Origin of the sequence: Duganella sp. P38 (genome assembly GCF_050859475.1) — a bacterium.
Classification (GTDB): domain Bacteria; phylum Pseudomonadota; class Gammaproteobacteria; order Burkholderiales; family Burkholderiaceae_D; genus Rugamonas.
Window position 1 is genome coordinate 4,077,504 of record NZ_CP193936.1, and the last position, 57,671, is coordinate 4,135,174.

The following is a 57,671-nucleotide window of genomic DNA, read 5'->3' on the forward strand; positions in this document are numbered from 1 at the left end:
CGCAGCGCTGGAAATTCAAGCGCCCCACCCCGGCCGACTTCTTCCGCACCATGGAAGACGCTTCCGGCACGGACCTTGACTGGTTCTGGCGCGGCTGGTTCTACACCACCGATCCGGTGGACATCAGCGTCGATGGCATCACCGAATACGGCGTGAGCACCAAGAATCCGGAAACCGAAAAGGCCTGGAAAAAGGCGCAGAAGGACGCGCAGCCGGTGTCCCTGTCGGAGCAGCGCAACAAGGCCCTGCCGAAGCGCGTGGACGCGCATCCGGAGCTGAAGGACTTCTATAACGAGCACGACGAGTTCACCGTCACCAACAAGGACCGCAACGCCTACGCCGAAGCGGTCGAGAAGCTGGAGCCGTGGGAAAAGCAGCTGCTGGCGCAGGGCAAGCACCTGTACCTGGTGGACTTCTCCAACCTGGGCGGCATGGTGATGCCGCTGGTGCTGGAGATTGAACTCAAGAGCGGCAAGAAGTACATCGAGCGCATTCCGGCCGAAGTGTGGCGCTATTCGTCGAAGAAGATCACCAAGTTGATCGTCACCGACGAGCCGATGGTGGGCCTGACCCAGGACCCGTACTGGGAAACCGCCGACATCGACACGTCCAACAACTCGTGGCCGCGCAAGGTCAGCCAGTCGCGCCTGGAACTGTTCAAGACCGAACGCGATCGCAATAACCTGATGCGCGACTTCAACACGCCGCTGAAGAAGGACGAGAAGAAGTGATGCTGCGCGCCGTTGCCGCCCTCATGCTGGCCTGCGCCGGCATGACGGCCGCCGCCCACAACTTCCACATGGGGATGGCGGACATCAGCTACAACGAGCGCACCGGCAGCACCGAGATCGTGCACACCTACACCGGGCACGATCTCACCGCGCTACTGACCGAACTGTATGGCCGCCAGTTCGACCTGGGCCGCGCGGACAGCGAAGCACCGCTGCGCCGCTACGTGGAAAAACAATTCACCATCTCCAGGGCCGATGGCAAACGCCTGCCGCTGCAATGGGTGGGCGCGCGCGTGGACGCCGACAGCGTCGTCATCTTCCAGGAAATTCCGCGGACCCGGCTGGCCAAGGGCGACCGCATACACAACGCCCTGCTGATCGACTTCCTGCCATCGCAAAAAAACACCGTCAATCTGCAAACCGATGGCGCCACCAAAACCCTCATTTTCGATCAGCGCGGCGTCGATCAAACCGCCCCTTAAGTACGCACTGCTGCTGGCCCTCGGCTGCGCCCACGCGGATGACCTGATCATGCAGCGCGTGCTGGTGGACGGCTCGCGCACCAATCAGCTCGGCGTGGCCGACGCCGCCAGCGCCGGCAGCGTTACGCAGGACGAACTGGCGGCGCGCACCGTCTACCGTCCCGGCGAGATGCTGGAGGCGGTACCCGGCCTGGTGGTCAGCCAGCATAGCGGCGAAGGCAAGGCGAACCAGTTCTATCTGCGCGGCTTCAACCTCGATCACGGCACCGACCTGCGCACCAGCGTCGATGGCATGCCGGTCAACCAGCGCAGCCACGCGCACGGCCAGGGCTGGACCGACCTGAATTTCCTGATCCCGGAACTGGCGGTGCGCCTCGATTACAAGAAAGGCCCCTACTCCGCCGAGGACGGCGACTTCGCTTCGGCCGGCGCCGCGTCGGTGGTGTATGCCAACCGCCTGCTGCGAGGTGTGGCCAGCGTCTCCGCCGGGCAGAATGGCTACGGCCGCGCGCTGCTCGCCGACTCCATTGAAACGGCGCGCGGCAGCCTGCTGTACGCCGTGGAGGCGCTGCACAACGACGGCCCGTTCACCAATCCGGACAACTACAAGAAGCACAACGCCGTGCTGCGCTACAGCGAGGGCTACGCCAACAATGGCTTCAATCTCAGCCTGATGGCCTACCAGGCCGACTGGCATGCCACCGACCAGATTCCGCTGCGCGCGGTGCAGGATCGCCAGATCGGCCGCAATGACGCGATCGACAATACCGACGGCGGCAAGGCGCATCGTTACAGCCTGTCCGGCGGCTGGCGCCGCACCGGCGAGGACAGCGCGTCGGCGGTCAACGCCTATGTGATCGCCAATCGGCTGGACCTGTGGTCCAACTTCACCTACTTCATGGACGATCCGCTGCGCGGCGACCAGTTCGCGCAGCCGGACAGGCGCGTCACCAGCGGCCTGAATGCCTCGCACAGCTGGCACCGCCACACCGGCGCCGGCAACAGCGACACCACCATCGGCGTGCAGCTACAGAACGATAATATCTTTAACGGCCTGCTCAACACGCAGGCCCGCCGCACCCTGTCGGCCACGCGCCGCGACCACATCGTCGAATCCAGCGCCGGCCTGTTTGTAGAGAACAGCACGCGCTGGAATCCGGCGTTGCGCACCGTGGTTGGTGCCCGCGTGGACGGCTATCGCTTCGATGTGCAAAGCGATCTTGCGGCCAACTCGGGCAAGGCCTACGACCACCTGCTCAGTCCCAGCCTGAGCGTGATCTATGGGCCGTGGCAGAGCGCCGAGGTGTACGCCAACTTCGGCAGCGGCTTCCACAGCAACGACGCGCGCGGCGCCACCATCGCCATCGACCCGAAGACCGGGCTGGCGGCCAGCAAGGTGACGCCGCTGGCGCGTTCGCGCGGCATGGAACTGGGCGCGCGCAGCGCCTGGCTGCCCGGCCTGCAAACAGCGCTGTCGCTATACCGGCTGGACTTCGATTCGGAGCTGGTCTACATCGGCGATGCCGGCGCCACCGAGCCCGGCCCGCCCAGCCGCCGTTATGGCGTGGAGTTCTCCAGCTACTACAAGCCGTTGAAGTACTTGTCGCTCGACCTGGACCTGGCCTATGCGCATGCGCGGGCGCGCGGCGAACAACCCGGCGGCAGCTACATTCCCGGCGCGGTCGAAGGCACCGGACAGCTGGCGGTGACGGTAAATGACGGCGGCCCGTATTCGGCATCGCTGAAGCTGCGCTACTTCGGACCGCGTCCGCTGGTCGAGGATAACAGCGTGCGCTCCAATTCCAGCCTGACGCTGAACGGCCGCTTCGGCTGGAAAATCCGCAACGACCTGGCGCTGGAACTGGAAGCGTTCAATCTCACCAACCGCCGCGACTCGGCGATCGACTACTACTATGAATCGCAGCTGAAGGGGAAGCGGCCGCCGTCGCCGGCATCCACTTCCACCCGATCGAATCGCGCTCGCTGCGGGCGACGCTGACCAAGACCTTCTGATCGATCAGCGCTTCTCGTTCAGCATGGCGAAGTCGCGCTGGTGCCAGACCGGGTAAGCCGGCGGCACCTCGCTGGCCTGTTCCAGCAGCGCGTTCTGCGCGGGCGTCAGCGACCAGCCGGTGGCGCCGATATTTTCGATCAGCTGCTTCTCGTCGCGCGCGCCGATGATGACGTTGGAGACGGTCTGCTTCCCCAGCAGCCAGTTCAGCGCGATCTGCGGGATCGACTTGCCGGTCTGCTCGGCCACCGCGTCCAGCGCATCGACGATGCGGAACAGGCGCTCCTCTTCAAAGTGCGGTCCGGTGCCGGCGATATCGTGCGCGCGCGTGCCCGGCCTGGCGGGCTGGTCGCGGCGGATTTTTCCGGTAAGCTTGCCCCAGCCCAGCGGGCTCCATACCACCGCGCCCACGCCCTGGTCTTCGGCCAGCGGCGCCAGTTCCCATTCATAGTCGCGGTTCAGCAGCGAGTAGTAGATCTGATGCGCCACATGGCGCGGATAGCCGTAGCGGTCCGAGGTCGCCAGGGATTTCATCAGGTGCCAGCCGGAGAAATTGGACGCGCCGATGTAGCGCACCTTGCCTTCGCGGACCAGCTGGTCCAGCGTGGACAGCGTTTCTTCGACCGGCGTGTTGTAGTCCTGGCCGTGCAATTGCAGCAGGTCGATGTGCTCCACCTGCAGGCGCTTCAGCGACTTGTTGACCGCCTCGATGATGTGCTGGCGCGAGGAGCCGTAATCGTTGGCGCCGTCGCCGGTGGGGAATGTCACCTTGGTCGAAATCAGCAGGCGATTGCGCTTGCCCTTGATCGCTTCGCCCAGGATTTGTTCGGCCAATCCGTCCGAGTAGACGTCGGCGGTGTCGAACATCGACACGCCGTGTTCGAGGCAGACGTCGATCAGGCGCGCGGCGCCGCCGGCGTCGGTGCTGCCCCAGGCTTTGAAGAAGTCGTTGCCGCCGCCGAATGTCGCGGTGCCGAAGCTCAGTTCAGGCACGCGCAGGCCGGATTTTCCAAGACGCTTGTGATTCATCGCATTTCTCCAGTGTGGCTCGAAAGAATTTGATTGTAGCGCGCATGGCGCAACCGCGCAGGCGGCATGCGCTGCCGGCTCGAAGCGCGCCGCGCTGTCACGCCAAGCGTGCAAGCAGGTGACAATTTCAGCCGATTCAGCGATGTTTCCTTGATAGAAAGATGTTTTTTGATTAAATTTAGCCTGGACATCCATCACAGGAACACGCAATGACCAAACACCTGAACTTCCCCGCCCTGCTTGCCGGCCTGCTGCTGGCGGTGAGCGCGGTGGCCGCGCCCGAACTGACCGAGCTGGTTCCCAACAACCCCAACGTCAAGCTGGGCAAGCTCGACAACGGTCTGACCTACTATATTGAAAAGAACGCCAAGCCGGCCCAGCGGGTCGAGTTGCGGCTGGTGGTCAGGGCCGGGTCGGTGCAGGAAGACGACGACCAGCGCGGCATGGCGCACCTGCTCGAACACATGGCCTTCAACGGCAGCAAACATTTCAAGAAGCATGAGCTGATCGCCTACCTGCAATCGATCGGCGTGCGCTTCGGCGCCGACCTCAACGCGTCCACCGGCTTCGATGCGACCATTTACATGCTGCCGATCCCCACCGACAAGCCGGACAACCTGGAACAGGGCATGACCGTGCTGGAAGACTGGGCCCACGGCCTGACGCTCACCGACAAGGACATCGACGACGAGCGCCAGATCGTGCTGCAGGAAAAGCGCATGCGCAGCGGCTACGGCCAGCGCAGCCTGGAGGCGATGCTGCCCAAGCTGGCCAACGGCTCGCGCTACCAGGACCGCCTGCCGATCGGCACCGAGGATTCGATCCTGCACGCCAGGCCGGAGGCGGTGCGGCGCTTTTACGCCGACTGGTACCGCCCCGACCTGATGGCCGTCATCATGGTCGGCGATCTCGATCCGGTCGCGGCGGAAGGCATGATCAAGCGCCACTTCAGCGGCCTGAAGATGCCGGCCAAGCCGCGCCCGCACGTCAGCTATGCGCCGGCCCCGCTGACCAGGCCGGACGCGCTGGTCTTCCTCGACAAGGAAGCGCCGTCCAATAATGTGCAGCTGTATTACGCCACCTTCGGCCGCAAGCCGCCGGAAACGGTGGGTGACTTCCGCGACGTGCTGGTGCGTCAGCTGTTCAGCCAGCTGATGAAGATGCGCTTCAGCCGCCTGACGCAGCTAGCCGAGGCGCCGTTCCTCGGCGGCGGCGCGGGCGAAAGTCCGGTGCCGTTCGGCGTCAACCAGTACGGCTTTACGGCCGCCGCCAGCGTCGGCAAGGCCGGCGTCAACGCCGCCATCGACGCGCTGGTGCAGGAAAACACGCGCGCGCGCCAGTACGGCTTCCCCGCCGCCGATTTCGACGCCGCCAGGCAGAACCTGCTGGCGTCCTACGAATACAACGCCAATGCGCGCGCCACGCGCGACTCCGCCGCCGTGCTGGGCACCTACATCCGTCACTTCCTGGCCGGCGGCGCCATCCCCGGCGCCGACAAGGAGCACGAGTACGCCAAGGCGCTGGTGCCGGCCATCACGCTGGACGAAGTCAACGCCTACGCCCGGAGCATCATCCCGGCCGCGCCGCCGAAGCTGGTGCTGTACTCGGCGCATGCCAACAGCGTCGCCGCCGGCCAGGCCGCGCCGACCGGCGCCGAACTGCTGGCGCGCGCCGAGGCCGCCGCCAGGCTGGCGGTCGCCAAGGCCGACGACAAGCCGCTGCCGGCCAATCTGATGAGCTACAAGCCCGAGCCGGGCAGCATCGTCGCCCACAGCGAAGACCAGGCGCTGGGCGTGACCACGCTGACGCTGTCGAACGGCGTCAAGGTCCTGCTCAAGCCGACCGACTTCAGCAAGGACAAGGTGCTGATGCTGGCCGTGCGTCCGGGCGGCTTGTACGCGCTGCCGGAAGCCGACAAGCCAAGCGCCCGCTTCGCCAGCGCCGTGCAGAATGCGATGGGGGTCGGCTCCTATACGCCAGCCGACCTGCAACGCGTGCTGGCCGGCAAAGCCGTTGCCATCAGCGCACAGCTGATGCCGTATGCCGACCAGGTGGCCGGCAGCAGCCGCACCGGCGACATCGAATCGATGCTGCAACTGAACTACCTGTCCGTCACCAGCCCGCGGCGCGACGAAAACCTGTTCCGTTCCTTCGTGAGCCGTGGCGCCGAGGCCGTGCGCAACCGCTCCGCCATGCCGGAAATGCGCTTTGCCGAGGCGCGCATGAAGACCGTCTACGGCAACCACCCGCAGCTCGACCTGCCGCCCAAGCCGGCCGACTTCGAGGCGCTGAACCTGGACCGCACGCTGAACCTGCAACGTGCGCGCATGTCGAGCGCCAAGGGCATGACCTACATCTTCGTCGGCGACTTCGAGATCGAGAAGATCAAGCCCCTGCTGGCCACCTATGTGGCGACGCTGCCGGTGGCCGACCTGCCGCTGACGTTCCGCGATCCCGGCATCCGCCAGGTGCGCGGCGTGGTGCGGCAGGAGGTCAAGGCCGGCGTGGAGCAAAAGAGCCAGGTGGTATTCGACTTCGGCGGCGACGTCGAATACAACTACGCCCAGTCCTGGCCGCTGGGCCTGCTGGCCGACGTGCTGAACCTGCGCATCACCGACGAGTTGCGCGAAAAGCAAAAGCTGGTCTACTCCGGCAACGCCAGCGTGCGCTACGAGAAGACGCCGCGCGGCGCCTATGGCTTCGCCATTATGCTGCCGACCTCGCCGCAGAACGCAGAGAAAGTCGAGGCGGCGGTCTGGGGCGAAATCGAGCGCCTGCAAGCCAGCGGACCGGCGGCGGATGACCTGAACAAGGTCAAGCAGGCCCGCCTGCAATCCTATCGGCGCGCGCTGCGCGAGGACGGCTACTGGCTGAACCACCTGCGCCAGGGCGTGCTGGAAGAAAGGGATCCGCACGAAATCCTGAAAATCGAGCAACGCATCAACGACGTGACGGCCGACGACATCAAGGCCGCCGCGCAGCGCTTCCTCGACCGCAAGAATTACGTGGAAATGGTGCTCAAGCCGGAGGACGCCAATTAAGCCTGCTGCCCCGCTACGCCGCTGCGCCGCAGCGGTCAGCGCCGGCCGTCCATGGCCGACTTCACGGCGGTCAGAAAGCTCTCGCTGACCGCCAACAGCTGACCGCATCGCAACGCCAGCACATGGCCGCCTTCCGGCGTCTGCCTCAGCGCCAGCAATTCGCTGCGCCTGACGAGTGTGCGGCGATGGATGCGCAGGAATTGGCCGGGATCGAGGTAGCGCATCAGCTCCGTCAACGTAGTCCGGTGCAGCAGCTTGCGCTGCGCCAGATGCAGTGCGACGTAATTGCTGGCCGTCTCCATCCACAGGACGTCGTCCAGCGCGACCTTCTCCATCCGCCCAACCGAACGAACAATCAGCTCATTCCAATAGCCGGGCGCCGGATCGGTAAACTGGCGCAACGCCCGCGCATAGGTGGCGCGCTGCTGCAACAGCTGCTGCGCCCGCTCGACCGCCTGGCGCAGGCGCTGCTCGCTGACCGGCTTGACCAGGTAGTCGAGCGCATGCACGTCGAACGCGTCCAGCGCGTGCCCCCGGTGCGCGGTCACGAAGACGATCAGCGGCGGCGCCTCCTGCAAGCTCAGCACGCGGGCCATTTCCAGTCCCGATTCCACCGGCATCTGCACATCAAGCAACAGCAGATCGACCTCGGTTGCCTGCATCAACGCGCGCGCGCTGGCCGCGCTGGCGCATTCGCCGGCCACCACCCAGTCGTGAAACGGCGCCACGGCGTGGCGCAGGTTGGTGCGGGCATGCGCCTCATCGTCCACGATCAATATGCTGAACGGCATCGTCAGTCCTCCAGCTGGCGCGGCAGCCGCAAGGTGGCCACAAAGCGTCCGTCCGCGCGCGCCGTGTGCAGCGCGGCCTTGTCGCCGTAGGCGAGCTTCAACCGGGCCCGAATCCCGCGCAAGCCGATGCCCAGTCCCGCTGACGGCGCCGAGTGCGCATAGATCGGATTGCTGACCTGGGCCAGCAGAACATCGGCGTCCAGCGCAAACGTGACACGAATGTCGCTACGCTGCTCGTGGCACTCAAGGTCGTGGCGCAACGCGTTCTCGACCAGGGGCTGCAACAGCATGGGCGGGCACTCGATGTCATCGTCCAGCAGATGCTCGCCTTCGATGTCGATCTGCAGCCGGGCGCCGAAGCGCAAATGCTGCAGTTCCAGATAATCCCGCACGAATTGCAGCTCCTGCCTGAGGCTGATCCAGTCGCGTTCGCTGCTTAACAAGGCGTACTGCAACAGGTCGCCCAGGCGGCCCAGCCCGTCGAGCGCCAGCGTCTTGTCGTCGGTCCGCACCATGGCGCCGATCGCGCTCAGCGTGTTGAATATGAAATGCGGCTCCAGCTGGCCGCGCAAGGCGGCCAGACGCTGCCGCTCCAGCGACAGGCGGACCTCCGCCAATTCGTTGCTTTGCTGCCGGTGCCGCTGCCACAGCAAGCTCGCCACCACCACGCCAAACGCCAACGACAACAGCACAAACACCACGAACCATTCAAACTTGTCCATGGACACCCAGTAATGCCAGGCGTTTGCCAGTGTCGGCGCGAGGTCGAACTTGAAGCAGCGGCGGTAGGCCAGGCCGAGCATCGCCAGCGGCCAGCCGAGGGCCATGTACACCACGTAGCCATACGAGATGCGGCGGCGGGTAGCCAGCCAGTCCGGATGGCGCAGATAGACCAGGTAGAGCAGATAGCTCTGCACCATCATCGCCGCGTAGCCGCACCACCAGCCCAGCGTCATCATCCAGTAGCTGCGCAGGTCGCGGTAGTGTTCGGCATCGCCGTAGGTGCTGAAGCCGGCCACCGCACACAATAGCGTCCATAGGCCAAAGTTAATCAGGAAAGCGCGGAATGGACCGGACATGGCGGAGGATGAATGCATGGGCGGAAGTATACCAGCGCCTTGCCGGCCATTCGTCCCTGATCTGGCGGCGTTCATCACACTGTCCGGCATCCGTCCCGCCGGCGCCGGGGCTGGTCACACGAGCATATGACCGCAAGTGCGGGCGCGGTAGCGTGACGGCTTTCCAACTTCCTGACCGACATCATGCGTTTCCCCGGCCTGTGCGTATTGCCCTCACTTGCTCTCAGTCTCGCCGCCATGGCAAGCGAGGACACCTCTTCCCTGCAAACCATCGAAGTCAATGGCCCCGGCAGCAACCAGCTGCGCCGGGACGACGCCATGGGACGTGTCATCCTCGGCCGCGCGGAACTGGGGCGCTACGGCGACAGCACGCTGGCCGACGTCCTCAAGCGCCAGCCCGGCCTCAGCGTCGCCGGGGGCGAGATCCGCATGCGCGGCCTCGGTGGCGGCTATACCCAGATCCTCATCGACGGACAGCCGGCCCCCGCCAGCTTTGACATTTCAACGCTGTCCCCCGACCTGATCGAGCGAGTGGAAATACAGCGCAGCGCCCAGGCCGATGCAAGTTCGCAAGCGGTGGCCGGTTCGCTAAACCTCATATTGCGCAAGACGGCGGGTCCGCGCAGGACCACGGCAAAAGTCAGCGCCGAGCGGCAAGGCGCGGAAATCTCGCCCGCCGCCACCGTGCAGTGGAGTGCGGGCGGCGGTGCGGCAGGCTACGGCGTCACCACCACGCTCAGCGAAACACGCCGGCGCGCGCAATCCGGCACCGACGAGCGCACGCGGGACGGCGGCGTCACGTCCCTGCACCGGCTGCACGACGACGATGAAGTGCGCACCCGCCGCATCAATGCCGCGCCCCGCGTCGATCTGAAGCTTGACGCTGGCAATACGCTGACATGGCAAGGCTTGCTCGACCTGTCACGCGCCGACGCGCGCGGCGCACAGTCCGACCATACGCTGCAAGGCACGCCCGGCGGCTACCCCGAATCCACCTGGCACAGCCTGTCCAACAGCTGGCTGCTGAAGTCCGACCTCAGCTGGATGCAGCGGCTCGCCGCCGGCCGGCTGACGCTCAAGGCGAGCGCGGAGGCCGGCAATCGCCATGGCGACTATCTGTTCCTCGGCGCCAACGCCGCCGGCGTTCCGTGGCTGAGCCGGGCCGTCGCCTCGCGCGCACTGGAGCGGCGTGCCAGCACCAGCGGCAAATATCTGACCGGCCTGACCGCCGGGCACGATATCGCGGTCGGCTGGGAGGCCGCCGGCGTGCGCCGCGAAGAACGGCGCCATCAGCAGGACCGGGGGCCGGACAGTGTGCCTGTCTACCTGCTGCAACAGGACTACAACGCCAGCGTGCGTCAGCTTGCGCTGTTCGTGCAAGACGAGTGGACGGTGAACCGGCAACTCCAGGCCTATGTCGGCATGCGCTGGGAGGGACTGGATACCCGCACCGACGGTCCGGACCACGCCGCCACCAGTTCACGCGTGTGGAGCCCGGTGGTGCAGACGGTGTGGAAGCTGCCGCACCGTGCGCGCGACCAGTTGCGCCTGTCCCTGGCCCGTACCTACAGCAGGCGCCGCAGCCACGCGACCTGGTGCCGCGACGCTTCACCGTCAACAATGGCAACGGTCCGGCCCAGCCCGACTATCAGGGCAATCCCCGGTTGCGTCCCGAGTTGTCCTGGGGCCTGGATGCGGCGCTGGAGTCGTACTTTGAAGACGAGGCCATGCTCAGCGTTTCAGCCTATGCGCGCCGCATCAGCGACGTGGTGCAGCTCACGCTGTGGCAGGAAAACGGGGTATGGGTCAGTAGCCCGGCCAACGGCGGCGTCGCCCATGTGCACGGCGTGGAGGTGGACGGACGCATGCCATTGTTCATTCCGTGGCGCGCAGGATTCGTCACGGAGGTGCGCGCCAACATCAGCCGCAACTGGTCCCGCGTCGAGGGCACGGCGGGGCAGGATAACCGCCTTCGCAATCAGGCGCCGCTGACGGTCAACCTCGGCGCCGATCTGCGGCTGCCGCGGCAGCTGAACGCAGGTGCGAACTGGCGCCTGACGAGTGGCTGGCGCGCACGTACCGCGCAGTCGCTGACCGAGGAGACCGGCCGGGTACGCGAGCTGGAAGCCTACGCGGGCTGGCCGGCCATCGGCGGCCGAATGCGGCTGGGCGTGGCCAACATGCTGCAATCGCATCGCCAGACCGGCCGCATCTACGACGACGGCCTGTACGCCAGCAGCCGGCTGACGTCGAGCCGGCAGCATCGGCTAATTCGGCTGCAATTTGAAGCGGAGATCAAGTAGGCGGCGCATTACAACGCAGATGCAGCCGCTGCCGCGCGCTCAGGGCGCCAGTCCGCCAGTCCACCAGTCCATTAAGCGCTGAAGTCCGCATCGCCGGCCGCCTCGGCTTCAATTTGCGCGATGCGCTGGTAGTCCTCGCCCGGACGGTGCTGAAACGCCTTGATGTGCAGCGCGTCCATGTGCGCGCGCAATGCCGCCGATGGCGCCAGCAAGGCCGTGCGCAGGCGCTGCCGCTGCTGCGGCGGCACGCCGCGCGCGGCCACCAGCGGCAGGCCGGGCGAGGAAACCGAGTATTGCAGCACGCGGATGCCCTGCAAGCTGTCCGGCGCTTCCTCCAGCAAATAGCCGTAGGTGACGCAATCGATGGCGGCGACGTCCGCCTCGCCTTCCTTCAGCGCGCGCAGGCTGGCCACGTGGGCGCCGGTCCACTTGACCGCGCCGAAAAAGCGGCCTTCGCGCGCCAGCGGCGCGACCGCATGGCGCAGCACGTTCATGCCGCTGTTGGAATGCCGGTCATTGACGGCGGCGGTCAGGCCGCGCGCTTGCGCCAGCGTGGCGACGCCATCGACCGCGCGCGTGACGATGACACTGGAATAATCGCCGCCGGCGCAGCCGGGAAAGTCAAAGCACGGCGTGGCGATCAGGTCGACCACGCCCTTCAGGAACGTCACATAGGGATAGCCGCAAGTCTGCCCCAGCAGCAGGTCGGGCCGGCGCCACAGCGCCGGCAGTTCCGGCTCGCGCAGCAGCGCGGCCTGGCCGCCGAGGCCGGCGTCGGCCAGCACGCGCGCCAGCAAAGCCTCGTACTCGCGTTGCAGGCGCGGCGAGACGTTGTACATCGGTAGTGAAACTATCATGGCATGTGCGGGTGGACCGGCGCGTCGATCGGGCGGAAACCGTAGCGGCGCATCAGCGCACCGTAGCCGTCGATCTGGAAGCCGCCGCTGCGCGCATTATAAGCCTGGCGGCGGGCGCGATACACGCGCGGCAGCAAGTACCACGGCAGCGATGGCAGGTCGTGGTGCACCAGGTGCAGGTTGTTATTCAGATACAGGATGCGGAAGATCAGGCCGGCGTCGTTCAGCACGATGCGCTGCTTGTGGTCCTCGGCCGGACGGTGCTCGTAGTAGGAGCGTATCATCGCCAGCGACTGCGCCGGGTAGGAAATCGCCAGCAGATACCACAGCGCAGGGACGCCGAAGCTGGTTTTCAGCCACCACAGCAGCGCGGCCAGCATGGCCAGGTGGCGCAGCCACACGCCGGCGTCGCGCATGTCGCCGCGCGCCAGCTTGCGGGCGGCGGCGCCCCAGGTGGCGCAGATCGCCAGCGCCGGGCCGACCAGCAGGCGGCCCCAGAACGTTTTGTTCAGCCAGCGCAGCGCACGCAGCGGCGCCGACATCGCCGCCCATTCGGCCGGCGACACATAGGTGCTCTCGGCGTCCAGCGCCGGCACGGTCAGGTCGAAGTCGTTATGGTGGCGCAGATGGCTCTCGCGGTAAATCTCGTAGGGATACCAGACCGCCAGCGGCGCGTAGCCGAACATCCGGTTCAGCCACGGCCACGGCGTCGGGTGGCCATGTATCAGCTCGTGCTGGAGCGACATATACCACGCGCACCACCACACCATCAGCGCGGTGCCGGCGCCGGGCCCCAGCCGCGGCCAGCACGCCAGCGTGCCCAGCCATCCGCCATGAATCGTCAGTATCAGCAGCCAGGTCGGCCACTCGGCGCGCCACAGGGGCCGGTTGCGTTCGGTCGCCACCTCGTTACGCTGCTTGTCGTCTATCCAGGCCTGCATGCTGTCTCCCTTTGCAGGCAGTATAAGCAGGGCTAACTGGACGGAAAACGAATTAAAACAAGCATGTTTATGCGAATTTCGCGTTCCCGCGTAGGTGAGGCAGCGTACAGCCGCAGCCGCAGGTCACGCGCAAAATAAAGTCCATGGATACGCATACCAACATCACCGAGCCACGCAAATACCACCCTGCCGCCCATGCGCTGCACAGGCAGATGGTGGCGGTACGCAGGACGATGTCGGCGGCGACGGTGGAAGAATCGCAGGCGGCCGCGCGCTGGGCGCAGGCGTGGTATCAGCTGGTGCAGCGCAAGCTGGAAGACCTCCAGCATGCGCCGCGTTACCTGCATTAGATCAGGCTGGGGAGTAGCAGCCGCCGGCGCGGCGTTCCATGGCGTGGCGGTCGACGATGGTGACGGTGCCGCGGCGGTATTCGATCAGGCCCTCTTCCTGCAGCTTGCCGGCGCAGCAGGTGATCGATTCACGGCGCACGCCCAGCATGTTGGCGATCATTTCCTGGGTCACTTTCAGTTCGTTCGACAGCGAACGGTCCAGGCGTTCCAGCAGCCAGCGGCACAGGCGCTGTTCGATGCTGCCGTGGCGCACGCCGGCCACGGTCTGGGCCAGTTGGGCAAACAGGGCCGACGTGTGGCGCATCAGTTGCTGGGCCAGCGCGCCGCCGCTGAAGAAGGCCTGGCGCAGCACCGAGGCCTTGATGCGGTAGCCGTAGCCGGCGCTCTGCACCACGGCGCAGCAGTTGGCGCGCTCGTTTTCATACATGGAGACGCCGACCACGCCCTCGCGGCCGACCACCGCCACCTCGGCGGCGCCGCCCTCTTCGGTCACATATTGCAGGGAGATAATAGCGTTGGTCGGGAAATAGGCATATTCCATCGCCTCGCCGGTATCGAACAGGTGCTTGCCCGCTTCCAGCGGCACCAGGTCGAGGTGCACGAACAGATCCAGCAGTTCCTCGCGCGACAGCGCGCGCAGCAGTTCGTTCTGCTGCGCGCCAATCAGGCTGACGGCCGGCGCGGCGCTTTGCTGCATGGCGCGTGGGATGCTGGCGGAAACGGAAGTCTGTTGTTTAGCTGCGTACATGGTGTGCCTCATCTGTTGTATGTGTTGGATGATTAACACTATAGCCCCGCTATGTACGCTCGATTATAGGAGCACTTACACGCCTTATGTAGGCTGGGAACATAGGCGTTTGTCAGCCTGATCCTACGAGGCGGCGCACGTCGCTATCATGATAGCGGTAGCCATAGCTTCCCAGCCGCAGGTGCAGATCGTTGAAAATGACGCCGTGCAGCGGCGCGCCGGCCTGGTTCAGCCGCCGCACCGCTTCGACGATATCGGTCTGGCCGTTGGCGCCGGCGCGCACCACCAGGAACACGGCGCCGGCCCGGGCGCCGAGCACCAGGGCGTCGGCCAGCGCCAGCACCGGCGGCGGATCGAGCAGGATCAGGTCGTAGTCGGCGCCGGCGCGCGCCAGCAACTCGCCGAAGCCGGCATGCAGCAGCAATTCGGCGCGGCTGGACGGCATGCTGCCGGTGGCGATGAAGTCCAGGTTGGCCAGCACCTGGCGCTGGAGCACCTGTTCCAGCGGCGCCGGCATCAGAATCGCCTCGCTCAGGCCGGGCGCATGCGGTACGCCGAAATGGCGGTGCAGGCCGCCGTTGCGCCAGTCGGCGTCGATCAGCAGCACGCGCTGGCCGGCGGCCGCCACCACCGCCGCCAGGTTGGCCGTCAGGAAGGACTTGCCCTGCGCCGGCAAAGGGCTGCTGAGCATGACCGTGTTGTTGCCAAAGCCCGGCAGCGCCCGCAGCAACGCGGTGCGGAACACGCGCAGCGCCTCGATCGCCACGTCGTCCGGCGCGTCGCGGGCCAGCAGCGGCAGCCGGGGCGGCGGGGACTTGCGGCGCGCGGCGCGGTCCAGCGCGGCCTGCGCGCTGCTGTGCGGCACCACCGCGTGCACCACGCCGGCGCCCAGCAATTGCTCGACGCGCTGCGGATCGCGGATGCCGCCGGTCCAGTAATCGCGCGCCATCGCCGCCAGGCAGCCCAGCAGCAGGCCGGCGCCGGCGCCGATGGCGAGGATCAGCGGCCGGTTCGGCCGCAACGGCCGCTCAGGGCCACCGGCGCATCGACCAGGCGCACATTGCTGACCTGCCCGGCCGACACCAGCCGCAGTTGCTGCGCCGTGTTCGACAGCGCCGTGTACAGCTCGGTATTGACCTTGATGTCGCGCGCCAGCCGCGTGGCGTCCTGCTCCAGCGCGGGCAAGCCCTCGATGCGGCGCTGCGCCTCGACGATCTCGCGCTCGACGCCGCGCATCTGCGCCGCCACGCCCTGCACGATCGGATGTTCGCGCGTGTAGCGCGCCAGCAGCTCGGTGCGTTTCTGCTCCAGGTCGGAGCGGCGCTGGCGGGCGGCGGCCACGCGCTGCAGGCTGATCCTGGCTTCCTCGGCCAGATCGACCGTGCCGTGCCGCTGGCGGAAGCGGCTGTACTGGTCTTCCGACTGTTCCAGTTGCGCCTTCAGCTCGGGCAGCTGGGCGTTGAGGAAGGCCAGCGAGCGCTCCGCCTCCTCCACCTTGCGGGCGCGGTTCTGGCGCAGGTATTCGCGGCCGATTTCGGCCAGCGTGGCGCGCGCCTGCTGCGCCTGGGCAGCGCGCAGGCGCACGGCGATGACGCCCGATTGCCGGCCCTGCTCGCTGACGGTCATGGCCTGCTGCACGCGTTCGACCGCCGCCTGCGGCGTTACCCGCACCAGCCGGAAGCGCGTTCCGGGCAGCGCGTGCAGCCGCAGCACCGCCAGCTTCAGCGGACCATGCGCCGTCGCCAGCGACAGCGTGCGGCCGATGCGGCCGGTGGCGGCGATGCCGTACTCGTCATTGGCCAGCTCGTAGTCGCCGCCGGCGCGCGCGGTCAGCACAAAGCCGTGGCCGAGCAACGGCGCCGGCGGCGCGAACTCGCCGATCTCGATCTGCTCGCCGCCCCAGCCATAGCCGCCGTAGCCGAACACGCCGGGCGGCAGCAGCGGCGGCCCGCGCCATTCGCCCAGCCAGCGGCCCAGCAGCGGCAGGTAGCGCGGCGCCGCGTCCAGGTCCAGCCGCAGGCGCAGCACGGCCGGCTCGATCACCGCGCGCGAACGCAGCAGCTCCATCTCCGCCACCGCTTCTTGCTTGGTGTCGAACAGCGACGAGACGTCGTTGAGAATGTTGCGCGAGGCGTTGGGCTTGCCCTCCTCCACATGGAACAGCATGTTGGCCTCGTACACCGGCCGCGCCAGCAAGGCGTACAGGCCGGCGCCGGCGAAACAGGCCAGCGCCACCAGCGCCGCCAGCCAGCGGTGGGCGCGCAGCACATCGAGGTGGTGGCGCAGGTCCAGCGCTTCATCGACGCCAGCGCCGCCGGCGCCACGCTGCGGCAACGGCGCGCCGGCGATGTGCAGCGCCTCGCGCCCGGAACGGAAAATCGAAGGCAAAGGCATGGCTGCCGCCGTCAGCGCGTCGCGCCCACCGCCGACGACAGCGCGCCGGGGAAGATCTGGCTGATGTTGCGGTGCCAGTTGGCCAGCCGCGTGGCCGCCACATACACCACGTCGCGCGGCTCCAGCTCGAACGCCTCGGCCATCGCCAGCGCGCCGGGCGCGCGCGCGTCCAGCTGGAACACCTGCGGTTCGCCGTCGGCGCGCCGCACCACGTAGACCTGGCGGCCATCGCCCTGCGGCGTCAGCCCGCCGGCTTCGCCCATGGCTTCGTTCAGCGTCAGCCGGCCGTCGTGCATGGTCAGCGCTTTCGGCGCCATCACTTCGCCGGAAATGAACACCTTGCTTTCATCGCGCGACGGCACATGCAGCACGTCGCCGTGCTGCAGCATTATCCGCGCCGGATTGACGCCCTGCCGCATCAACTGGGGCAGGTTGAGCGGATGGCGCTGCGCGCCGCGCTCCAGCAGCAGCCGGCTCTGGTCGGCGGACGGCAGCGGGCCGCCAGCGCGGTTCAGCGCTTCCACCAGCGTCATCGGCAAGTCGTTGATCGCCTGCAGGCCGGGCGTCCTGACCTCGCCGGCAATGTAGATGCGCTGGCTGCGGTAGGCCTGCACGCGCAAGGTCACTACCGGGTTGCTGATGTAGCGCGCCAGGCGCGCGGCCAGCAGCGTGCGCGCCTGTTCCTCGGTCATGCCGGCCAGGCGCAGCCGGCCGGCGTAGGGAAACTGCACCAGTCCGTCGTGATCGACGACAAAGCCGGCCGGCGGCACGCCGGACGCGTCCGCTTGCGGCGCGGCTGCGCCGGCCGCCGCCGCCGGCGCCCCCGCGCCCAGTTCCGGATGGTCCCAGACGACGATGGTCAGGATGTCGCCGTGGCCGATGCGGTACGGCGCCGGCGCGTCCGCCAGCAGGCCGCCGACATCCTGGCGGTCGCGCTGCGCGCGCCGCAGCTGCTCGGCCTGTAGCCATGCGGGACTGATCTGCCGCACCGCGACCGGCGCGCCGGCCTCGGCGCCCGTCACCTGCGCCATATAACCCTGGCTGCCGGCGCAACCGCCCAGCAGCAATAACAGACTCAAGACGATGCGCATGCCGCCCTCCCGTTGACCCGACCAAGGCTAGCGGCGCGGCGGCGCGCGCGCCTGCGCTGCGTCAAGCGTACACCGGGAACTCCTCGTTCCTGGCAGACACAAGCAGTAACATTTTCCCTACGTAAAAATAATTCCTTTCCGGCCGGAACAAACGCATTTGATCCAAGTCAAAACCTGTCCATTCATCGAGATAAGGAAGGAACTTCTATGTTCAAACGAATTCAATTCCAGGCGATGCTGCTCAGTTCCACGCTGCTGGCCGCCTGCGGCGGCGGCAACGGCGCCCCGGCGCGGCGCAGGCGGACCAATTGGCAGCGGCCACCGTTACCGACCCGGGAGTCACCGCCGTGGAAACAGTCAGCACCACGCCCGTCGCCGCCGCCGCCGCAGCCGCCACTGGCGCCGTCAACCTGGCCTTGTACAAGCCGGTCAGCGTGTCGTCGGCGGAAAGCGGCGCCACCGGCGGCGCCCAGGCTGTCGACGGCCAGGGCAACACGCGCTGGAGCTCGCAGTTCAGCGATGCGCAATGGATCAAGGTCGACCTCGGCGCGGTCAGCAACATCAACCACGTCACGCTGCAATGGGAAGGCGCTTACGCCAAAAGCCATACGCTGCAAACCTCGACCGATAACGTCAACTGGAAGACGGTGTACAGCAACGGCAATGGCAGCGGCGGCACCGAAGAGGCGCGCTTCACCGCCACCGGCGCGCGCTGGGTGCGTATGAACGGCATCCGCCGCGCCACGCCATGGGGCTATTCGCTGTATGAGCTGAAAGTGTTCAACGACGCCGGCGCCACGCCGGCCAATCCGCTGCCGACCGACGCCATCTTCGCGCCGGGCAGCTTCTGGTACCGGGAGATCCCGAAGACGGTGGCGCTGCACGCCAACTCGGCCGGCTTCGTCGCCGACTTCCTGCGCCAGGTGCGCACCTACTACGGCAACGTCACCATCAACACCACGTCCTACGCCAGCCCGCTGTTCCAGCCGGCGGCCGGCACCGGCGCCAGCAAGGTGACGCAGTGGGACTGCCAGCACAAAGGCTATCTGGACGCCAGCCTGGCGCAGCAATGGGCCAGCGTGCCGATGCCATCCTACGCCACGCCGTCCGACGGCACCGACGGCGAGATGAGCATCTACCAGCCGTCCAGCAATACGCTGTGGGAATTCTGGCAGACGCGCAAGGTCAACGGCCAGTGGCAGGCGTGCTGGGGCGGCCGCATGGACAATGTCGCGGCCAGCAGCGGCATCTGGCCGCCGGGCTATGGCACCACCGCCACCGGCCTGCCCTTCATCGGCGGCCAGGTCACGGCCGAGGAGCTGCGTCGCGGCGAGATCCGCCACGTGATCGGCATCGCGCTGGTGGACCTGGAACGGGCCGGCGTCTACTCGTGGCCGGCCAACCGGTCGGACGGCTACAATCCCGGCAATGCCGCCAACCGCATTCCGGAAGGCACGCGCTTCCGTCTCGACCCCAACCTGAACGTGGACAGCCTCAACCTGCATCCGGTGGCGCGCACCATCGCCAAGGCGGCGCAGAAGTACGGCTTTGTGGTGTGGGACAAGGCCGGCGCGATATCGCTGCGGGTGCAGAATCCCAAGTCCTACACCGCGCTCGGGCAGGCCGATCCGTACGTGGCGCTGTTCAACGGCACGCCGAACTACGCGCTGCTCAACGGTTTTCCATGGGATAAGCTGCAATTCCTGCCCAAGGACTACGGCAAGCCCTGACGCCGGCGCGGGCGCGGCGCCCAGCGCGCCCAGGCGGACGACAGCAGCAGCACCGCCGCGAACGGCAGGCCGTGCACCAGGTAGCGCACGGCCAGCCGGCGCGGCTCCTGCCACAGCCGGCAGACCCATTCCAGGCCGGCCCGCTGCGCCCAGCGCGGCGCGCGCCGCAGCCGGCCCGCCAGCAGGCTGAAGCTGATGCCGACGCCGATCCACCAGGTGCGCGGGAACTCCGGCCGCAAGGCGGCGATCAATTCATCCTGCTTCGGACAGCCGAGCGCGACATAGACGATATCCGGCTGCGCCCGCTGCAAGGCCTGGCGCAACGCCGGCAGATGGGCCGGGTCGCGCTCGAAGCCGTGCGGCGGATACCAGGTGCCGGCCAGGCGCAGGCCGGGGCACAGGCGGCGTAGCTGGCAGCCGGCCTGCTCGGCCATGCCGTGGTCGCCGCCGATCAGGAACACCGAATGGGCGTGGCGGCCGGCGCGCGCGCTCAGCGTCAGGATCAGGTCGGAGCCGGCCACGCGCTGCGGCAGCGGCAGGCCTTTCAGCGCGCTGGCCCAGACCAGCGGCATGCCGTCGGCGACGAACACGGTGGCTGGCCGCACCAGTTCGCGGAAGCCGGCGTCGACCACGTGACGGCGCAAAATATCCAGGTTGGCGGTGACGATCCAGCCGCCGCGCCGCGCGGCCAGAGCGCGCAGCACCAGGTCGATGCAGCCGGCTTCGTCGATGCGCGCCAGCGGCATGTGGAATAGAGCTACTGTTTCGTGTGGTGTATCCATGGTCCCTCCCTCTTGTGGCCTAGCGCCACGTTAGGCCGGCGGTATCCGCCACGCTTGATCCCTGCCAATGCGGCATGAGGAACCAAACGGCGGCCGCAGTAGCGCCGCGCGCGCTTGCCTGAACGCATGCGCGGAGCGTCTGCGCTGCGTCAAACAAAGCGTTTGATGCGCGGCATAAGATGCTCATATCGCCAGCCACCGGAGACCGTCATGCCGCGTTTTTCTCGTTCTTTCCGGGTGGCGCCATGACGCTGGCCGCCAGCGTGCGCTGGATTGCTGTGGCGCAGGCGGCGCGCTTCGCGTCGCAAATGCTGAGCCTGGTCGTGCTGGCGCGCCTGCTGCCGGCCGATGCTTACGGCCTGATGGCGATGGCGATGACGGTCACCAACTTTGCCTTCCTGTTCCGCGACCTCGGCACCATGGCGGCCATCATCCAGCGGCCGCGCGTACCGGCGCTGCTCAAGCATTCGCTGTACTGGCTGAACCTGGGGCTGGCGCTGCTGCTGGCGTTGCTGCTGGCGGCGCTGGCGTCGCCGCTGGCGCACGCCTACCGCGATCCGCGCCTGGCCGCCGTGCTGATGGCCCTGGCGCTGGTGTTTCCGTTGTCGGCGCTGGCGTCCGTGCAGCAGGCGCTGCTGGAACGCGAATCGCGCTTCCGCCTGCTGGCGCGCATCGAGACGCTCAGCGCGCTGGGCGGCGTGGCGGTGGCGCTGGCCGCCGCCAGCCATGGCGCCGGCGTGTGGAGCCTGGTGTGGCAGATGCTGGCGGCCACCGGGCTGGCGTCGTTGCAGTTGCTATGGGCGTCGCCGTGGCGGCCGCGATGGCGTTACAGCTGGCGCGCGTTGCGGCTGATGCTGGACTTCAGCGGCCACTTTGCCGCCTTCCAGTTCCTCCACTACTTGCAGCGAAATGCCGACAGCATGCTGATCGGCCGTCTGCTGGGCCCCGCGCTGCTTGGCGTGTATGCGATGGCGTTCAAGATTGTGCTGTCGCCATTGCAGCACATCAGCTGGGTCGCCTCGCGCGCGCTGGTGCCGGCGATGAGCCGCTGTCAGCATCAGCCCGAACGCCTGGCCGAACTGTACCAGCGCGCCAGCGGCATGACGGCGTTGCTGACCGCGCCGTTGATGGCCGGCCTGTACGCGCTGCGCGAACCATTCGTGCTGCTGGTGCTCGGGCCGGCGTGGAGCGCGCTGGTTGCGCTGGTGCCTTGGCTGGCGGCGCTGGGGCTGATTCAGGCGCAGGCGGCGATCCCCGGCGCGGTGCTGCTGGCCCAGGGACAGGCGCGGTGCATGCTGCGGCTTGGATTGCTGTCGGCGCTGCTGCAACTGGCAGGCTTTGTGCTGGCGTTGCGCTGGGGACTGCCTGGTATGGTGGCGGCGTATTGCGTCACCAGCCTGCTGTCGCTGCTGCCGCTCAGCGGGTACGCGCTGGCCGGCCTGCCCCTGCGCGCGCTGGCCTTGCTGGCGGAAATCACCCGGCCGGTCGCCGCCGCGCTGGTGATGCTGGTGGCGGTGGCGGCGCTATACGCGCGGTTGCTGGGCGGCGGCGCCGGCATGGCAGCGGCGTTCTGGACCTGCGTAGCCGCCGGCGCGCTGGTCTACGCCGCCATCTTGCTCGCCATGCGCGTGCCACAGCTGGACAACCTCTGGCCCCTGCGCGGAGCGCGGCCATGAGCGCGACGCCAGAATCGGCAGTCCCGACGCCTGCCGCAGCGGCGGCAAACGAAGCGACGCTTGCCGAGGCGGACGAGGCAACGCTGCCGTTAGCGGACGGCGCAGTGCTTGCGACGGCCGACGCGACTACGGCGCGCGCGGCACGGCGAACGGTGGCGGGAAACGACGCTGGGCCGGCCATCTCGGTCATCATCCCGGTCTACAACGGCGCCACGCTGGTAGGCCAGGCCATCGACAGCGCGCTGGCGCAAACGCTGGCGCCGCTGGAAGTGATCGTGATCGACGACGGCTCCGCCGATGGCACCTCCGCCGTGCTGGCCAGCTACGGCCCGCGCATCCGCCACCTGACCATTGCGCATGGCGGCGTCTCGCGCGCGCGCAACGCCGGCATCGCCATCAGCCACGGCGCGCTGCTGGCGTTCCTGGACGCCGACGACATCTGGCATCCCGACAAGCTGGCGCGGCAGGCCGCCGCCATGGCGCAACACCCGCAGGCCGGCCTGTGCTGCTGCGACTATCAGGTGCTGCACCGCGAACGCGACACCCTCGTCAGCCATTTCGCCGCCGCCCTGCCCCTGGCCGGCCTGCCGTCCCAGCCGGGCCTGCTGGTCACAGCGCTGCCAGCCCTACTGAGCTGCAACTTCGTCGGCACCGCCTCGAACGTCATGCTGCGCCGCCCGCTGACCGCGCTGACCGGCGGCTTCGACCCGCAGCTGCGCCAGGCCGAAGACTACGACTACTGGCTGCGCTGCGCCCTGCACGCCCCCATCCTGGTGCTACCGGAACTCCTGCTGGAAAAACGCAGCCACGACGCCAACCTCACCGGCCACGCGCTGGAAACCGAGCAATACCACGAACAGGTGCTGCTGAAATGGCGCGCCAGCGGCCTGCTGCCGGAACACGCCCGGCCGCTGCTGCCGGCGGCGCTGAGCAGGGTCCGCTATCGCATCGCCCGTCAGCATTCGCTCGGCGGCCGGGCCGGCGGCGCGCTGCGCTACTGCCTGCGCGGCTGGAACGCCGACCACAGCTTCGACAACCTGCGCATGGCCGCGCGCACCCTGGCGCGCTGCCTGCTGCACCTGCTGGCGGCGCGCCGCCAGGCGCCGGGCGCATAGGAGACGGCATGGCGCGCATCGACGTCCTGCTGCCCGTGCGCAACGGCCTGCCCTACCTCGGCGCGGCCATCGCCAGCATCCGCCGCCAGAGCGTGCGCGACTGGCGGCTGCTGATCCTCGACCACGGCTCCACCGACGGCAGCCGCGAAGTAGCCGAGCGCCATGCCGACGCCGACCGCCGCATCGAAGTGCACGACGGCGCCTACACCAGCGGCCTGGCCGAACTGCTCAATTTCGGCCTGGCGCGCTGCGACGGCCGCTACGTGATGCGCCACGACGCCGACGACCTCTGCCTGCCCGACCGCATGGCGCAGACGATGGCCGGCTTCGCCCAGCATCCGGGCATGGCCGTCATCAGCGGCCAAGCCGAGCTGATCGACGCCAGCGACGCCAGGATCGGCCAGCTCAGGCTGCCGATCGGCAGCGCCCGCCTGACCGCTGCCAGCCTGTTCCGCAATCCAATCTCGCATCCGGCGCTGACCATGGACCGGGCGCAGATCGGCCGCCTCGGCGCCCAGTACGGCCGCGATTTCCTCGGCATGCTGCCGGACGAACAGCAGCCGCAGGTGGACGGCCTGGCCGAGGACTACCTGATGTTCGGCCAGCTCGCGCTGCTGGGCCTGTGCGTCAACCTGGGCCGGCCGCTGATCCGCTATCGCTGGCACGCGGCCAACGTCAGCAGCATGCGCACGCGCGAACAGGTCCGGCTGTCGCTGCGCATCTCGCGCTACCTGGCGCGCGCCTTCTGCCGCATCCACGCACTGCCGGACTTCGACCCGGCGCCGTTCTGCAACCATGGCGGCCAGTTGCTCGACCTGCCGGACGGCCCCGACTTCGACGCCCAGTTCCACGTCATCGCCGGCGCGCTGCGGCGCGGGCTGGGCGCATCGTCGCAGCTGGAACGCGAACTGCGCTACCGCCACACACTGGCCAGGCGCAGTCTGCCATGCATGCTGCTGCGCTACGCGCATTTCCGCCGCCAATACCCGGCCGAAACCGGCGAATGGCTGACCTTGCGCTCCTGGCTGCTGCGGCGACTGCCGGGCCGGGCATTGCTGAAAGCAGCCTGAATGACGCCGTACGCGCCGCCGCTGCCATCGGTGCGCCAGCCCGGCTGGGCGATGCGCTTGTGCGCCGTCCTGCTGCTGCTGCGCGCCAGCTGCGACCCGCTATTGGACGAACTGCGCGACCGGGGCGGCGGCATGGGCCCCGGGGCGCTGCTGAACGCGCTGATGCTGCTGGCGGCGCTGCGGCTGGCCCTGCTGCGGCCGTACCCGCTGGCGGCGATTGTGTTGCCGGCGTGGGGGCCATTCCTGCTGGCCGGGCTGGCGTCGGCGGCAGTGGCGCCGGACACCGCCGGCGCGCTGCGGCTGGCGCTGGTGCAAGCCTCGTACTGCGCCGCCTATGCGCTGCCGTTCTGGCTGATCCGCGACGCCCGCGCGCGGCTGCGCTGGCTGCGACTGCTGCTCTGCTCATCGCTGCTGCCGGCCTGCTGGGCACTGGCCGAGCTGGCGCACGCAGAGGCCGGCCAGCGCCTGCAAGCCACTTTCAGCCACCCGAACATCTTCGCCTTCTATCTGCTGCTGATGGTGGCGCTGCTGCTGTACCTGCTGCGTGTGGCGCAACCGGCGCCACTGGCGCGGCGGCTGATGTGGTTCTACATGCTGCTCCTGCTGATACTGCTGGTGCTGACGCGGACCCGTAGCGCCTGGGCCGGCTGCATGACGCTGTTCATCGTCTACGGCTTGCTGGTCGAACGCCGCTTCCTGCTGTACGCGCTGGTCGCGCCCGCGCTGTTGCTGCTCAACGAAGACGTGCGCCTGCGCCTGGCCGACATCGCCGCCGGTGCCTATGACGCGCAGGGGCAGCTGAACTCCTATGCCTGGCGCGTGCTGCTCTGGCGGGCCGGGTTGAACTGGATGGATGGCCTGCACTGGCTGCATGGCTACGGGCTGGAATCGTTCCGCTTCTATTCGCCGCGCTTTTTCCCGCTGCCGGGACAGGACAGCTGGGACCCGCACAACGTCTACGTCCAGCTGTATTTCGAGACAGGCGTGCTGGGATTGACTGCCTACGGCTGGCTGTTCTGGCGCGTGTTGCACCGGCTCTGGCTGATGGCGGCCAGTTGGGCGGCGGCGGTGATCGTAATAGCGACCGTGCTGGCCTACATCCTGACGTCGTGGTCGGACAATATGCTGTACTACCTGTCGTTCAACTGGTATTTCTGGTTTTTTGCCGGCAGTTTTTCGGTGAGGGAGCGATGATGCTGGTGTACGTGTTGAATCAGTATCCCAAGACCAGCCATAGCTTCATCCGCCGTGAAATCCGCGAGCTGGAGCGGCAGGGCTGGCAGGTGCGGTGCTTCGCGCTTCGGCGCAGCAAAGAGCCGCTGCCCGACCCGGCAGACCAAGACGAGGCGCAACGCACATGCTATCTGCTCGGCGAGCATGCGGCTGGCACAGCGCTGCGCCTTGCCGTGGCCGGGCTGGTGCTGCTGACGCGCCATCCGCGCCGCTTCCTGCGCGCGGCCATGCATGCGCTGCGGCTGGGCTGGCGCGCGCAACGCCCGCTCGCCTATCACCTGGTATATCTGCTGGAGGCCTGCCAACTGGCGCGGCTGCTGCGTGATGTGGGTGGGCGTCACCTGCATGCGCATTTCGGCACCAATGCGGCCGAGGTGGCGATGCTGGGCGCCATGCTGGTCCGGCTTCCCTACAGTTTTACCGTTCACGGGCCCGAAGAGTTTGATGATGCCGGCGGTTGGAAGCTGGAGGAAAAGATACGGCCGGCGGCGTTTGCGGTGGCGGTCAGCAGCTATGGTCTCAGCCAGTTGTACCGCATCCTGCCGCATGGCGAGTGGGGCAAGCTGCGGCTGGTGCGCTGCGGAGTGGATGCGTCATATGGCGCCACGCAGGCGGCGCCGTTGCCGCACGCACCGCGACTGGTTTGCGTCGGCAGGCTGTGCCCGCAGAAGGCGCAACTGCTGCTGGTGGAGGCGGTTGCACGTCTGCGGGCGGTGGGCGTTTCTATGCAACTGGTGCTGGCCGGCGATGGCGAGTTGCGCGAGGCGTTGCGCGCGCAAGTCGCCCGGCTTGGTGTGCATGATTCGGTGCGCATCACGGGCTGGCTCAGTGGCGAAGAGGTGCGCGCTGAAATTCTGGCTGCGCGCGCGCTGGTTCTGCCGAGTTTTGCAGAAGGTTTGCCGGTGGTGCTAATGGAAGCGATGGCGTTGGGGCGGCCGGTCGTCAGCACATATATCGCTGGCATTCCGGAGCTGGTGATGCCAGGTTGGAATGGCTGGCTCGTGCCGGCAGGCGATCTGGACGCGCTGACGCGGGCCTTGGAAGACGTCTGCCGCACGCCGCTGGCAGACATGGCCCGCATGGGCGGACGGGGGCGCGATATCGTGCTGCGGCGTCACAACCTGGCGCATGAGGTCCGGGAACTGGGGTGTCATTTCGAGCGCAGCATCGCCATCGGGAGCCCATCATGACCGCGACGCTGTTTTCGCTGCCGATGCTGCTATGTCTCCCGCTACTGGTGCTGTACGTGCCGGTGCTGCTGTTGTGCGCGCAGTTGTTGGCCGCATTGCCAGCGGGTCGGCGCGGCACGCCGTTATTGGTCGAGCGCGCGCCGCTGGCCATACTGGTGCCGGCGCATAATGAAGCGTCCGGGATTCTTGGCACATTGCGGGCGATCCAGCGCCAGATGACGCCGGCGGACCGGCTGATCGTCGTCGCCGATAATTGCAGCGACGACACCGCGGCCGTTGCCCGCGCCGCCGGGAACGTCACGGTCATCGAGCGCAATGAACCCGGAGTGCGCGGCAAAGCATGCGCGCTGTCGTTCGGCCTGCATTGGCTGGCACGGTGGCCGGCCGCGATCGTTATCTGCATCGATGCGGACTGCACGCTGGGTCCTCAAGCGCTGACCTGGCTTGCCCATCGCTGCCATACCAGCGGACGCCCCGCGCAAGGCCGCTACCTGATGCACAACCGCCCCACAGCCGCCCACAACGAATCAGGCGCACGCAGCCCATCGGGAACACGCAGCGCGCAGAGCATAGGTGGCCCGGATAGCGCGGCTGGAACCGAAGGTGCCAATGACGCGGATGGCGCGAAGCACGCGGACGGCGCCGACGGTGCGAGTGCTGCGATGCGCGTGGACTGCGCCGACAGTGCGTGTGGCACGCTGCGCGTGGACGGTGCCGCCGATGCGGGTGGCGCGCTGCGCGTGGACTGCGCCGACGGTGCAGGTGGCGCGATGCGCGCGGACGGTGCGGGCAGCATGGAGGGGGCGCGGTGGGGAGCAGCGGAGTTTGCCTGGCGCGTCAAGAATGGGCTGCGGGCGCTGGGCCGCGAGCGGCTGGGCATGGCCTGCCAGCTGACCGGCAGCGGCATGGCCTTCCCGTGGACCGCGCTGCAAGCGGTCGAGCTGACCAACCATCTGGCCGAAGACCTCGCGCTCGGCCTCGCGCTGGCAGCACACGGTCACGCGCCGGTGTACTGCCACGAAGCCATCATCCACAGCAATTTCGCCAGCAACGCAGAAGGCGCGCGCGCACAACGCACCCGCTGGGAACATGGCCATCTGCATCTGCTGACCCGCCATGCGCCGCGTCATCTGCTCAACGCAATCCACCGGCGCGACTGGCGCTATGCCTCGCTAGCGCTCGACCTCTGCATCCCGCCCCTCAGCCTTCTGCTGGTGCTGACCGCCCTGGCCAGCCTCGCCCCGCCGCTGACATGGCTGATCGCCAGCCAAGCCTGGCCCTGGCTGATGCTATTACTACCGCTGACCATCCTGCTGCTGTCCCTGCTCGCCAACTGGGCCCTGCACGGCCGCGACCTGCTGCCAGCGCGCCGGCTGGCCAGCATCATCATCTACGTCTGCGGAAAAATCCCACTCTACCTGCGTCGCCGCCAGCGCGACTGGATCCCCACACGCAGGGACTAAGCCTTAGAGCCGCGCGCCGGTCAGGCCCTCATACGCGCTACTGAACCATCGTGTCGACAACATCATCGCCCGCTCATAGCCCGCCAGCCGCACCCTGCCGGGGCGCGGGCCAGCCGGCCGCTCAGGCAAGCCCTCTTCCAGCTTCAACAGCAGATCAGGATAATTCAGACCCGCCCGCTCGGCATACAGCAACGAGGCCCAAAAGCGCGGATTCAGCTCCAGAATAAAGTAACTGTCGAGCGAAGGATCGTAACGCAAATCCAGATGCCCGACGCCGCTGTACCCACAAGCATCCACAAACCGTTCCACATACTCGCGCACCCGCACGCTCGAATAAAACGTCCGCTCACCGCGCCGCGTATGGCGGAACACCGAGCAAGCCGCCAATCTGCCATGACGCGCCAGGAACGATGCCCCGACATCCCAGCCCGGCACGAATGTCTGCGCGATCAACGGATAGCCGGCCGCCAGCCGGCCACGCGCCAAGGTGCGCTCCAGCGTTGCGCGGCTGCGGTGCATCTGGAAGCCGACACTGGCCCAGCGGTCCAGCGGCTTGGTGATGATCGGATACAGCAGCGGATGGGCCAACAGCCCCTGCGCATCCTCCACGCGCACACTGTCGGGCGCCGGCAAGCCGGTCGCCATCAGCAGCCGCGTCAAATTCCATTTGTTGTGCAAGGTCGTGATGGTGGACGCGCTTGGCACCGCGCAAGCCGGAATGCGGGCAGACGCGGGCGCATGCGCCAGCAACAGGGCCGTATCGTAATCCGCGCCCAGCACCCGATCGATGCCCTCGCTATCGCACACCTGCCGCACCTGCGCCAAGGCCGAAATATCGAGTGGCGCGCCGTCCCGCAGCAGCCCCTGCCAGCGCCGGTAGCGCGCACAGTCGCCAGTCCACATCATCGGCGAGCAGGCATGCCAGGCCAGCACCACCGGCGCGCGGCCGGCGCGGCGCAGACAGCGCGCCACCGACCACGTCAGTGACGGCACCACGCCCAGCAGCAATACCGTAGGATAAGGGGCGGCCATGACGGTCTTCCTGTGAAACGAAAGCGTCCAGCGTAGCGGCGCCGCGCACGCGCCACTAGAGCCGCATCAAACGTGCGCGCCCGCGCGCTTGCGCCGGCATAAACGCCAACCGCCACCGGCCTGCCTAGAATGGACTTCCACCCGCCCTGAAAGGAGCGTCCATGAAACCGGCCCGCATCTCTCCCGGCATCGTCGAATGCCACAGCTATCCCGACCACATCCCCGACTACGCCGAACATGAACTGGCGCGGCTGCACGCCGGCCGCTACTCGTCGCTGCCGCATTTCGAAATCTACGGACTGACCGAACAGGCCAGCACCTATGTCGCCCGTCGAGACGCGCAGCCGACCACGCTGCTGCTATACCACCGCGACGGCCCCATCGTTCGCGTGCTCAACGAAGGCATTCCGCTGACGATGAACGAAGCACAGCGCTTCGCCACGCACATATTCGGCAGCGCCCAGCCACCGGCAGCCGTGCTGCTGCGCGCCGTGCGCATGGACGACGCACCGGCCGATGCCCTCACCCAACGCGTCGAATGCGAACAGGACAGCGTACTGACGCTGCCCGATAACAAGGACAACTACCTGAACAGCCTCGGCTCCTGCACCCGTTCGCTGCTAAAAAACCGCTTCAACAAAATCCGCCGCGAGCATCCGTCGTTTGAATTTCACGTGGCGGAGAAAGACCATGTCGACCCGCAGCACGTGCGCACCATCCTCGCGCTGCACCGCGCGCGCAGCAGCCGCTGGCGCCACGCCATGCAGCTGGACGCGGGCGAGGAAACGCGGGTGATGCGGATGGTGGCGCGCTGCGGCATGGTCGGCGTGGCCAGCATCGGCGGGCGATGCTGTGGCGGTTCCATCTGCTACCGCAACGGCGATGTGGTCAGCGCCCGCTTCCTCGCGCACGACCCCGCCTATGACTTGTACCGGTTGGGCTTTCTGTGCGCCTACCTGATGTGCGCGGCATGCATAGAAACGCATGAAATACGGCAATTTAACTTTGGATGGGGAAAGGAGGCGTACAAATTCCGTCTGGGGGGACAGCCGCGCACGCTAAGCGATGTACTGATTTATCGCAGCCAGATACAACGGCTGCGTCTGGCGCCGCTGGGCTTGCAACTACTCGGGCGCGGCTGGCAGTTCCAGCTGCGCCGCCTGAAGAGTTTCCTCAGGGCATAAACTTGGTGAAGCGGGATGCTTCCTCGGCCAGCCGCTCGTCGCGCGAACGCAGGCGCCCCGGGTTGCGCCGATGCTCCGGCTCAGAAATAACCCGCTTGATCACGTTCTCCAGCACGCCGCGCGTGCTGAGGTACGCGGCGCCGCTCTGGGGGCCAAGACGGTCGGCACGCTCGATGCCGGCCTCCACCACCTCGGACGATTGATAGTCCGGGCGGAAAGTTTGCGTGGTAGACATTACTGCCTCCTGAATATGGACAATATCCAATTCTCGGATTCTACCGTAGGCCCTGCCGTGCGGTAACGCACTGTTACAACTAAGGTGACGGCGATGGTACACCCTGTGGTATAGCGCTGTTGCGTGGAATCAACCATCCGCCGTCACTGAGCCAGTCATGCAAGCGGTCCGGCCAATGCTCATCGGAAAGACGTTCCGAGCGCTGGCCCATGTTGAAGGCGTGGTCGGTGTCGGCGTACAGGTGCAGCTCGGCCGACACGCCGGCGCCGATCAACTGCTGGTACAGCGCCAGCGCGGGCGGCATGCAGCATTTGTCGCTGGAACCGGCGACGATAAACGCCGGCGGCGCATTCTGTACCGCCTTGCCCGGCGAGCCCAGCGGCCCCGGATACACCAGCACCTGGAAATCCGGCCGCGCGCTGAAGCTGTCGATGGCGTCGGTCTTGCGCGCCGCTTGCGGCTCGGGATTGTCTGCCACCAGCGAAATCAGTTCGCCGCCAGCCGAAAAGCCCATCACGCCAACCCGCTGCGGGTCGACGCCATATTCCTTCGCATGCGCGCGCACCCAGCGCACCGCGCGCCGCAAATCGGCGGCGGCGTCATTCTCAATCGAGTAACTGGACCCTTCATCGCGCGCCAGCCGGTACTTCAGCACAAAGGCGCTGACGCCAACGCGGTTGAGCGACCTGGCCGCCAGCATGCCCTCGTTCTGGAACACCAGCATGCGATGCCCGCCGCCCGGCGCGATGACGACCGCCGCGCCGTTCGCATGGCGCGGATTGGCCGGCACCGCCGTCAGCGACGGCGCGTGCACATTGCTGATGTAGACCTGATCCACCTTCTCCGCCTCATTGCGGCGCTGCCCGGAACCGGGCGCGCCGTCCGGCCAGATGGCCACCTGCTGCGCGCCCGCATGCGCGCACAGCGCCAGCAACACCAATGCAAACGCCTTACGCATCGAAGCCTCCGGCCGCGTACAGCGAGCGATGGGTGAGGATGAACAGCGTGCGCCCGCCGGCGCCGCCGAAGATCAGTTGCAGCGGGCGTTCCGGCACATCGATGCGGCCGATCTCCTTGCCATCGGGCCCGTACACGAACACCTGGCCGTTGGCCACATACACATTGCCGTTCCGGTCGACCGCCGCGCTTTCCCCGCCCCGATTGGCCGCCAGCCTCAGGTCCGTGATGCCGCCGCCGGCGCCGATCACACCGCTAAAGGTGCGGTTCTCCGAACCGTTGGTAAACACCACGCGGCCATTGGCGCCGGCCGACACCAGGCCATAGGTGTCGAGCGTATCCGACCAGCGCCAGCCCAGATGATCGGCCGGTCCCTGCTTGAACACGCGGTAGGCCGGCAGCACCAGGCTGCCGTCCGGCGAGACGTACTCGCGCTGCTTGGGCAAGGCCACGTCGCGCGCGAACATTTCGGCCAGCGTGGTGAATTCGTAGGTATCGAAGTTGAGCTGATCGCGGAATTCACCGTTCTGCCAGAAATTCACCGGAACCACCGTGCGCGCGCCGGCATGCGGCTTGGCGGGCGTGGGCTTGATGACTGTGACCGGGCCTGCCGGCTGCGCGGGGTCGAACGAATACACCGTGCCTTCGGGCCCGAACGAGGACAGTGCCATGATCGCGCCGCTGTTGTCGATCGCCAGATTCACCGTGTCCAGCGGCGCATCGCGCACCACCGCCAGGCCGCCCTCCCTGCTCCAGCTATAGATGCGATGGAAGCGGCGGTCGACGAAATACAGCTTGCCCTTGCTGTCCACCGCTGCGCCGGCGATGGAGTAGAAATCGCCTTCCAGCTTTTCCACCTTGGCGTTGGCGAATGTGCCGGCAGGCGTGGGGGCGGCGCCGCGCGGCTTGGCCGGGCCGATGTCCAGCACCGCGAATTCATGCTCGCGCACTTCCTGCTTGCTGGTCAGGTCCTGCAAGGTATTCTCGAACGGGAATTTGCTGGCGCGCAGATAGGTATCGCAGCCGTTTTCATCGCAGGTGGCGTAGCCGCTTTCCGCATTCACGTGGACATTGCGGAAGCGGATATTCTCCGAGTTGGTCATCTTCACCGCCGCTACCGCCGGCTTGAGCGAACGCGTGACGCGATAAGCGTGGTAGTTGGCGAACGTGATGTTGCGCGAATTGCGGATTTCCAGCGACACCGCATCCATGCCGTCGCGCACCTCCTGCTCCGTCTGCGGCGCCAGGAACTCCCAGTTCTCCACATTATCGAGCACGATCTCGGCGCGGATATGGTGTTCGGCCGACAGTTCGTACACCTTGCCCGGCGTCTTGGTGTTGGACACATAGAAGCCCGCCTGCGCGAAAGTGCTCGGCGACCAGCAGGCGATAAAGGTGCCGCCACCGCCATCCGTTACCCAGATGCTTGGATATTGGCGGTCCCAATGCTGGACCGGATCGAAGTTGGCGGTCTTCTGATAAGGATCGCGGCGCTTGCCGTCGTAAAGGCGCGTGCCATGGCCGCCCTGGATGCGGATATCATCCACCAGCGACGCCGCGCCGGCCTTCCACAACAGCGCCGTCGCGCGCGGGTTGATCTCGCCGGTGGCCAGGCCAAATCCGGTGACGATGGCATCGCCGCCCTTCGCGCTTTCCAGCAGCGCTTTCGGGCCATCGGCGCCGGCATAGGCCGGCGCGCCGTTCGGCAGCACCAGCTGCGTCACGCCGGGATGCAGGCCAATCAGCACCGTGTCGGGCTTCAGGCGTATCGTGTCCTGCACCATGTAGAAGCCTTGCGGCAGATACACCACGCGCTGGCTGTCGATGGCCTTCTGGATCGCCGCCGTGTCGTCGGTCACGCCATCGCCCACCGCGCCGAAGCCGCGCACGCTGGCCCATTGAGCGGTGGCCGGCAGGCTGCGCATCACCGGCGTGCGGGCGGCCGGCAGCGCCTTCAGCGACGCGCCCTTGACGTGCGTGGCGAACTTGCCGACGCTGTTCAATCCCGGCAGCATCAGGCCGTAATTGAATTCGCTGATCTGATACTGCGGACCGTAGCCGGCCACGGTCTTGCCGCTGTCGCGGAAGCGCGCAAACACCGGCACGTTTTTCGCCAGCGCGTTATCGAAGCCGACCTGCGTATAGACATTGTCCTCGTTGCTGATTACCACAGCGGCCTTGGACACGTTCTCGAACCGGACATCCTTGCCCCACAACCAGTCGCCGTAGCCGCGGCTGATCTCAATCCCGACCGGCGTATTGCGGATGGTGGTGTTCACCAGCGTCAGTCCGGCCTCGTGGCCGCGTATCGCCGCCTCGCGCTGGCCTTCAAAGGTGGAGTCCATCAGCGTGTACTGCCACGCCGGCGACGTCTTCTCGGTCAGGATGCCATAGCGGCCGCCGTAAAATTTCAGGTCGAAGCTCTCGTTGCCGACCATGTACACGCCGGCCAGCCCGGAGCCGATGTGGAAGTCCATGTGGCTCAGGTAGGAATGCTGCGCTGTGCGCAAGCGCACGGCGGCGGCGGCCGGATTGCCGTCGCCGATTTCAAAATCCACATTGCTCATGGCCGAATAGAAGGTGGCCGAATTCGCATCGCGCACATTCTCGCTGTAAGGCACGGCGCTTTTCACCGGCACCGGCACCTTGCCCACCGTGTACTGGTCGCCGCCGGTGAACACCACCATGTTCGCCACGCCCTTCTGGAAGCCCGGCGTATTCGCGCCCAGCACCAGCACCGGCCGCGTCGGACCGACGCCGTACAGCCGCACCGCCTGCGGCACCAGCAGCGAGCGCGTGATGCGATAGCGGCCGGACGGCAGGAACACCACGCCGCCCTCGCCCTTGTTGGACGCGGCGTTGAGCGCTTCCTGAATGGCGGCGCTATCGTCGCTGCGGCCGTCGCCAACGGCTTTCACCTTCACCGCGCGCGGGTCGTCGGGCGTGCTCTGGTAGGCGGATATGGAGGCCGCATGGGCGAGCAGCGGCACGGCCAACACCGTGGCCGCGATCACATTCAACATTGGTTTCATCTGTTTATCCTAAAAAGGCAGAAAGAATCAGCACGAAAATGAGCCCGAACACGCCGACCAGCGTTTCCATCAGCGTCCACGAACGGAAGGTGTCTTTCAGGGACAGCCCGAAGTATTCCTTGAACATCCAGAAGCCGGAATCGTTCACATGGCTGCACATCAAACTGCCGGCGCCGATCGCCAGCACCATCAGGGCCGGATCGATACCGGAGGCCTGCACCACCGGCGCCACAATGCCGGCCGCCGTCAGCCCGGCCACCGTGGCGGAGCCGAGGCAGATGCGGATCAGCGTCGCCACGATCCAGCCCAGCACCAGCGGCGGCACCGGCAACTGCGCCAGCTGCGTGCCAAGTTGCGCGCTGACGCCGGAATCGACCAGCACCTGCTTCAACGCGCCGGCGCCGGCGATCACCAGCAATATCGGCGCGATATCGCGCAGCGCGTCCTGCGCGCCGGCCATCAGCACCGCCAGCTTCTGCCCGCGCGCCACGCCCAGCGTGAACACCGCCACCAGCAAGGCGATCAGCATCACGATCATGGGGTTGGCGAGGAAGGCCACCACCGACTTCAGCGCCGGATCGGAGATCGGCGCCGCGCTGGCGCAGGTCGCCGCCGCCAGCAGCCACACCGGCAGCAGCGCTGTGGCGAAGCTATTGAAGACGCCGGGCAGCCCGGCCTCGTCGCGCAGGCCGGTGCGGAACATCGGCGCCGGCGCCGCTTCGATGCGCTTCAGCGTCATGGCGAACAGCGGACCGGCGATGATCAGCGTCGGCACCGCCACCAGCATGCCGTACAACAGCGTGCGGCCCATATCGGCATGGAACTGCGCCACCAGCGCCGTCGGCGAAGGATGGGGCGGCAGGAAGCCGTGCGCGATCGACAGCCCGCACAGCAGCGGTATCGCCATCGCCACCGCCGGCCGGCCGCTCTGGTACACCAGCGAGAATACCAGCGGCACCAGCAGCACAAAGCCGACGTTGTAATACAGCGGGATGCCGGCGACGAAGCCGGTCAGCGTCAGCGCCACCGGCATGCGCGCCGAGCCGAATACGCCGATCAGGTAACTGGCGATGCGCTGCGCCGCCCCGCTGTCGGCAATCAGCTTGCCGAAGACGGCGCCAAGGCAGACGATGACGATCAGGGAGCCAAGCAGGTCGCCGATGCCCTTGTCGATTGACCTGGGGATGCTCTCGACCGGCATGCCAAGCAGCAGCGCGGCGGCCAGTGCGGCCACCACGAACGCCAGCAGCGGCTGCACCTTGGCCCAGGCGATCAGCAATGTCAGCGAGCCGACCGACAGCGCCACGGCGATCAGCGCCCACGCTGCCGGCGTCACTCCGAGGAGCGACGCCAGCGGACTGGTGATGGCCATCGTGGCTGCGCTTAGAAGTTGTAGCGCATGCCGACGCGGTACACGCGGCCGATCACATCGTACAGCGCCGGGTTGATGCCGTAGCTCAGGTTAGTCTGCGGCGCCGGCGCCGGATCGACGTTGCCGATGTTGTCGATCTTGAAGAAGGCCGTGGCCTTGTCCGAGAACTTCCAGGTGCCGCCCAGGTCCACGTAGAAGGCGCCCTTCATGTGGTTGTTGTAGATGGTCGGCCGGGTCACGGTCGATACCGGGCAATCGGTCTGGCACTCGATAAACTCGTTGCTGTACTTGCCGCTGCTGACCCAGCGCTCGGTCAGCGTCAGGCTGTATTTATCGGTGTCCCACGACTGCGAAGCCAGGCCTTTCCAGCGCGGCGTGTTGCCCAGGTTATTGCCGGCGCCCTCAGACGGAATGGTGCCCACCACGCCCGGATCGGTCAGGAAGCTGATATTGCGCGTCACCAGCGCGCGCACCGTGAAGCGGCCCGGCAGGTTCCAGTCTTTCAGGTTCATGCGGTACGAACCTTCCAGGTCATAGCCCTTGGCGCGCAGCGAGGCCAGATTGAACGCCTGCACCGTCACGTAGTTGTTGGTGGCGACCGGATTGTTAAGCGACATGGCGCCGCAGATTTCCTGGTTGCCGGCCACGCACAGGTCCACTTCCTGCTGCGCCGTCAGCGACGAGATCACGCCATCGACCTTGATGTCGAAGTAGTCCAGCGAGGCGCTGAAGCCCGGCGCCCAGGACGGGCGATCCAGCACGATGCCAAAGATGTTGTTGCGGGCGATTTCAGGGCGCAGACGCGTGTTGCCGACGGTGCGCTGCTGCACGGTGACGGTGTTGCCCTGGTACTGGACAATGTTGTTGACCACCACCTGCGCCGCATACAGCTCGCTCAGGTTGGGCGCGCGCACGTCCTTCGAGGTAACGGCGCGGAAGCGCAGGCCGTCGATGCCGGTCTTCCAGTTGGCGCCCAGCTTCCAGCTTTCCACGTGGCCCGAGGTGCTGTAGTGGGTGTGGCGGTCGGCCAGGTTGATATTCGCCTCGCCCCAGGTGGCCGATTTCAGCACCGGTACGTTCAGCTCCACGTAGGCTTCGCGCACATTGTAGGTGCCGGAGGCGTTGTGGTAGTTACCGGCGTACCAGTTGTTGCCGACGGTGGCGTTAAGCAGCGGGTCGGCCGGATAGTTGGCGTTGTTCGGCGTGTCGCCGGTCGAGCCGTTGCCGTATGGGTCGCCGCTGACGCGATAGCTCTCGCGGCGCCATTCGGCGCCCGCCGCCACGGCAACCGGGCCGGCCCACGAATCGAACGCCTCGCCGTTGATATTGAAGCTGCCGACGTCCTGCTGCTGGCGGGTGTGCTGCTGCGGGCCGTAGCCCGGCGCCACGTAGCCCCAGGTGGCGGCGCTGACCGGCACATTGCCGATGATGTTCATCGGTACGCAGCCCGAGGCGCGCGCCACCGGGTTGCGGCAGACGATGCTGCCGTCGGCCAGGCGCACGGCGTCGATGGCGGCGTTGTAGCGCGCATTGAGCGTCATGTCGTGGACGATGATGTCGGTGAAGTTGATGCCGCGCTCCAGGTAGGCGTCATACGTCCATTCCTTGCCGAAGGCCGGGAAGCGGCCGTTGGCGCCGAGCGTCATGCGGCGCATTTCGCGGGTCGGGTGGACGTTGATATTTTCCGGGAACTGCGCGTTGGCGGTGCCGTACTGGAAGCTGCTGATGTTGTTGGCCGCGCAGGCCGCCACGATCGACGCCGGCAGGTAGGGGTTGTCGCACTGGATGGTCAGGTTGGCGTTCTTGGCCGCGCCGGGATTCGGCGAGAAGTGCGATTTGACCTTGCCGAAGTTGGCGGTCATGTAGATTTCGTGATCCGGGCTGATGTCGAAGCCGACGCGGGTGTAGCCGACCTGGCGGGTCAGGTCCATCGCCAGGTTGGTGCCGGCGCCGACGCTGCCGCTCAGATCGCCACCGACACAGAACGGGTTGACGCAACCGGTGACTGCACCGGTGCCGGTCGGCACGCCACCGGAACCGTACTGGAACTGATACGGCTGGCCGTTAGGGCCGAACGCGGTGCCCTGTAATGGTCCGCTGGTGATCAGGCCGTACTTGGCGTACTGGTACTGTTGCGCGTGTTCGATGACGGTGTACTGGGGCTTGCCGTCGGTGGTGGCGCTCAGCGGGCGTACCTGGTACGCCGGATTCTTGTACCAGGTGCGGCCATTGGGGCCAACCTCGCCGAAGCCCGGCGACTCGATGCCCTTCTCGCGCCCATATTCGACGCTGGCCGTCACGTGCAGGCGGTCGTCCATGAAGGCTTTGCCCCATGCGGCCTGGATCGAGCCGTTCTTGTCGTCGTGGTAGGAGGTCTGGCCGCCTTCCACCTTGGCCTTGAAGCCTTCGTATTTTTTGTCGGTGATGAAGTTGACCACGCCGCCGATGGCGTCCGAGCCGTAGGAGGCGGAGGCGCCGCCGGTCACCACGTCGACGCGCTTGACCAGCAGTTGCGGGAACTGGCTGACGTCGGTGACGCCGGTGACGTTGGCGCCGACCACGCGCTGGCCGTCCAGCAGCGTCAGCGTGCGGATCGGGCCGAGGCCGCGCAGGCTCAGCGAGCTGAGGCCCTGGATGCCGCTGGAGGTGCTGTTGGTGCTGGTGGTGCGGCCGGTGCTGCCCTGCAGGGCCGGCAGTTCGGCGATGGCGTTGAACAGGTTAGGCTTGGCGGTCTTGGCCAGGTCTTCGGCGCCCAGCACCGTGGTCGGCGTTGGCTGGCTGAAGCCGCGCGCGGAGATGCGCGAGCCGGACACCGTGACCACGTTGTCGACTTTGGCTGCGGCCTCCGCCTCGGCCGGCGCGTCCGGCGCGGCGCCCTGCACGGGCTGGACGGCGGCCTGCGCGGCCGGTGCAGCAGCCGGCGCGGCCTGGGTAGCGGCCGGTGCAGCAGCCGGCTCGGCCTGGGTAGCGGCCGGGGCGGCCAGGCCGGCGGCTTGCGCCGCATTGGCTGCCGCTTCGGCGGCGGCCGTTGCCGGTGCGGTCTGTTGCGCATGAGCGGCGGTCATCGCCAGCCAGCCGCAGGCGCTGGCCACGGCCAGGCGCATGATGGTATTGCGGGTTTTCAGTGTAGTCATGTGAGTCTCCATATAGTTTTTTTGTGCTTATCTTGTGCTTACTTACTGCCCTGGATCTGCGTCACCAGATCAACGGGCGGTGTCTCTATGTCCAGCGTCAGGCCGGCTTCGTCGGGTTGCAGCGGCTCCAGGTCGCGGAACTGGCTGTCCAGCAGCGACGGCGGCATGTAATGGCCGACGCGCGCCCGCATGCGGGACGAGATCAGCTCCTGCGGGCCATTCAGGTGAGCGAAGCGCAGCGCCGGATCGCCCTGCCGCAGCAAATCGCGGTAGCGCCGCTTCAGCGACGAGCACGACACCACCAGCCCCTCGCCGCGCGCGCGCGCCGCGCTGATCTGCGCCTGCAAGGCCAGTAGCCAATCGGCGCGGTCGTCGTCGTTGAGCGGCAGGCCGGCCGACATCTTGGCCACATTGGCCTCGGGGTGATACTGGTCGCCCTCGACGAACGGCACGCCCTCGGCCGCCGCCAGCGCCTGCCCGATCGTGCTCTTGCCGCAGCCGCTCACGCCCATCACCACCCAGCGGGTACTTTGCATCCATCCTCCAAGCTTAGATAGCGCTAACATAGATATTCCGAAAGCGGCGGCTCTGTGTAAAGCCGCCTATCAATCAGGTATCGGGAAGTCTTTTCAACGCAAAGATAGCGTTATCATTTATACGAACTTTAGCTTAACGTAGGAATTTGTAAAGAAAAATTCATATTGCGCCGCACCATGAACGTAGTGCCGCCGCAACGGTCCAACAGGTTTTCATAGGAGCGAGGCGATGGCCGTCGAACTGCATATTTACCGCTACGATCCCGACCAGGACAGCGCGCCGCGCATGCAAGCGTACAGCGTCCGCGGCCACCAGGGCGCCATGGTGCTCGACCTGGTCACCCACATCAAGAACGAAATCGACGACAGCCTCGCTTTCCGCCGTTCCTGCCGCGAGGGCGTGTGCGGCTCGGACGCCATGAACATCAATGGCAAGAACCGGCTGGCCTGCGTTACCAACATTCAGGAAGTGGCGCAGCCTATCGTGCTGCGCCTGCTGCAGCACCGCCTGCCCCACCTTCTGGTGGAACCCGGACCGTTTCGTCGGCCCGGCCGGCCTGCTGCAGGCCTACCGCTTCATGGCCGACTCGCGCGACACCGCGCTGGAACAACGGCTCGACAATCTCGACGACGCCTACCGCCTGTTCCGCTGCCGCACCATCATGAACTGCGCCGACGTCTGCCCGGAAGGACTCAATCCGGCTGCCGCCATCAGCAATATCCGCAATATGCTGGTGCAGCGCATGCTGTAATATCCGGGGAGCACCAACAACAAGAGACAGCACATGACCGCAGCACGCCCATTGACCGGCCAGGATTACAAAACACTCTCTCTCGCGGCCCTGGGCGGTGCGCTTGAATTCTACGACTTCATTATCTTCGTCTTTTTCGCCAACGCCATCGGCCAGCTGTTCTTTCCGCCGGAAATGCCTGACTGGCTGCGCACGCTGCAAACCTTCGGCATCTTCGCCGCCGGCTACGTGGTGCGGCCGCTGGGCGGCATCGTCATGGCGCACTTCGGCGACCTGCTGGGCCGCAAGCGCATGTTCACGCTATCGATCCTGATGATGGCTGTGCCGACGCTGGCCATCGGCCTGCTGCCGACCTACGCCAGCATCGGCCTGGCCGCCCCGCTGCTCTTGCTGCTGATGCGCGTATTCCAGGGAGCCGCGGTCGGCGGCGAGGTGCCGGGCGCCTGGGTCTTCGTTGCCGAACACGTGCCGGCGCGGCACACCGGCTACGCCTGCGGCACGCTGACGGCCGGCCTCACCGTCGGCATCCTGCTTGGCTCGCTGGTGGCGACCGGCATCAACACCGTGTACCAGCCGGACGACGTGCTGGCCGGCGCCTGGCGCTGGCCGTTCCTGCTGGGCGGCGTGTTCGGCATGGGCGCGATGTACCTGCGCCGCTGGCTGCACGAAACACCGGTGTTCGCCGAGATGGCGCAGCGCAAGGCGCTGGCGGCCGAAATGCCGCTGAAGGCCGTGCTGCGCAGCCATCGCGGCGCGGTCGCCGTCTCCATGCTGCTGACGTGGATGCTGTCGGCCGGGATCGTGGTGGTGATCCTGATGACGCCGGCGCTGCTGCAAAAGCTGTATCACATCGACGCCCGCACTTCGCTGCTGGCCAACACCGTCGCCACCTTGTGCCTGGCGGTCGGCTGCATCGTCTACGGCGTGCTGGCCGACCGGTTGGGCGCAAGGCCGGTGCTGCTGACCGGCGCGGCGCTGCTGGCCGTGTGCACCTACATTTTCTACACCACGCTGCACAAGCGGCCCGACCTGCTGCTGCCGCTGTACGGCCTGACCGGCTTCGCGGTTGGCGTGGTCGGCGCCGTGCCGTGCGTGCTGGTGCAGGCGTTCCCGGCGCAGGTGCGTTTCTCCGGGCTGTCGTTCTCGTACAACCTGTCCTACGCCATCTTCGGCGGCCTGACGCCGGTGGTGGTGACGCTGATGCTGAAGAACGATGCGCTTGGGCCGGCGTACTACGTCATCGGCGTGTGCGTGGTCGGCATCGTCACTTCGCTGTTCATCCGTTCAGCGCAGCGCGCGTAGCACCGCATACAGCAGCGGGTAGTCGGACTTCAACGTTGCCTTCAGCACGCCGCCGAGCGTGTGGCTGTCCTCGTGCAGCACGACGGGTACGTTGTTGACGGCGATATAGCGGTCGGTCGGCGCGCTGCTCAGATAGCGGCGCAGCGGCTGCGAGTCCGGCACATAGTGGCCGGTGAAGGAGCGGCGCGGGTGGCGGCCATCGACGGTCGGCAGGCTGCCGTGCACCGTCAGCGCCGACCACAGGATCACATCGCCCTGCTTCATCGCCGGCGCCACGGCGTCGCGCACGGCGCCGGCCAGCTGCTGCCTGTAGCGCGCGCCGTTCGGGTCGCCGATGTCGCCGACCAGCGCGCGGTGGCTGCCCGGCACCACGTAGAAGCGGCCGGCATCGGGATGGATATCCTCCGCCGCGACCCACGCGCCGATCATGCGGCCCCGGGCCGAGGAATCGAAGTAGTCGCCGTCGCGGTGCGCCCAGGTGGCCTGGTTGCCGTCGAAGTACATGGTGTGCACCAGCCGCGCCGGCTCGTCGAACATCTGCCGCATCAGCCGCCGCAGCTGCGGATGCGTCAGCAGCTCCAGCCCGCGCTGGCGGAACTGGCGGAAGCGGCGGCCGCCGATGTCCTGCAAATTCATGATCGGATACTTCATGTGGCCATGCTCGGTGTAGACGTTGCGCTCGTAGCTGCCGGACGCGTGCCGCTTGAAGTAGGCGCGCCGCGCCGGCCACACTTCGCGCAGGAACGCCTGCCGCGCCAGCTCGCACGCCGCCAGCGGCAGCAAGCGCCGGATCACCACATAGCCTTCACGCTCGAAGTGCGCACGCACGGCCGGCAGATCGTCGGCCGCCGGATAATCGTCCCGTTCGGGATGGATGAGGATATCGGCGCGCATGGCAGTCTCCTGTCGATGGAGGCTCCATTGTGAGGCGCGTCGCGTTGCTACGACTGCGCTGCCTCAATACCGACTTTTTGCCACATCCCAGCCGCGCCATCAACAGCAGCGCCAGCAGCAGGAACGCGCTGGACGCGCTCAGCGCCGTGGTCACGCGGTGCGCCAGCAGCGCCGCGCCGTGCAGGCCGCGCGCGCCGGCGCCGGCCAGCGCCACCAGCACCGCCAGCCCCAGCGAATTGCCCAGCTGGTGCGCCACATTCACCACGCCCGAGGCGGCGCCGGCATCGCGCGCCGGCACGCCGGCGATGCCGGCCGCCGTCAGCGGAGTCAGCGTCATGCCCTGCCCGGCGCCGATCAGCACCATCGGCAGCGCCACCGCCAGCCAGTACGCGCTACCGGCCTCGACGCGGCTAAGCCATGCCATGCCGGCGAAGCACACCGCCAGCCCCGCCGCCAGCAGCCGCGCATTGCCATGGCGGCGCGTCAGGCGCGGCACTTGCAGCGCCACCGCGAAGTTCACCAGCGTCATCGGCAGGAAGGCCAGGCCGGTCAGCGACGGCGGATAGTGCCGCACCGCTTGCAGGTATTGCGTGGTGAAGAAAAAGAAACCGATCATCGCCCCCAGGAACAGCACGCGCGCCGCATATGCCGAGGCCCGCTGGCGGTTGGCCAATAAACGCAGCGGCATGATCGGCTGCGCGGCGCCGCGCTCGTTGATGACGAACGCCACCAGCAACAGCAGGCCGGCCAGCAGCGCGCCTTGCGTCAGCGGATCGGTCCAGCCGGCGCCCGCGGAACGGATAAAGCCATACACCAGCGCGCCCATGCCGACAGTCGAGGTCAGCGCGCCGGCCACATCGAATTGGCCGACGCTGCGCGGGCTTTCGGGAATGTAGCGCAGCGCCGCCCAGATCATCGCCGCGCCTATCGGCAGATTGAGCAGAAAGCCGGCCCGCCACGACAAGCACTCGGCCAGCACGCCGCCCAGCACCAGGCCGACGCTGGCGGCGATGCCGGCGGTGGCGCTGTACAGCGAGACCGCGTGCGTGCGCTCGGCGCCCTCGGCAAACGTGGTTTGCAGCAGTGCCAGCGTGGACGGCGCCAGGATGGCCGCGCCCAGGCCCTGCACCGCACGCGCCAGCACCAGTTGCGCCGGCGAGGCCGCCGCGCCGATCGCCAGCGACGCCACCGTGAACAGCGCCAGTCCAGCCACCAGCATGCGGCGGCGGCCGGCAATGTCGCCGCCGCGCGCCGCCAGCAGCAGGAAGCCGCCGAAAGTCAGCGTGTAGGCGCTCTGCACCCACGCCAGGCCGCTGTCGCTGAAGCCCAGTTCACGGTGGATCTGCGGCAGCCCGGTCAGAACCACCGAAGTATCCAGCACAATCATCGCGTAACTGAACAGGATAATGGCCAGGATGGCGCGTTTGTTCATGTTCCTCTCCCAATATGCAGCCAGTTTAAAGCGACATCATTGTGGCGATAAGACACTATAATCAGCATGAGCCTATGAGGAGAACTCATTAATGGAACATGAAAATTTCAACGACCTGCTGGCCTTCGTGACCGTGGCGCGCGAAGGCAGCTTCACCCGTGCGGCGGCCAAAATGGGCGTCTCGCAATCGGCGCTGAGCCATACCATACGCGGGCTGGAAACGCGGCTCGGCCTGCGCCTGCTGACCCGCACCACGCGCAGCGTCAGCCCGACCGAAGCCGGCGAGCGGCTGCTGCACACGGCCGCGCCGCGCTTTGACGAGATCACGCAGGAGCTGGCCTCGCTGAGCGAGTTGCGCGACAAGCCGGCCGGCACCATCCGCATCACCGCCGCCGAGCACGCGGCCAACCACGTGCTGTGGCCCAAGCTGGCGCCGGTGATGCACGACTACCCGGAGGTGCGCATTGAAATCAACGTCGACTATGGCATGACCAATATCGTCACGCAGCGCTTCGACGCCGGCGTGCGCCTTGGCGACCAGGTGGAAAAAGACATGGTGGCGGTGCGCATCAGCCCCGACCTGCGCATGGCGCTGGTGGCCACGCCCGACTATTTCGCGCGCCGCGGCAAGCCGCGCACGCCGCACGATTTGCAGCAGCACAGCTGCATCAACCTGCGCCTGCCGACGCATGGCAATCTGATGGTGTGGGAGTTCGAGCAGAACGGCGAGCCGCTGAACGTGCGCGTCGACGGCCAGTGGGTGTTCAACAACAGCTCTTCGCGGCTGCGCGCGGCGCTGGCCGGTTACGGCATCGCCTATGTGCCGGAAGACATGGTGGCCGCCCATGTGGAGGATGGCGCGCTGGTGCGCGTGCTGCGCGACTGGTGCCCGCTGTGGCCGGGCTACCACCTGTACTACGCCAGCCGCCGCCAGTCCTCGCTGGCGTTCAAGCTGGTGCTGGATGCGTTGCGTGGCTGATGCCGCGCGCCCGGCCGCCGGCGCCGTTCGCTGCAATCACACCGCGGCCGGTTCGGCCTTGCCCAGCAGCAGATGACGGGCGCCAAGCAGCGCCAGACCGAGCATCGAGGACAGCGTCATGACCACCGCCATCACCGTCAGCTGATTGCCGGCCAGCAGGCCGACCAGCGCGCCGGCGGCGGCGCCGGCCAGCATCTGCATCGACCGCAGCAAGGCGGCCGCGCTGCCGGCGACATGGCCCACCGTGGTCAGCGCCTGATGCGTCGCGTTCGGCATGACGACGCCGGCGCAGACATTGCTCAACAGGACGCAGGCCGCGATCGCCGCCACCGAGCCGGCGCCGGCCAGCGCCACGCCGAGCAGCAGCAGGCTGACCACGGCGGAAGCGATCACGCCGGCCGCCAGCAGGCGGCCGCCGCCCCAGCGGCGCGCCAGGCGCGCACCGGCCGCCGCGCCGAGGATGGTGCCGGCGGCGGTCAGCGCGAACAGCGCGCCATAGGCGCCGCCCGAGACGCCCAGCATGTCGATGAACACCGCCGACGAACCGGTGATGTAGGCGAACATGGCGCCGAACGACGCTGCCAGCAGGCCGGCGTGGATCAGGTAATGCCTGTTGCGCAGCACCTGGCCATAGGCGGCGCCGGCGGCGCTGAAAACGTTCTGCCCGGCACGCTGCGCGGCCTGGCGCGGCCGCGTTTCCTCATAGCCCAGCACGCCCAACAGCAACAGCGCCAGGCCGACCACGGCCAGGCAGCCGTAGACCATGCGCCAGCTGCCAAATTGCAGCAGCGCCGCGCCGAACAGCGGCGCCACCAGCGGCGCCACGGCGTTGACCAGCGCCACGTAGGACTGGCGCGACAGCGCCGCGTGGCCGCTGAACACATCGCGCACGATGGCGGCCGGCAGCGCGGCCGCCGCCCCGGCGGCGACGCCCTGAATCAGCCGCAACAGCAGCAAGGCGCCGATGGAGCCGGCATATGCGCAGGCGACAGCGGCCAGCGAGAACAGGCCGATGCCGAAGATCAGCACCGGTTTGCGACCATAGCGGTCAGACAGCGGGCCGAACAGGATCGGCCCGACCGAGAAGCCCAGCAGGAAAACGGTCAGCGTGCGGGTGGCCTCGCCGATGCCGACGCCGAACGCCGATTGCAGCGCCGGAATGGCCGGCAGGCCCATGTCGATGGCCAGCGGCGGCAAGGCCGACAGCAAACCGAGCATGACGATGTAGAACGGCGATCCCGTTGCGATGTATTGACGTGCCATGATGCTATCAGAGGTCTTCGTGGTGGCCGGAAGCGCCCTGCTTCCAGTATGCCGAGATGCGCGCGGCGTCGCGCGGGTGGCCCTTGTCGCCGAACACGGCGTCGCGCACCTGCGCCGCCACGGCGGCCTCGCCGGCGAACCAGAAAAAGCCTTCGCCGGCCGGCAGCGGCAGCGCGCGGATGGCGGCCAGCAGCGCCGCGCTGTCGGCGTAGCGTTGCAGCGTCAGTTGCGCCTCGCTGCGGAACGGCAGCGCCGCCGCCTCGTCGCCGCACACCAGCACCTGCACCTGCGCGCCGGCCGGCAGTTCTTCCAGGCGGCGGCGGATCGCCGGCAGCGCGCTGGCGTCGCCCGCCAGCACGTGCCAGGCATAGTCCATCGGGATAACCATCGAGCCGCGCGGGCCGCCGATCGCGGCGGTCTGTCCCGGCGCCGCCTGGCGCGCCCAGTCCGACGCCGCGCCGGTGGCGTGCAGCGCGAATTCGATAACCAGCTCGCCGGCCGCATTGTCATAGCTGCGTGGCGTAAAATCGCGGCGGGCCTCCTCGCTGACGAAGAATTTCACATGATCGTCATAGGATGCCGAGACGAAATCGTGTAAGGTCTCGCCTTTGAATGTTACGCTGACGTAGTTCGGTGCCAATTGCTCAACCTTGACTACTTGCAGCTCGCGCAGTTTGAGTTCGTGCCGCACACGTTGAATCCGACCACTCATCATCTGCTCCAGAATTAGTTGATAATGTCCACATTATGACCAACAAAGTTAATAAAGTCAACCAATCCGAACAGGTGTTCGACGATATCCATTCGATCATGCATTTGTACCGGGCGCGCCAGCTGCGCGGCCTGCGCGACACGCCGCATGAGCTGACCCATCTGGAATACAAGGCGCTGGGCTTTTTCTTCCGCCATCCGGGCGCCACGCAGGGCGACCTGGCGGCCCACTCCGGGCGCGACAAGGCGCAGCTGGCGCGCCTGCTGAAGGGCCTGCGCGACCAGAAGCTGCTCGATGCGGTGGCCGACGCGGCCGACCGCCGCATCACGCGCCTGTCGCTCAGCGAGCAAGGTGAAAAGGTGTTTCACAGCCTGAACGACCTCGGCGCGCAGGCGTCCGGCCTGGCGGTGGCCGGCATGAGCGCGGCCCAGTTGGGCCAGCTAGGGCTGCTGCTGCGGCAGATCCGCGCCAACCTGGAGGCGGCCGACGCCGCCGGGTAAGTTGGCGCCGGGCCGCTCAGTGCGGCACGTTGCGCGTGGCCGCGCTGATCTGTTCCAGCGGCACCTTGGGGGAGCGGTCGGCGTTCAGCAGGCCGTTGGTTTCCTGGTAGGTGTCGGCGAATTGCGTGTAGCAAAAGCCGCTGAACATCACCGTCTCGTTCACCACGTGCAGCAAGGCGCGGTAGCGCGCCAGATAGCTGTCGGCGTCGCCGGCCCGCGAATAGCCCCAGGTATGCCCTTGCGGCGCGTTGGGATCGTAGGCGATGCCGCCAAACTCGGTCAGCACGATCGGCTGGCCGCGGTGCGGGAAGCCGTCCAGCGTCAGGATGCGTCCGCCCGGGCGGCGCTGGTCGAACAGCTGCCGCACCGGATCGTTGACCGCATAGCGCGCCCCCAGTTTTTCCGGATCGCCGTCGTAGTCGTGGATGCCGAGTATGTCGGTGGCAGACGCCTCCCAGCCGTCGTTGCCGATCACCGGCCGCGTCGCGTCGAGCATGCGCGTCAGGTGGTACAGCGCCTCCACCGCGTTGCGGTGCGCCTGGCGCGAGGTCAGGTTGGGCACGCCCCATGACTCGTTGAACGGCACCCAGACGATCACGCACGGGTGGCTGTAGTCGCGCTCGATGGCCTCGGTCCACTCGCGGACCAGCCGCGTCATCGAACGCGAACTGAAGGCATAGGCCGACGGCATTTCGCCCCACACCAGCAGGCCCAGCCTGTCGGCCCAGTACAGGTAGCGCGGGTCTTCCAGTTTCTGGTGCTTGCGCACGCCGTTAAAACCCATCTCCTTGGCCAGCTCGACGTCGCGCCGCAGGGCCGCGTCCGACGGCGCGGTCATCAGCGACTCCGGCCAGTAGCCCTGGTCCAGCACCAGCCGCAGGTGGTACGGCCGGCCGTTGAGCATGAAGCGGTCGCGGTTGATCGCCACCGAGCGCAGCGCCGTGTACGAGTGCACCACGTCGACCACCTCGTCGCCGTGGTACAGCGTCAGCTCGGCGTCGAGCAGCGTCGGCCGTTCCGGGCTCCACAGCAGGTCGTTGCGCGAATCGTCGATGCCGGGATCGGACAGCACGATCTTGCGGTTGGCTTCCTGCCCGACCAGCAGGTAGCGGTCGGCCGCCAGCAGCACCTCGTTGTGCAGCACCCGCACCTCCACCGACAGCGGCTGCGAGATATCGCCGCCGGCCAGCACCTCGCAGCCGATCTCGAAGTTGTCGAAGGTCGGCGTCCAGCGCAGCGAGCGCACATACGTCGCCGGCAGCGGCTCCAGCCACACGGTCTGCCAGATGCCGGTGGTGCGCGGATACCAGATCGAGTGCGGTTCGAGCTGCCAGTCCTGCTTGCCGCGCGGCTTGGCCAGGTCGCTCGGATCATCCTCGGCGCGCAGCACCACGGCCTGTTCCTCGCCGTCGAGCAGCGCATCGGTGATGTCGGCTTGGAACGGCGTGTGCCCGCCTTCATGCTCGGCCACCAGAATGCCGTTGACCCAGACGGTGGCGCGGTAATCGACCGCGCCGAAGTGCAGCATGGTGCGTGCGCTGCGCGTGTCCAGCGTGAACAGGCGGCGATACCAGCAGACGCTGTGGAAGCCCTGGTCGGCGATACCGCTGAGTTCGCTCTCAGGCGCGAACGGCACCGCGATGCGGTGGCTCCAGGCGATGGCGTCGCCGGGATGGCGGTAGCGGCGCTGATCGTCGAAGCAAAAATCCCATTCGCCGTTGAGCGGCTGCCACGCGTCGCGCCGCAGCTGGGGCCGCGGATATTCAAACTGAGCCATACATGCCTCCGCTTGTCGTCGTGTGCCGGGCATCGTAACAACGTTCAGGCGGCGGCGGGGAGATAACTCAATTCCGCGCAGAAATCCGTTGCGCATTGGCCTGCGATCCCTGTTTCTTATTGGTACCGAGCGGGGGTAAAAGTGAAACCCGCCTAGCATGGATTCACATTCTCATCGCCACCAGCAAGCGCGCGCCGGCTGGACCGCAATACAGATGAGCTACCTGGCGCGCCCCACACCCACCGGACACGCCATGCCCCCTGCCGCACCGCCCCGCATCGACGCCGCACCGCCGTTCGCCACGTTCTGGCAGGCCGGCTACGAAGGCGCCGACCACGTCAATCACGCCGGCCGCGCGCTCGACATGAACGCCGGCACCGGCCACCTCGATCGTGCGCGCGCAGACTACGCGCTGCTGCGCCAGTTCGGCATCCGCACGGTGCGCGAGTCGGCCGGCTGGCGCTTGTGCGAGCGCGACGGCCGCTTCGATTTTTCCGTGCTCGACAGCAGGCTGCGCGCCGCGCGCGAGCTGGACATGCAGATCTGCTGGACCTTCTGCCACTACGGCTGGCCGGACGACCTCGACATCTACGGCGCCCAGTTTGTGCCGCGCTTCGTGCGCTATTGCAGCGCGCTGGCGGCCTATCTGGCGCCGTGGGCCGGCGCCTCGCCGGTGTATTCACCGATCAACGAAATCTCGTTCCAGAGCTGGGGCCTGTCGGTGCACATGTTCAAGTGCAACAACATGCACGACCCGCGCGCGGCCACGGAAGGCAAGCGCCAGCTGGTGCGCGCCACGCTGGCCGGCTGCGACGCCATCTGGCGCATCACGCCGGGCGCGCGCATCCTGCAATGCGATCCGCTGATCCATGTGATCGCCCCGCCGGGCCGGCCCGACTGGAGCGGCCAGGCGGCCGGCTGGAGCGCGTCGCAGTTCGACGCCTGGGACATGCTGTGCGGCCGGCGCGAGCCGGAACTGGGCGGCGCCGCGCGCTACCTCGACATCATCGGCGGCAACTTCTACCACAGCAACCAGTGGGAGAGCGGCACCAACCTGCGGCTGTGGTGGCACCTCGACGATCCGCGCCGGATGCCGCTGCACCGCGCGCTGCTGACATTGCAGCAACGCTACCAGCGCCCGCTGCTGGTGGCGGAAACCAGCCACGTCGGCAGCGGGCGCGGCATCTGGATGCGCCAGATCGCCGAACAGGCGGCGCTGGCGGTGCAGCTGGGAGCCGACGTGCGCGGCATCTGCCTGTATCCGGCCATCGACCGCCCCGACTGGGATCATGCCGACCATTGGCATAAGAGCGGACTGTGGGAGGTCGACCTGCACAGCACGCCGCCATTGGCGCGGCTGCCGGTGCCGGCGTACGCCACCGCGCTGCATCAGGCGATCCGCCTGACCAACCATCTGTGCCATCAACCGGTGGCGCGGCAATCAGAAACAACAAGGGAGAGCGCTATGCAAACCATGATCGTGTTTTGCCACCTGCGGTGGGATTTCGTCTACCAGCGTCCGCAGCACCTGCTGTCGCGCCTGGCCCAGCACTACCACGTGGTGGTGGTCGAAGAGCCGGTGTACACGGACGGCGCGGCCTACTGGGAAACCTTGAATCCGGCGCCGAACCTGGCGGTGTACCGGCCGCACACGCCGGTGCGCGCCGCCGGCTTCCATGACGACCAGCTACCGGTGTTGCAATCGCTGCTCGGCGAACTGCCCGGCATCGACCAACAGCCGCTGGTGTGGTTCTACACGCCAATGGCGCTGCCGCTGCTGCCGTCCAACGCCGGCGTGGTGGTCTACGATTGCATGGACGAGCTGGCGGCGTTCAAGAATGCGCCCAAGCAGCTGCTGCAGCGCGAGGCGGCGCTGTTGAAGATCGCCGACCTCGTGTTCACCGGCGGCCCCAGCCTGTACGAGGCCAAGCGCCACCGCCACGACAATGCGCACTGCTTTGCCAGCAGCGTCGACGCGGTGCACTTCCAGCAGGCGCTGGACCGCAGCAACGGCCATCCGCTGCACAACGACATCCCCCACCCGCGCCTCGGCTATTACGGCGTGATCGACGAGCGCTTCGACACCGGCCTGATCGCCGCGATGGCCGACGCCCATCCGGAATGGCAGCTGGTGCTGGTCGGGCCGGTGGTCAAGATCGACCCGGCGGCGCTGCCGCAGCGGCAGAACATCCACTACCTCGGCCAGCAATCGTACCAGGTGCTGCCGCAGTTCCTGGCCGGCTGGGACGTGTGCCTGCTGCCGTTCGCGCTCAATGAATCGACCCGCTACATCAGCCCGACCAAGGTGCTGGAATACATGGCGGCCGAGCTGCCGTCGGTCAGCACCGCGATCACCGACGTCGAGCAGCCCTATGGCGACATCGTCGCCATAGGCCATGACCACGCCGAATTCATCGCCCATTGCGAGGCGGCGCTGCGACTAAGCGAGGCGCAGCGGGCGGCGCTGGCGCAACGGCTGCGCGCAGTGGTCGAGCGCACCTCGTGGGAAGCCACGGCCGCGCACATGAAGGCGCTGATCGAACGCACACCGCCCGGTGGGCGCGCGGCCGCCGGCCTGGCGCCGGCGCCGCAGGCCGGCCACGCCACCAGCGACAGCCCGGCCGACCGCGCCAACGTCAACGCCATGCCGCGGGCCGGCGCCGCCGGCTGCATCATCATCGGCGGCGGGCCGACCGGGCTGTCGGCCGCCTACCACCTGGGGGCCGACACCGTGCTGCTGGAGCGTAACGCCAGCGTCGGCGGCTGGTGCCGCTCGATCCGCGACAACGGCTTCACCTTCGACTACGCCGGCCACATCATGTTCTCCAACGATCCATATGTGCTCAAGCTGTACGACATCCTGCTCGGCGACAACCAGCACTGGCAGATGCGCGAGGCCTGGGTCTACAGCAAGCAGGTGTACACGCGCTACCCGTTCCAGGGCGCGCTGTACGGCCTGCCGCCGCAGGTGATCAAGGAGTGCATCAGCGGCGCCATCGAGTCGCGCTACGGCCTGGCCGGCGCCAGTTGCGCGCCGGGCACGGTGGACGATTGCTGCGCCGACGGCACCGCCGATGTCGCCAACAGCGCGGCCGGCGCGGCAGCCGCGCGCAGCGAGAACTTCGAGGACTTCATCTACCGCGTGTGGGGCAAGGGCATCGCCCGCCACTTCGCCATCCCCTACAACAAGAAGATCTGGACCGTGCCGCTGAAGGACATGGAAACCTCGTGGCTGGGCGGGCGCGTACCGCTGCCGGACCTCGACCAGATCATCGAGGGCGCGCTGGAACCGGTGGCCAAGCCGATGGGGCCGAACGCCCGCTTCGGCTACCCGAAACGCGGCGGCTTCCAGGCGCTGATGAACGGCTTCCTGCCGCACATCCGCGGCAAGGTCGAGCTGAACGCCAACGTGGTCAAGGTGCTGCCGCACGAGCACACGGTGGTGCTGGCCGACGGCCGCCGCCTGCGCTACACGCAACTGATCAGCACCATGCCGCTGCCGGAACTGGCGCGGCTGTGCGGCCAGGCCGCGCCGGCCGGGGTGCGCGCCGCTGCCGAAGGACTCCACCATGTGTCGATCCGCTGCGTCAATCTCGGCGTCAACCGCACCGATGTAACCGACAAGCACTGGATCTACTACCCGGAGGACAGCATCTTCCACCGCATCTTCGTCCAGGGCAACGCCAGCCCGGAATGCAACGCGCCGGGCGGTTTCGGCTTCACCTGCGAGATTTCCTACTCGCCGTGGAAGCCGCTGCCGGTCGACGGCGCGGCGCTGATCCAGCGCTGCATCGACGACTGCGTCAAGGTCGGCTTCATCCGCGCCGACGACGTCATCGTCGCCGCCAACCAGGTCGACATGCCCTACGCCTACGTGGTCTACGACCACGCGCGCGCCCGCAACGTCGCCACCGTGCGCGCCTGGATGGAGCAGCACGACATCATCCTGTCCGGCCGCTACAGCGAATGGGAATACTACAACTCGGACCACGCCTTCCTGGCCGGTAAAAAGCCGCCGGGCGCGTGCGCGACGCCGCAGGCGCCCCGGCCGGCCGGCGGGCCGAATCATGAAGGAGCCGGCCATGCAGACACATATCCTGGTGGTCGGCGGCGCCGGCTACGTCGGCTCGCACATGGTCAAGCGGCTGCGGCAAGCCGGCTATCAGCCGGTGGTGCTGGACAACCTGTCGCAAGGACGGCGCGAGGCGGTCGGCGAGGCGCCGCTGATCGTCGCCGACCTGCACGACCAGGGCGCGCTGGACGTGCTGTTCCAGGCCTACCCGGTGCGCGCGGTGATGCACTTCGCCAGCTTCATCCAGGTCGGCGAATCGGTGCAGCATCCGGCGCGCTACTACGAGAACAACGTCAGCAACACGCTGGCGCTGCTGGAAATGATGGTGCGCCACGGCGTCGGCCAGTTCATCTTCTCGTCCACCGCCGCGATCTTCGGCGATCCGCGCTACGTGCCGATCGACGAGCGGCACCCTGCCGCGCCGATCAATCCCTACGGCCAGTCCAAGCTGATGGTGGAGCAGATGCTGGACGACTTCGGGCGCGCTTACGACCTGCGCAGCATCTGCCTGCGCTACTTCAACGCCGCCGGCGCCGATCCCGACAACGAGCTGGGCGAATGCCACGAGCCCGAAACGCACCTGATCCCGGTGGTGCTGCAAGCGGCGTCGGGCCGGCGCGCGCAGATCACCATCCATGGCGAGGACTACGCCACGCCGGACGGCACCTGCCTGCGCGACTACATCCATGTGCAGGACCTGTGCGACGCCCACCTGCTGGCCTTGCAGGCGCTGGCCGGCGGCGCGCCGAGCGCCCGCTACAACCTCGGCAACGGCAACGGCTATTCGATCCGCGACGTCATCGCCGCCGCCGAGCGCGTGACGGGACGGCGCATCCCGGTGGCCAGCGGGCCGCGCCGCGACGGCGACCCGGCGCGGCTGGTGGCCGACGCCACACGCGCGCGCAGCGAACTCGGCTGGCAACCGCGCTACGCCGACCTCGACGCCATCATCGCCCACGCCTGGGCCTGGGAGCAAAGCTGCATCCGGCGCCGCCGCCGCTGCGCGCCGTACCGGCGCCGACCGACCAGGAGCGCCGCCGCAAGGACCGCCGCGCCGCCTGATTGGTTAAGCTCTGCTTTAAAATCTGGTTGTCCACTGACGGCCCTGTCTTACAGGCAGGGCCGATTCCTGCTGATACGCGGCGTCCCGCAGCGGGCCTACGATGGTTACTCCACTCACCAAGGAGAAATCATGTTCGCTCACAACAAACGCTTGCAGTACACGGTCCGCGTCAGCGAGACCAACCCCGGCCTGGCCAACCTGATGCTGGAACAATTCGGCGGCCCGCAGGGCGAGCTGGCGGCCGCGTGCCGCTACTTCACCCAGGCGCTGGCCGAGGATGATCCGGGCCGCAAGGACATGCTGTTCGATATCGCCACCGAGGAGCTGAGCCACCTGGAAGTGATCGGCAACATCGTCGTCATGCTCAACAAGGGCGCCAAGGGCCGGCTGGCCGAGGGCGTCGAGGAGGAAGGCGAACTGTATCGCTCGATCACCGGCGCCGGCAACGACAGCCACCTGACGCAAGTGCTGTACGGCGCCGGCGCGCCGCTGGTCAACTCGGCCGGCGTGCCGTGGACCGCCGCCTACATCGACACCATCGGCGAGCCGACCGCCGACCTGCGCTCCAACATCGCCGCCGAGGCGCGCGCCAAGATCGTCTACGAACGGCTGATCAACCTGACCGACGATCCCGGCGTCAAGGAAGCGCTGGGCTTCCTGATGACGCGCGAAATCGCCCACCAGAAGTCGTTCGAGAAGGCGCTGTACGCGATCCAGCCCAACTTCCCGCCCGGGAAAAGCCAGGGCCGGCCGGAATTCAGCAGCGTCTACTTCGACATGTCGCAGGGCGGCCCCGAGGTGCGCGGCTCGTGGAATGACGGCGGCGACTGGCAGACCGTCAGCGAGCGCGACGCGCAGAGCGCCGTCGACGGCGGCGACGGCTCGGCCTCGGTCGGCCTCAGCACCGCGGAAGCCAGCCTGCTCGACCAGATGGCCGCCCGCACCATGTCCGACCCCGACGCCAATCCGCTCACCGGCGCCGAACTCGGCCAAAGCGTCGGCCAAAGCGTCGGCCAGGGCGCCACCGGCCAGCCCGCCCCCGTGAGCGCCAGCAAGGAGTGCTGTCATGAGCAGCGCCGCCAGCGCGCACCTGGTCGACTGGCTGCGCGACGCCCACGCGATGGAGCAGCAGGCCGAGGCCATGCTGGAATCGCAGGCCAGCCGGCTGGAACACTACCCAGACCTGCGCCAGCGCATCGTCGCGCACCCTGACGAAACCCGCTGGCAGCGCGCCTAGCTGGAGAACTGCCTGAGCCGGCGGGGCAGCAGCCCGTCCACCGTCAAGGACCTCGGCGCCAAGCTGATGGCCTTTCGGCCAGGGCATGAGCGGCATGCTGACCAGCGACGAGGCGGTCAAGGGCGCGATGGCCGGCTATGTGTTCGAGCAGATGGAGATCGCCAGCTACACGGTGCTGATCGCCGCCGCCGACCAGGCCGGGGATGTCGACACCCGCGCCATCTGCCAGCACATCCTGGCGCAGGAACGGGCGATGGCGAGCTGGCTGCTCGACCGCCTGCCGGCCATCACCGCCCGTTTCCTGCAGCGCGCCGCCGCGCCCGGGCTGGAGGCTAAAAAATAGGCAGCCCTGCTGTGTCGGCCTACTCTTACACGCACACAAGAGCTGCACCGATGTGGGGCACTGGTGGCGCCATTGATAATCATGAAACGCCACCTTCACTATTTCTATCGAGAACCCTATGCTACAACTAGCGTATGCCGAACCCGCCCTCGTCGCCGACACCAGCGCCGCCGCCATGTATCGCGCGCTCAGCGCGGGCCCGCCGGACCAGCACGGACTGGAACAGGCCCGCGCCTTCCTCGGCCAGCGGCTGCAGGCCGCGCGCCAGCTGCGCGACGAGCTGCCGTCCGACCCGGAGCAGCTGACGCCCTGGGTGGCCAGCCGCGCCTTCACGGTCGGCATGGAATACCAGGCCTATCTGCAAGCGCGCAAGGAAGGCGCGCCGCGCCGCTATTTCAGCAACCAGGCGCATGCGCTGTACTTCCTGCGCCACGTCGCCCCGACCAAGCTGGTCGACGGCGCCTGGCTGCACGGCCTGCTGGCGCGCTGGGACGACCCGGACTTCCGCCCGCTGATCCAGACCTATCTGGAAGAGCTGGGCGACGGCGTGCCGGAGAAAAACCACGTGCTGCTGTACAAAAAACTGCTGGCCGCCCACGAGTGCGAGGACTGGCAGCAGCTGCCGGACACCAACTTCGAGCAGGGCGCGATCCAGCTGGCGCTGGCCTATGACGCCGAAAGGTTCCTGCCGGAAATCATCGGCTACAACCTCGGCTACGAGCAACTGCCGCTGCACCTGCTGATCACCGCCTACGAGCTGAACGAGCTGGGCATCGATCCGTATTACTTCACCCTGCACATCACGGTCGACAACGGCAGCACCGGCCACGCGCAGAAAGCCGTGCAGGCGCTGCTGCAACTGCTGCCGCGCTGCGGCGACAGCGCCACCTTCTGGCAACGGGTGCGCGACGGCTACCGCCTGAACGACCTGGGCGCCTGCACCACCTCGGTGATCGGCAGCTTCGACCTGCAGGCCGAACTGGTCGACATCATGGCCGCCAAAAGCCACGCCGGCTGCAATATGCACTCCAACTACTGCCGCCTCGGCGGCCGCAGCATCAATGAATGGCTCAGCGACCCCGAGCAGATTCCCGCCATGCTGGCCGAGCTGGAACAGGCCGGCTGGCTGCAACGCGGCCAGCCGCCTGAGCAGAGCCGCTTCTGGCGCCTGATCCAGAGCGAGCGCGCCGAGATGTTCGGCGTGTTCAGCGCCTATGAGCAGCAGGTGCTGCGCGACTGGCTGGCGACGCCGCCGGGCGGCCCGGCCACGCAGCCGCGCGTGCCGAGCTTCCGCGCCCGCCAGCGCGCGCTCGACGCGCTCGGCATGCACCACAGCCAGCGTCCGGCGGCGCCGCGCGGCATCGTGCGCCATCACAAGGACGACGGCAACACCAGCCCGCTGCGCGACCTGGAACAGCAGATCGCCACGCTGGGCAGCAAGCAGGCCGCGATGCAGCTGTTGCAAGGGCTGATGACGCCGGACCAGCATCATCGCCCGCTGGGCCTGATGGCGACCCGTCTGTACCGCCAGCTGATTAACTAAAGCACTGAGGCACCATGAGCGACAGCGGCAGTTTGATGATTATCGGCGGCAATGAAGACCGCACCGGCAGCAAGGATGTGCTGCAAAAATTCCTGGAACTGGCCGGCGCCACGCAACAGCCGGTCATGGTCATCACAGCCGCCAGCACGGTGCCGGACGACGTCTGGGAAATGTACCGCAAGGCTTTCGACGAGCTGGGCGTGCCGCAGTTCG

General features: G+C 67.3%; 40 protein-coding genes and 7 pseudogenes (2 of these 47 cut by a window edge). 25 read left to right on the top strand and 22 right to left on the bottom strand.

The features are described from left to right. The 3 genes and pseudogenes from ACRQ5J_RS18875 to ACRQ5J_RS18885 all read left to right on the top strand — a co-directional run. Nucleotides 1–731, top strand: partial view of a M1 family metallopeptidase gene (locus ACRQ5J_RS18875; protein ID WP_432378851.1) — the end only. The gene continues 1,615 nt to the left of window position 1, outside the view; 731 of the gene's 2,346 nt are visible here — the last part of the coding sequence; its start codon lies off the left edge, out of view; its stop codon occupies nt 729–731. After that, nucleotides 731–1,213, top strand: a complete 483-nt coding sequence (locus ACRQ5J_RS18880) for a DUF6702 family protein (protein WP_432383688.1) — start codon at nt 731–733, stop codon at nt 1,211–1,213. The genes ACRQ5J_RS18875 and ACRQ5J_RS18880 overlap by 1 nt, the downstream gene beginning before the upstream one ends. Then, nucleotides 1,155–3,226 (top strand): annotated as a pseudogene (locus ACRQ5J_RS18885) (TonB-dependent receptor). Before ACRQ5J_RS18880 ends, ACRQ5J_RS18885 begins: the two are co-directional and overlap by 59 nt. Before the next feature lie 4 nt (nt 3,227–3,230). Here ACRQ5J_RS18885 and ACRQ5J_RS18890 read toward each other — a convergent pair. Beyond that, nucleotides 3,231–4,253, bottom strand: a complete 1,023-nt coding sequence (locus tag ACRQ5J_RS18890) for an aldo/keto reductase (RefSeq protein ID WP_432378853.1) — start codon at nt 4,251–4,253, stop codon at nt 3,231–3,233. Nucleotides 4,254–4,462: 209 nt separating this feature from the next. Between ACRQ5J_RS18890 and ACRQ5J_RS18895 the strand changes: the two genes are divergently transcribed. Further along, nucleotides 4,463–7,294, top strand: a complete 2,832-nt coding sequence (locus tag ACRQ5J_RS18895; RefSeq protein WP_432378854.1) for a M16 family metallopeptidase — start codon at nt 4,463–4,465, stop codon at nt 7,292–7,294. A 35-nt stretch (nt 7,295–7,329) separates the two neighbouring features. Here ACRQ5J_RS18895 and ACRQ5J_RS18900 read toward each other — a convergent pair whose 3' ends face one another. Together ACRQ5J_RS18900 and ACRQ5J_RS18905 are read right to left on the bottom strand one after the other, a co-directional pair. Beyond that, nucleotides 7,330–8,085 carry a LytR/AlgR family response regulator transcription factor gene (locus ACRQ5J_RS18900; RefSeq protein ID WP_432378855.1) on the bottom strand — a complete coding sequence of 252 codons (756 nt, stop codon included), beginning with the start codon at nt 8,083–8,085 and terminating at the stop codon, nt 7,330–7,332. 2 nt (nt 8,086–8,087) lie between these two features. Next, nucleotides 8,088–9,182, bottom strand: coding sequence for a sensor histidine kinase (locus ACRQ5J_RS18905; protein WP_432378857.1), 1,095 nt, complete (start codon nt 9,180–9,182; stop codon nt 8,088–8,090). Nucleotides 9,183–9,482: 300 nt separating this feature from the next. Between ACRQ5J_RS18905 and ACRQ5J_RS18910 the strand changes: the two are divergent. Together ACRQ5J_RS18910 and ACRQ5J_RS18915 are read left to right on the top strand one after the other, a co-directional pair. After that, nucleotides 9,483–10,724 (top strand): annotated as a pseudogene (locus ACRQ5J_RS18910) (TonB-dependent receptor plug domain-containing protein); the annotation flags it as partial. A gap of 35 nt (nt 10,725–10,759) precedes the next feature. Further along, nucleotides 10,760–11,467 carry a TonB-dependent receptor domain-containing protein gene (locus ACRQ5J_RS18915; RefSeq protein WP_432378859.1) on the top strand — a complete coding sequence of 236 codons (708 nt, stop codon included), beginning with the start codon at nt 10,760–10,762 and terminating at the stop codon, nt 11,465–11,467. 71 nt (nt 11,468–11,538) lie between these two features. Here the strand turns inward: ACRQ5J_RS18915 and ACRQ5J_RS18920 are convergent, their stop codons facing one another. Next, on the bottom strand, nt 11,539–12,324 hold the full coding sequence (locus tag ACRQ5J_RS18920; protein WP_432378861.1) for a phosphate/phosphite/phosphonate ABC transporter substrate-binding protein: 786 nt from the start codon (nt 12,322–12,324) through the stop codon (nt 11,539–11,541). Then, nucleotides 12,321–13,265, bottom strand: coding sequence for a fatty acid desaturase (locus ACRQ5J_RS18925; RefSeq protein ID WP_432378863.1), 945 nt, complete (start codon nt 13,263–13,265; stop codon nt 12,321–12,323). Before ACRQ5J_RS18925 ends, ACRQ5J_RS18920 begins: the two co-directional genes overlap by 4 nt. Before the next feature lie 143 nt (nt 13,266–13,408). Between ACRQ5J_RS18925 and ACRQ5J_RS18930 the strand changes: the two genes are divergently transcribed. Beyond that, nucleotides 13,409–13,615 carry a hypothetical protein gene (locus ACRQ5J_RS18930; protein WP_432378865.1) on the top strand — a complete coding sequence of 69 codons (207 nt, stop codon included), beginning with the start codon at nt 13,409–13,411 and terminating at the stop codon, nt 13,613–13,615. Between the two features lies 1 nt (nt 13,616). On the opposite strand, the gene ACRQ5J_RS18935 is transcribed toward ACRQ5J_RS18930, so the two are convergent. The 4 genes from ACRQ5J_RS18935 to ACRQ5J_RS18950 all read right to left on the bottom strand — a co-directional run bounded on the left by ACRQ5J_RS18935 (nt 13,617) and on the right by ACRQ5J_RS18950 (nt 17,848). Then, entirely contained in the window at nt 13,617–14,363 is a 747-nt protein-coding gene (locus ACRQ5J_RS18935; protein ID WP_432378867.1) for a Crp/Fnr family transcriptional regulator, read from the bottom strand. Between the two features lie 112 nt (nt 14,364–14,475). Then, nucleotides 14,476–15,384, bottom strand: coding sequence for a polysaccharide biosynthesis tyrosine autokinase (locus ACRQ5J_RS18940; RefSeq protein ID WP_432378868.1), 909 nt, complete (start codon nt 15,382–15,384; stop codon nt 14,476–14,478). After that, complete coding sequence (locus tag ACRQ5J_RS18945; protein WP_432378870.1) at nt 15,363–16,757, bottom strand: GNVR domain-containing protein; 1,395 nt, start codon at nt 16,755–16,757, stop codon at nt 15,363–15,365. Before ACRQ5J_RS18945 ends, ACRQ5J_RS18940 begins: the two co-directional genes overlap by 22 nt. Before the next feature lie 11 nt (nt 16,758–16,768). Then, a complete protein-coding gene (locus ACRQ5J_RS18950; RefSeq protein ID WP_432378872.1) occupies nt 16,769–17,848 on the bottom strand; it encodes a polysaccharide biosynthesis/export family protein in 1,080 nt (359 codons plus the stop codon). 347 nt (nt 17,849–18,195) lie between these two features. On the opposite strand from ACRQ5J_RS18950, the gene ACRQ5J_RS18955 reads away from it, so the two are divergent. Continuing rightward, a complete protein-coding gene (locus tag ACRQ5J_RS18955; protein ID WP_432378874.1) occupies nt 18,196–19,578 on the top strand; it encodes a discoidin domain-containing protein in 1,383 nt (460 codons plus the stop codon). Here ACRQ5J_RS18955 and ACRQ5J_RS18960 read toward each other — a convergent pair. Beyond that, nucleotides 19,563–20,360, bottom strand: coding sequence for a WecB/TagA/CpsF family glycosyltransferase (locus ACRQ5J_RS18960; protein ID WP_432378876.1), 798 nt, complete (start codon nt 20,358–20,360; stop codon nt 19,563–19,565). The genes ACRQ5J_RS18955 and ACRQ5J_RS18960 overlap by 16 nt on opposite strands. Nucleotides 20,361–20,605: 245 nt before the next feature. On the opposite strand from ACRQ5J_RS18960, the gene ACRQ5J_RS18965 reads away from it, so the two are divergent. Genes ACRQ5J_RS18965 through ACRQ5J_RS18990 form a run of 6 tightly spaced genes read left to right on the top strand, consistent with a single transcriptional unit; the run spans nt 20,606 to nt 28,107 of the window. After that, the gene (locus ACRQ5J_RS18965) at nt 20,606–22,036 is read left to right on the top strand and encodes a lipopolysaccharide biosynthesis protein (protein ID WP_432378877.1); all 1,431 of its coding nucleotides are present in this window, start codon (nt 20,606–20,608) and stop codon (nt 22,034–22,036) included. Beyond that, a complete protein-coding gene (locus tag ACRQ5J_RS18970; RefSeq protein WP_432378879.1) occupies nt 22,033–23,151 on the top strand; it encodes a glycosyltransferase family 2 protein in 1,119 nt (372 codons plus the stop codon). Before ACRQ5J_RS18965 ends, ACRQ5J_RS18970 begins: the two co-directional genes overlap by 4 nt. A gap of 8 nt (nt 23,152–23,159) precedes the next feature. After that, nucleotides 23,160–24,221: a glycosyltransferase gene (locus ACRQ5J_RS18975; RefSeq protein ID WP_432378881.1), complete on the top strand. Its 1,062-nt coding sequence runs from the start codon at nt 23,160–23,162 to the stop codon at nt 24,219–24,221. Further along, nucleotides 24,222–25,415, top strand: a complete 1,194-nt coding sequence (locus ACRQ5J_RS18980) for an O-antigen ligase family protein (protein WP_432378882.1) — start codon at nt 24,222–24,224, stop codon at nt 25,413–25,415. Beyond that, on the top strand, nt 25,415–26,644 hold the full coding sequence (locus ACRQ5J_RS18985) for a glycosyltransferase family 4 protein (RefSeq protein WP_432378884.1): 1,230 nt from the start codon (nt 25,415–25,417) through the stop codon (nt 26,642–26,644). The genes ACRQ5J_RS18980 and ACRQ5J_RS18985 overlap by 1 nt, the downstream gene beginning before the upstream one ends. Beyond that, entirely contained in the window at nt 26,641–28,107 is a 1,467-nt protein-coding gene (locus ACRQ5J_RS18990) for a glycosyltransferase family 2 protein (protein ID WP_432378886.1), read from the top strand. Before ACRQ5J_RS18985 ends, ACRQ5J_RS18990 begins: the two co-directional genes overlap by 4 nt. A 3-nt stretch (nt 28,108–28,110) precedes the next feature. On the opposite strand, the gene ACRQ5J_RS18995 is transcribed toward ACRQ5J_RS18990, so the two are convergent. Beyond that, nucleotides 28,111–29,139 carry an ATP-grasp domain-containing protein gene (locus tag ACRQ5J_RS18995; protein ID WP_432378887.1) on the bottom strand — a complete coding sequence of 343 codons (1,029 nt, stop codon included), beginning with the start codon at nt 29,137–29,139 and terminating at the stop codon, nt 28,111–28,113. Nucleotides 29,140–29,300: 161 nt separating this feature from the next. Between ACRQ5J_RS18995 and ACRQ5J_RS19000 the strand changes: the two genes are divergently transcribed. Then, nucleotides 29,301–30,323 (top strand): GNAT family N-acetyltransferase, encoded by a 1,023-nt coding sequence (locus tag ACRQ5J_RS19000; protein WP_432378889.1) that lies wholly within the window; start codon nt 29,301–29,303, stop codon nt 30,321–30,323. Here the strand turns inward: ACRQ5J_RS19000 and ACRQ5J_RS19005 are convergent. From ACRQ5J_RS19005 to ACRQ5J_RS19030, 6 genes are all read right to left on the bottom strand, one after another. Next, nucleotides 30,313–30,558 (bottom strand): hypothetical protein, encoded by a 246-nt coding sequence (locus ACRQ5J_RS19005; RefSeq protein ID WP_432378890.1) that lies wholly within the window; start codon nt 30,556–30,558, stop codon nt 30,313–30,315. The genes ACRQ5J_RS19000 and ACRQ5J_RS19005 overlap by 11 nt on opposite strands. Nucleotides 30,559–30,637: 79 nt before the next feature. Further along, complete coding sequence (locus ACRQ5J_RS19010; protein ID WP_432378892.1) at nt 30,638–31,516, bottom strand: alpha/beta hydrolase; 879 nt, start codon at nt 31,514–31,516, stop codon at nt 30,638–30,640. Then, a complete protein-coding gene (locus ACRQ5J_RS19015) occupies nt 31,509–34,547 on the bottom strand; it encodes a glycosyl hydrolase family 28-related protein (RefSeq protein ID WP_432378894.1) in 3,039 nt (1,012 codons plus the stop codon). The genes ACRQ5J_RS19010 and ACRQ5J_RS19015 overlap by 8 nt, the downstream gene beginning before the upstream one ends. 4 nt (nt 34,548–34,551) lie before the next feature. Then, the gene (locus ACRQ5J_RS19020) at nt 34,552–35,919 is read right to left on the bottom strand and encodes a gluconate:H+ symporter (protein ID WP_432378895.1); all 1,368 of its coding nucleotides are present in this window, start codon (nt 35,917–35,919) and stop codon (nt 34,552–34,554) included. 11 nt (nt 35,920–35,930) lie between these two features. Next, entirely contained in the window at nt 35,931–39,053 is a 3,123-nt protein-coding gene (locus ACRQ5J_RS19025) for a TonB-dependent receptor plug domain-containing protein (protein ID WP_432378897.1), read from the bottom strand. Nucleotides 39,054–39,091: 38 nt separating this feature from the next. Then, entirely contained in the window at nt 39,092–39,589 is a 498-nt protein-coding gene (locus ACRQ5J_RS19030; protein WP_432378899.1) for a gluconokinase, read from the bottom strand. Between the two features lie 229 nt (nt 39,590–39,818). Here ACRQ5J_RS19030 and ACRQ5J_RS19035 point away from each other — a divergent pair. Together ACRQ5J_RS19035 and ACRQ5J_RS19040 are read left to right on the top strand one after the other, a co-directional pair. Further along, nucleotides 39,819–40,341 (top strand): annotated as a pseudogene (locus ACRQ5J_RS19035) (2Fe-2S iron-sulfur cluster-binding protein). 33 nt (nt 40,342–40,374) lie between these two features. After that, nucleotides 40,375–41,643, top strand: a complete 1,269-nt coding sequence (locus ACRQ5J_RS19040) for an MFS transporter (RefSeq protein WP_432378900.1) — start codon at nt 40,375–40,377, stop codon at nt 41,641–41,643. On the opposite strand, the gene ACRQ5J_RS19045 is transcribed toward ACRQ5J_RS19040, so the two are convergent. After that, entirely contained in the window at nt 41,626–42,537 is a 912-nt protein-coding gene (locus ACRQ5J_RS19045; RefSeq protein WP_432378902.1) for a phytanoyl-CoA dioxygenase family protein, read from the bottom strand. The two genes, ACRQ5J_RS19040 and ACRQ5J_RS19045, sit on opposite strands and share 18 nt — an antisense overlap. After that, nucleotides 42,449–43,969: an MFS transporter gene (locus tag ACRQ5J_RS19050; RefSeq protein WP_432378904.1), complete on the bottom strand. Its 1,521-nt coding sequence runs from the start codon at nt 43,967–43,969 to the stop codon at nt 42,449–42,451. The genes ACRQ5J_RS19045 and ACRQ5J_RS19050 overlap by 89 nt, the downstream gene beginning before the upstream one ends. 91 nt (nt 43,970–44,060) lie before the next feature. Between ACRQ5J_RS19050 and ACRQ5J_RS19055 the strand changes: the two genes are divergently transcribed. Continuing rightward, nucleotides 44,061–44,948, top strand: coding sequence for a LysR substrate-binding domain-containing protein (locus ACRQ5J_RS19055; RefSeq protein WP_432378906.1), 888 nt, complete (start codon nt 44,061–44,063; stop codon nt 44,946–44,948). A 36-nt stretch (nt 44,949–44,984) separates the two neighbouring features. On the opposite strand, the gene ACRQ5J_RS19060 is transcribed toward ACRQ5J_RS19055, so the two are convergent. Beyond that, nucleotides 44,985–46,211 (bottom strand): Bcr/CflA family efflux MFS transporter, encoded by a 1,227-nt coding sequence (locus tag ACRQ5J_RS19060; RefSeq protein ID WP_432378908.1) that lies wholly within the window; start codon nt 46,209–46,211, stop codon nt 44,985–44,987. Between the two features lie 7 nt (nt 46,212–46,218). Continuing rightward, nucleotides 46,219–46,923 carry a siderophore-interacting protein gene (locus ACRQ5J_RS19065; protein WP_432378910.1) on the bottom strand — a complete coding sequence of 235 codons (705 nt, stop codon included), beginning with the start codon at nt 46,921–46,923 and terminating at the stop codon, nt 46,219–46,221. Nucleotides 46,924–46,958: 35 nt separating this feature from the next. On the opposite strand from ACRQ5J_RS19065, the gene ACRQ5J_RS19070 reads away from it, so the two are divergent. Next, on the top strand, nt 46,959–47,423 hold the full coding sequence (locus ACRQ5J_RS19070) for a MarR family winged helix-turn-helix transcriptional regulator (protein ID WP_432378911.1): 465 nt from the start codon (nt 46,959–46,961) through the stop codon (nt 47,421–47,423). 16 nt (nt 47,424–47,439) lie between these two features. Here the strand turns inward: ACRQ5J_RS19070 and ACRQ5J_RS19075 are convergent, their stop codons facing one another. Beyond that, nucleotides 47,440–49,200 (bottom strand): glycoside hydrolase family 2 protein, encoded by a 1,761-nt coding sequence (locus tag ACRQ5J_RS19075; RefSeq protein WP_432378913.1) that lies wholly within the window; start codon nt 49,198–49,200, stop codon nt 47,440–47,442. Nucleotides 49,201–51,301: 2,101 nt separating this feature from the next. On the opposite strand from ACRQ5J_RS19075, the pseudogene ACRQ5J_RS19080 reads away from it, so the two are divergent. From ACRQ5J_RS19080 to ACRQ5J_RS19105, 6 genes and pseudogenes are all read left to right on the top strand, one after another. After that, nucleotides 51,302–52,810, top strand: a pseudogene (locus tag ACRQ5J_RS19080) (NAD(P)-binding protein); the annotation flags it as partial. Between the two features lie 523 nt (nt 52,811–53,333). Beyond that, nucleotides 53,334–54,194 (top strand): annotated as a pseudogene (galE, locus tag ACRQ5J_RS19085) (UDP-glucose 4-epimerase GalE); the annotation flags it as partial. Between the two features lie 270 nt (nt 54,195–54,464). Next, nucleotides 54,465–55,331, top strand: a pseudogene (locus tag ACRQ5J_RS19090) (manganese catalase family protein); the annotation flags it as partial. Nucleotides 55,332–55,401: 70 nt separating this feature from the next. After that, nucleotides 55,402–55,915: pseudogene (locus tag ACRQ5J_RS19095) on the top strand (ferritin-like domain-containing protein). A gap of 118 nt (nt 55,916–56,033) precedes the next feature. Next, nucleotides 56,034–57,458, top strand: a complete 1,425-nt coding sequence (locus tag ACRQ5J_RS19100) for an iron-containing redox enzyme family protein (protein ID WP_432378915.1) — start codon at nt 56,034–56,036, stop codon at nt 57,456–57,458. 14 nt (nt 57,459–57,472) lie between these two features. Beyond that, nucleotides 57,473–57,671 carry the 5' portion of a cyanophycinase gene (locus tag ACRQ5J_RS19105; RefSeq protein ID WP_432378917.1) on the top strand. It continues 647 nt past the right edge of the window, so only the first 199 of its 846 coding nucleotides appear in the window; its start codon is at nt 57,473–57,475; the stop codon falls past the right edge of the window.

Excerpts from the sequence above, each read along its gene's own strand:
- ACRQ5J_RS18880 (WP_432383688.1), top strand. The coding sequence starts at position 731 with ATGCTGCGCGCCGTTGCCGCCCTCATGCTGGCCTGCGCCGGCATGACG.
- ACRQ5J_RS18890 (WP_432378853.1), bottom strand. The coding sequence starts at position 4,253 with ATGAATCACAAGCGTCTTGGAAAATCCGGCCTGCGCGTGCCTGAACTG.
- ACRQ5J_RS18895 (WP_432378854.1), top strand. The coding sequence starts at position 4,463 with ATGACCAAACACCTGAACTTCCCCGCCCTGCTTGCCGGCCTGCTGCTG.
- ACRQ5J_RS18900 (WP_432378855.1), bottom strand. The coding sequence starts at position 8,085 with ATGCCGTTCAGCATATTGATCGTGGACGATGAGGCGCATGCCCGCACC.
- ACRQ5J_RS18905 (WP_432378857.1), bottom strand. The coding sequence starts at position 9,182 with ATGCATTCATCCTCCGCCATGTCCGGTCCATTCCGCGCTTTCCTGATT.
- ACRQ5J_RS18920 (WP_432378861.1), bottom strand. The coding sequence starts at position 12,324 with ATGATAGTTTCACTACCGATGTACAACGTCTCGCCGCGCCTGCAACGC.
- ACRQ5J_RS18925 (WP_432378863.1), bottom strand. The coding sequence starts at position 13,265 with ATGCAGGCCTGGATAGACGACAAGCAGCGTAACGAGGTGGCGACCGAA.
- ACRQ5J_RS18930 (WP_432378865.1), top strand. The coding sequence starts at position 13,409 with ATGGATACGCATACCAACATCACCGAGCCACGCAAATACCACCCTGCC.
- ACRQ5J_RS18935 (WP_432378867.1), bottom strand. The coding sequence starts at position 14,363 with ATGTACGCAGCTAAACAACAGACTTCCGTTTCCGCCAGCATCCCACGC.
- ACRQ5J_RS18945 (WP_432378870.1), bottom strand. The coding sequence starts at position 16,757 with ATGCCTTTGCCTTCGATTTTCCGTTCCGGGCGCGAGGCGCTGCACATC.
- ACRQ5J_RS18950 (WP_432378872.1), bottom strand. The coding sequence starts at position 17,848 with ATGCGCATCGTCTTGAGTCTGTTATTGCTGCTGGGCGGTTGCGCCGGC.
- ACRQ5J_RS18960 (WP_432378876.1), bottom strand. The coding sequence starts at position 20,360 with ATGGATACACCACACGAAACAGTAGCTCTATTCCACATGCCGCTGGCG.
- ACRQ5J_RS18965 (WP_432378877.1), top strand. The coding sequence starts at position 20,606 with ATGACGCTGGCCGCCAGCGTGCGCTGGATTGCTGTGGCGCAGGCGGCG.
- ACRQ5J_RS18970 (WP_432378879.1), top strand. The coding sequence starts at position 22,033 with ATGAGCGCGACGCCAGAATCGGCAGTCCCGACGCCTGCCGCAGCGGCG.
- ACRQ5J_RS18975 (WP_432378881.1), top strand. The coding sequence starts at position 23,160 with ATGGCGCGCATCGACGTCCTGCTGCCCGTGCGCAACGGCCTGCCCTAC.
- ACRQ5J_RS18980 (WP_432378882.1), top strand. The coding sequence starts at position 24,222 with ATGACGCCGTACGCGCCGCCGCTGCCATCGGTGCGCCAGCCCGGCTGG.
- ACRQ5J_RS18985 (WP_432378884.1), top strand. The coding sequence starts at position 25,415 with ATGCTGGTGTACGTGTTGAATCAGTATCCCAAGACCAGCCATAGCTTC.
- ACRQ5J_RS18990 (WP_432378886.1), top strand. The coding sequence starts at position 26,641 with ATGACCGCGACGCTGTTTTCGCTGCCGATGCTGCTATGTCTCCCGCTA.
- ACRQ5J_RS18995 (WP_432378887.1), bottom strand. The coding sequence starts at position 29,139 with ATGGCCGCCCCTTATCCTACGGTATTGCTGCTGGGCGTGGTGCCGTCA.
- ACRQ5J_RS19000 (WP_432378889.1), top strand. The coding sequence starts at position 29,301 with ATGAAACCGGCCCGCATCTCTCCCGGCATCGTCGAATGCCACAGCTAT.
- ACRQ5J_RS19005 (WP_432378890.1), bottom strand. The coding sequence starts at position 30,558 with ATGTCTACCACGCAAACTTTCCGCCCGGACTATCAATCGTCCGAGGTG.
- ACRQ5J_RS19010 (WP_432378892.1), bottom strand. The coding sequence starts at position 31,516 with ATGCGTAAGGCGTTTGCATTGGTGTTGCTGGCGCTGTGCGCGCATGCG.
- ACRQ5J_RS19015 (WP_432378894.1), bottom strand. The coding sequence starts at position 34,547 with ATGAAACCAATGTTGAATGTGATCGCGGCCACGGTGTTGGCCGTGCCG.
- ACRQ5J_RS19020 (WP_432378895.1), bottom strand. The coding sequence starts at position 35,919 with ATGGCCATCACCAGTCCGCTGGCGTCGCTCCTCGGAGTGACGCCGGCA.
- ACRQ5J_RS19025 (WP_432378897.1), bottom strand. The coding sequence starts at position 39,053 with ATGACTACACTGAAAACCCGCAATACCATCATGCGCCTGGCCGTGGCC.
- ACRQ5J_RS19030 (WP_432378899.1), bottom strand. The coding sequence starts at position 39,589 with ATGCAAAGTACCCGCTGGGTGGTGATGGGCGTGAGCGGCTGCGGCAAG.
- ACRQ5J_RS19040 (WP_432378900.1), top strand. The coding sequence starts at position 40,375 with ATGACCGCAGCACGCCCATTGACCGGCCAGGATTACAAAACACTCTCT.
- ACRQ5J_RS19045 (WP_432378902.1), bottom strand. The coding sequence starts at position 42,537 with ATGCGCGCCGATATCCTCATCCATCCCGAACGGGACGATTATCCGGCG.
- ACRQ5J_RS19050 (WP_432378904.1), bottom strand. The coding sequence starts at position 43,969 with ATGAACAAACGCGCCATCCTGGCCATTATCCTGTTCAGTTACGCGATG.
- ACRQ5J_RS19055 (WP_432378906.1), top strand. The coding sequence starts at position 44,061 with ATGGAACATGAAAATTTCAACGACCTGCTGGCCTTCGTGACCGTGGCG.
- ACRQ5J_RS19060 (WP_432378908.1), bottom strand. The coding sequence starts at position 46,211 with ATGGCACGTCAATACATCGCAACGGGATCGCCGTTCTACATCGTCATG.
- ACRQ5J_RS19065 (WP_432378910.1), bottom strand. The coding sequence starts at position 46,923 with ATGAGTGGTCGGATTCAACGTGTGCGGCACGAACTCAAACTGCGCGAG.
- ACRQ5J_RS19070 (WP_432378911.1), top strand. The coding sequence starts at position 46,959 with ATGACCAACAAAGTTAATAAAGTCAACCAATCCGAACAGGTGTTCGAC.
- ACRQ5J_RS19075 (WP_432378913.1), bottom strand. The coding sequence starts at position 49,200 with ATGGCTCAGTTTGAATATCCGCGGCCCCAGCTGCGGCGCGACGCGTGG.
- ACRQ5J_RS19100 (WP_432378915.1), top strand. The coding sequence starts at position 56,034 with ATGCTACAACTAGCGTATGCCGAACCCGCCCTCGTCGCCGACACCAGC.